The organism is Cupriavidus sp. FW216-B1 (genome assembly GCF_058789195.1).
The window spans coordinates 53,150-108,074 of the sequence record NZ_JBYTEL010000019.1; the positions used below are offsets into that span (position 1 = coordinate 53,150).

Annotated in this window: 55 protein-coding genes (1 of these 55 only partly in view); 24 read left to right on the forward strand and 31 right to left on the reverse strand. The window is 65.4% G+C overall.

Translation table 11 applies throughout. The annotated features are described in order from the left end of the window. Positions 1-159: the 3' portion of a hypothetical protein gene (locus tag AC3WXD_RS27635; RefSeq protein WP_156174050.1), read on the forward strand. Its footprint begins 63 nt before the window's first position; the window shows 159 of its 222 coding nt (coding positions 64-222); its start codon lies off the left edge, out of view; it ends in the stop codon at positions 157-159. Positions 160-187: 28 nt separating this feature from the next. Here the strand turns inward: AC3WXD_RS27635 and AC3WXD_RS27640 are convergent, their stop codons facing one another. The 6 genes from AC3WXD_RS27640 to hemA form a co-directional block, all read right to left on the reverse strand. After that, entirely contained in the window at positions 188-802 is a 615-nt protein-coding gene (locus tag AC3WXD_RS27640; protein ID WP_020202000.1) for a UbiX family flavin prenyltransferase, read from the reverse strand. A 7-nt stretch (positions 803-809) separates the two neighbouring features. After that, a complete protein-coding gene (gene grxD / locus AC3WXD_RS27645; protein WP_020423715.1) occupies positions 810-1,121 on the reverse strand; it encodes a Grx4 family monothiol glutaredoxin in 312 nt (103 codons plus the stop codon). 119 nt (positions 1,122-1,240) lie between these two features. Beyond that, entirely contained in the window at positions 1,241-2,140 is a 900-nt protein-coding gene (gene prmC / locus AC3WXD_RS27650; protein WP_059415922.1) for a peptide chain release factor N(5)-glutamine methyltransferase, read from the reverse strand. A gap of 172 nt (positions 2,141-2,312) precedes the next feature. Then, the gene (locus tag AC3WXD_RS27655) at positions 2,313-2,639 is read right to left on the reverse strand and encodes a hypothetical protein (protein WP_020201997.1); all 327 of its coding nucleotides are present in this window, start codon (positions 2,637-2,639) and stop codon (positions 2,313-2,315) included. Positions 2,640-2,872: 233 nt separating this feature from the next. After that, entirely contained in the window at positions 2,873-3,955 is a 1,083-nt protein-coding gene (gene prfA / locus AC3WXD_RS27660) for a peptide chain release factor 1 (RefSeq protein ID WP_020201996.1), read from the reverse strand. Positions 3,956-4,108: 153 nt separating this feature from the next. Next, positions 4,109-5,413: a glutamyl-tRNA reductase gene (hemA, locus tag AC3WXD_RS27665; RefSeq protein WP_020201995.1), complete on the reverse strand. Its 1,305-nt coding sequence runs from the start codon at positions 5,411-5,413 to the stop codon at positions 4,109-4,111. Between the two features lie 272 nt (positions 5,414-5,685). On the opposite strand from hemA, the gene AC3WXD_RS27670 reads away from it, so the two are divergent. Further along, positions 5,686-5,922 carry a hypothetical protein gene (locus AC3WXD_RS27670; protein WP_492325057.1) on the forward strand — a complete coding sequence of 79 codons (237 nt, stop codon included), beginning with the start codon at positions 5,686-5,688 and terminating at the stop codon, positions 5,920-5,922. A gap of 46 nt (positions 5,923-5,968) precedes the next feature. On the opposite strand, the gene AC3WXD_RS27675 is transcribed toward AC3WXD_RS27670, so the two are convergent. Further along, the gene (locus AC3WXD_RS27675) at positions 5,969-6,736 is read right to left on the reverse strand and encodes a 5'-methylthioadenosine/adenosylhomocysteine nucleosidase (protein ID WP_059415920.1); all 768 of its coding nucleotides are present in this window, start codon (positions 6,734-6,736) and stop codon (positions 5,969-5,971) included. A 154-nt stretch (positions 6,737-6,890) separates the two neighbouring features. Here AC3WXD_RS27675 and AC3WXD_RS27680 point away from each other — a divergent pair, with 154 nt between their 5' ends. The 8 genes from AC3WXD_RS27680 to AC3WXD_RS27715 all read left to right on the forward strand — a co-directional run bounded on the left by AC3WXD_RS27680 (position 6,891) and on the right by AC3WXD_RS27715 (position 13,382). Further along, on the forward strand, positions 6,891-7,922 hold the full coding sequence (locus tag AC3WXD_RS27680; RefSeq protein WP_492325058.1) for a DUF2157 domain-containing protein: 1,032 nt from the start codon (positions 6,891-6,893) through the stop codon (positions 7,920-7,922). After that, positions 7,919-9,046: a DUF4401 domain-containing protein gene (locus AC3WXD_RS27685; protein WP_492325059.1), complete on the forward strand. Its 1,128-nt coding sequence runs from the start codon at positions 7,919-7,921 to the stop codon at positions 9,044-9,046. Before AC3WXD_RS27680 ends, AC3WXD_RS27685 begins: the two co-directional genes overlap by 4 nt. Beyond that, on the forward strand, positions 9,043-9,543 hold the full coding sequence (locus tag AC3WXD_RS27690; protein ID WP_020201990.1) for a GDYXXLXY domain-containing protein: 501 nt from the start codon (positions 9,043-9,045) through the stop codon (positions 9,541-9,543). The genes AC3WXD_RS27685 and AC3WXD_RS27690 overlap by 4 nt, the downstream gene beginning before the upstream one ends. A 452-nt stretch (positions 9,544-9,995) precedes the next feature. Then, positions 9,996-10,658 (forward strand): CsgG/HfaB family protein, encoded by a 663-nt coding sequence (locus tag AC3WXD_RS27695; RefSeq protein ID WP_492325101.1) that lies wholly within the window; start codon positions 9,996-9,998, stop codon positions 10,656-10,658. Positions 10,659-10,706: 48 nt separating this feature from the next. Then, entirely contained in the window at positions 10,707-11,093 is a 387-nt protein-coding gene (locus AC3WXD_RS27700; RefSeq protein ID WP_492325060.1) for a DUF4810 domain-containing protein, read from the forward strand. After that, positions 11,090-11,746: a DUF799 domain-containing protein gene (locus AC3WXD_RS27705; RefSeq protein ID WP_020423711.1), complete on the forward strand. Its 657-nt coding sequence runs from the start codon at positions 11,090-11,092 to the stop codon at positions 11,744-11,746. The genes AC3WXD_RS27700 and AC3WXD_RS27705 overlap by 4 nt, the downstream gene beginning before the upstream one ends. An 803-nt stretch (positions 11,747-12,549) precedes the next feature. Next, positions 12,550-12,879, forward strand: coding sequence for a type II toxin-antitoxin system PrlF family antitoxin (locus AC3WXD_RS27710; RefSeq protein WP_059415990.1), 330 nt, complete (start codon positions 12,550-12,552; stop codon positions 12,877-12,879). Continuing rightward, on the forward strand, positions 12,876-13,382 hold the full coding sequence (locus tag AC3WXD_RS27715; protein WP_492325061.1) for a type II toxin-antitoxin system YhaV family toxin: 507 nt from the start codon (positions 12,876-12,878) through the stop codon (positions 13,380-13,382). The genes AC3WXD_RS27710 and AC3WXD_RS27715 overlap by 4 nt, the downstream gene beginning before the upstream one ends. A 29-nt stretch (positions 13,383-13,411) precedes the next feature. Here the strand turns inward: AC3WXD_RS27715 and AC3WXD_RS27720 are convergent, their stop codons facing one another. From AC3WXD_RS27720 to ychF, 4 genes are all read right to left on the reverse strand, one after another. Continuing rightward, positions 13,412-13,681 carry a hypothetical protein gene (locus tag AC3WXD_RS27720; protein ID WP_492325062.1) on the reverse strand — a complete coding sequence of 90 codons (270 nt, stop codon included), beginning with the start codon at positions 13,679-13,681 and terminating at the stop codon, positions 13,412-13,414. A gap of 51 nt (positions 13,682-13,732) precedes the next feature. Further along, on the reverse strand, positions 13,733-14,047 hold the full coding sequence (locus AC3WXD_RS27725) for a helix-turn-helix domain-containing protein (RefSeq protein WP_059415902.1): 315 nt from the start codon (positions 14,045-14,047) through the stop codon (positions 13,733-13,735). Between the two features lie 122 nt (positions 14,048-14,169). Further along, a complete protein-coding gene (locus AC3WXD_RS27730) occupies positions 14,170-14,382 on the reverse strand; it encodes an addiction module toxin RelE (RefSeq protein WP_231586654.1) in 213 nt (70 codons plus the stop codon). A 192-nt stretch (positions 14,383-14,574) separates the two neighbouring features. Next, positions 14,575-15,666: a redox-regulated ATPase YchF gene (gene ychF, locus AC3WXD_RS27735; RefSeq protein ID WP_020201982.1), complete on the reverse strand. Its 1,092-nt coding sequence runs from the start codon at positions 15,664-15,666 to the stop codon at positions 14,575-14,577. Between the two features lie 150 nt (positions 15,667-15,816). On the opposite strand from ychF, the gene AC3WXD_RS27740 reads away from it, so the two are divergent. The 5 genes from AC3WXD_RS27740 to AC3WXD_RS27760 all read left to right on the forward strand — a co-directional run bounded on the left by AC3WXD_RS27740 (position 15,817) and on the right by AC3WXD_RS27760 (position 23,357). Further along, entirely contained in the window at positions 15,817-17,073 is a 1,257-nt protein-coding gene (locus tag AC3WXD_RS27740) for a UbiH/UbiF family hydroxylase (protein WP_059415900.1), read from the forward strand. Between the two features lie 42 nt (positions 17,074-17,115). After that, entirely contained in the window at positions 17,116-17,874 is a 759-nt protein-coding gene (locus AC3WXD_RS27745; protein WP_020201980.1) for a DsbC family protein, read from the forward strand. 97 nt (positions 17,875-17,971) lie between these two features. After that, positions 17,972-18,961: an acrylyl-CoA reductase (NADPH) gene (gene acuI, locus AC3WXD_RS27750; protein WP_020201979.1), complete on the forward strand. Its 990-nt coding sequence runs from the start codon at positions 17,972-17,974 to the stop codon at positions 18,959-18,961. 103 nt (positions 18,962-19,064) lie between these two features. Beyond that, complete coding sequence (locus AC3WXD_RS27755) at positions 19,065-20,870, forward strand: M61 family metallopeptidase (RefSeq protein ID WP_492325063.1); 1,806 nt, start codon at positions 19,065-19,067, stop codon at positions 20,868-20,870. A 42-nt stretch (positions 20,871-20,912) separates the two neighbouring features. After that, on the forward strand, positions 20,913-23,357 hold the full coding sequence (locus AC3WXD_RS27760; protein ID WP_492325064.1) for an FUSC family protein: 2,445 nt from the start codon (positions 20,913-20,915) through the stop codon (positions 23,355-23,357). Positions 23,358-23,420: 63 nt separating this feature from the next. On the opposite strand, the gene AC3WXD_RS27765 is transcribed toward AC3WXD_RS27760, so the two are convergent. Then, positions 23,421-24,782 carry an ABC transporter ATP-binding protein gene (locus AC3WXD_RS27765; protein WP_492325065.1) on the reverse strand — a complete coding sequence of 454 codons (1,362 nt, stop codon included), beginning with the start codon at positions 24,780-24,782 and terminating at the stop codon, positions 23,421-23,423. A 45-nt stretch (positions 24,783-24,827) separates the two neighbouring features. After that, positions 24,828-26,582, reverse strand: a complete 1,755-nt coding sequence (locus AC3WXD_RS27770) for an ABC transporter permease (protein WP_492325066.1) — start codon at positions 26,580-26,582, stop codon at positions 24,828-24,830. A 248-nt stretch (positions 26,583-26,830) separates the two neighbouring features. Here AC3WXD_RS27770 and AC3WXD_RS27775 point away from each other — a divergent pair, with 248 nt between their 5' ends. Then, a complete protein-coding gene (locus AC3WXD_RS27775; protein ID WP_020423708.1) occupies positions 26,831-27,139 on the forward strand; it encodes an acylphosphatase in 309 nt (102 codons plus the stop codon). Here the strand turns inward: AC3WXD_RS27775 and AC3WXD_RS27780 are convergent. The 8 genes from AC3WXD_RS27780 to rpe all read right to left on the reverse strand — a co-directional run bounded on the left by AC3WXD_RS27780 (position 27,136) and on the right by rpe (position 34,784). Next, the gene (locus AC3WXD_RS27780) at positions 27,136-27,939 is read right to left on the reverse strand and encodes a uracil-DNA glycosylase (RefSeq protein ID WP_492325067.1); all 804 of its coding nucleotides are present in this window, start codon (positions 27,937-27,939) and stop codon (positions 27,136-27,138) included. The genes AC3WXD_RS27775 and AC3WXD_RS27780 overlap by 4 nt on opposite strands. Before the next feature lie 96 nt (positions 27,940-28,035). Then, positions 28,036-28,674 carry a CYTH domain-containing protein gene (locus AC3WXD_RS27785; protein ID WP_492325068.1) on the reverse strand — a complete coding sequence of 213 codons (639 nt, stop codon included), beginning with the start codon at positions 28,672-28,674 and terminating at the stop codon, positions 28,036-28,038. 97 nt (positions 28,675-28,771) lie between these two features. Next, the gene (gene trpC / locus AC3WXD_RS27790) at positions 28,772-29,575 is read right to left on the reverse strand and encodes an indole-3-glycerol phosphate synthase TrpC (RefSeq protein ID WP_059415879.1); all 804 of its coding nucleotides are present in this window, start codon (positions 29,573-29,575) and stop codon (positions 28,772-28,774) included. 37 nt (positions 29,576-29,612) lie between these two features. Further along, the gene (gene trpD, locus AC3WXD_RS27795; RefSeq protein WP_492325069.1) at positions 29,613-30,650 is read right to left on the reverse strand and encodes an anthranilate phosphoribosyltransferase; all 1,038 of its coding nucleotides are present in this window, start codon (positions 30,648-30,650) and stop codon (positions 29,613-29,615) included. 62 nt (positions 30,651-30,712) lie between these two features. Then, a complete protein-coding gene (locus tag AC3WXD_RS27800; RefSeq protein WP_020201969.1) occupies positions 30,713-31,282 on the reverse strand; it encodes an anthranilate synthase component II in 570 nt (189 codons plus the stop codon). Between the two features lie 23 nt (positions 31,283-31,305). Then, positions 31,306-32,823, reverse strand: coding sequence for an anthranilate synthase component I (gene trpE / locus AC3WXD_RS27805; RefSeq protein WP_059415877.1), 1,518 nt, complete (start codon positions 32,821-32,823; stop codon positions 31,306-31,308). A gap of 519 nt (positions 32,824-33,342) precedes the next feature. Continuing rightward, on the reverse strand, positions 33,343-34,074 hold the full coding sequence (gph, locus tag AC3WXD_RS27810; RefSeq protein ID WP_492325070.1) for a phosphoglycolate phosphatase: 732 nt from the start codon (positions 34,072-34,074) through the stop codon (positions 33,343-33,345). Then, positions 34,071-34,784 carry a ribulose-phosphate 3-epimerase gene (rpe, locus tag AC3WXD_RS27815; RefSeq protein WP_020201966.1) on the reverse strand — a complete coding sequence of 238 codons (714 nt, stop codon included), beginning with the start codon at positions 34,782-34,784 and terminating at the stop codon, positions 34,071-34,073. Before rpe ends, gph begins: the two co-directional genes overlap by 4 nt. Positions 34,785-34,961: 177 nt before the next feature. Between rpe and apaG the strand changes: the two genes are divergently transcribed. Then, positions 34,962-35,336, forward strand: coding sequence for a Co2+/Mg2+ efflux protein ApaG (gene apaG / locus AC3WXD_RS27820; RefSeq protein WP_020201965.1), 375 nt, complete (start codon positions 34,962-34,964; stop codon positions 35,334-35,336). A 59-nt stretch (positions 35,337-35,395) separates the two neighbouring features. Here apaG and AC3WXD_RS27825 read toward each other — a convergent pair whose 3' ends face one another. Next, a complete protein-coding gene (locus AC3WXD_RS27825) occupies positions 35,396-35,605 on the reverse strand; it encodes a hypothetical protein (protein WP_020201964.1) in 210 nt (69 codons plus the stop codon). A gap of 88 nt (positions 35,606-35,693) precedes the next feature. On the opposite strand from AC3WXD_RS27825, the gene mltA reads away from it, so the two are divergent. Then, positions 35,694-36,854: a murein transglycosylase A gene (mltA, locus tag AC3WXD_RS27830; RefSeq protein WP_020201963.1), complete on the forward strand. Its 1,161-nt coding sequence runs from the start codon at positions 35,694-35,696 to the stop codon at positions 36,852-36,854. A gap of 19 nt (positions 36,855-36,873) precedes the next feature. Here mltA and paaK read toward each other — a convergent pair whose 3' ends face one another. From paaK to paaG, 3 genes are all read right to left on the reverse strand, one after another. After that, positions 36,874-38,178: a phenylacetate--CoA ligase PaaK gene (paaK, locus tag AC3WXD_RS27835; RefSeq protein WP_492325071.1), complete on the reverse strand. Its 1,305-nt coding sequence runs from the start codon at positions 38,176-38,178 to the stop codon at positions 36,874-36,876. A gap of 67 nt (positions 38,179-38,245) precedes the next feature. Beyond that, a complete protein-coding gene (gene paaI, locus AC3WXD_RS27840) occupies positions 38,246-38,692 on the reverse strand; it encodes a hydroxyphenylacetyl-CoA thioesterase PaaI (RefSeq protein ID WP_020201961.1) in 447 nt (148 codons plus the stop codon). Between the two features lie 80 nt (positions 38,693-38,772). Further along, a complete protein-coding gene (paaG, locus tag AC3WXD_RS27845) occupies positions 38,773-39,585 on the reverse strand; it encodes a 2-(1,2-epoxy-1,2-dihydrophenyl)acetyl-CoA isomerase PaaG (protein WP_020201960.1) in 813 nt (270 codons plus the stop codon). A gap of 620 nt (positions 39,586-40,205) precedes the next feature. Between paaG and AC3WXD_RS27850 the strand changes: the two genes are divergently transcribed. Then, positions 40,206-40,421 (forward strand): type II toxin-antitoxin system Phd/YefM family antitoxin, encoded by a 216-nt coding sequence (locus tag AC3WXD_RS27850; RefSeq protein ID WP_492325072.1) that lies wholly within the window; start codon positions 40,206-40,208, stop codon positions 40,419-40,421. A gap of 53 nt (positions 40,422-40,474) precedes the next feature. Here AC3WXD_RS27850 and AC3WXD_RS27855 read toward each other — a convergent pair whose 3' ends face one another. Next, positions 40,475-41,443 (reverse strand): restriction endonuclease, encoded by a 969-nt coding sequence (locus AC3WXD_RS27855; protein ID WP_492325073.1) that lies wholly within the window; start codon positions 41,441-41,443, stop codon positions 40,475-40,477. Between the two features lie 312 nt (positions 41,444-41,755). Between AC3WXD_RS27855 and AC3WXD_RS27860 the strand changes: the two genes are divergently transcribed. Beyond that, positions 41,756-42,121, forward strand: a complete 366-nt coding sequence (locus AC3WXD_RS27860) for a YkgJ family cysteine cluster protein (RefSeq protein ID WP_492325102.1) — start codon at positions 41,756-41,758, stop codon at positions 42,119-42,121. Between the two features lie 258 nt (positions 42,122-42,379). Here AC3WXD_RS27860 and AC3WXD_RS27865 read toward each other — a convergent pair whose 3' ends face one another. The 4 genes from AC3WXD_RS27865 to AC3WXD_RS27880 form a co-directional block, all read right to left on the reverse strand. Further along, on the reverse strand, positions 42,380-42,913 hold the full coding sequence (locus AC3WXD_RS27865; protein WP_492325074.1) for a dCTP deaminase: 534 nt from the start codon (positions 42,911-42,913) through the stop codon (positions 42,380-42,382). Beyond that, a complete protein-coding gene (locus AC3WXD_RS27870) occupies positions 42,910-43,614 on the reverse strand; it encodes a dCTP deaminase domain-containing protein (RefSeq protein ID WP_492325075.1) in 705 nt (234 codons plus the stop codon). Before AC3WXD_RS27870 ends, AC3WXD_RS27865 begins: the two co-directional genes overlap by 4 nt. After that, positions 43,614-44,141, reverse strand: a complete 528-nt coding sequence (locus AC3WXD_RS27875) for a dCTP deaminase domain-containing protein (protein WP_492325076.1) — start codon at positions 44,139-44,141, stop codon at positions 43,614-43,616. Before AC3WXD_RS27875 ends, AC3WXD_RS27870 begins: the two co-directional genes overlap by 1 nt. A 435-nt stretch (positions 44,142-44,576) precedes the next feature. Further along, positions 44,577-45,989: a hypothetical protein gene (locus AC3WXD_RS27880; RefSeq protein WP_492325077.1), complete on the reverse strand. Its 1,413-nt coding sequence runs from the start codon at positions 45,987-45,989 to the stop codon at positions 44,577-44,579. Positions 45,990-46,190: 201 nt separating this feature from the next. On the opposite strand from AC3WXD_RS27880, the gene AC3WXD_RS27885 reads away from it, so the two are divergent. From AC3WXD_RS27885 to AC3WXD_RS27900, 4 genes are read left to right on the forward strand one after another with little or no spacing between them, the layout of a single operon-like run. Beyond that, positions 46,191-48,614, forward strand: coding sequence for a type I restriction-modification system subunit M (locus AC3WXD_RS27885; RefSeq protein WP_492325078.1), 2,424 nt, complete (start codon positions 46,191-46,193; stop codon positions 48,612-48,614). Further along, positions 48,605-49,855, forward strand: a complete 1,251-nt coding sequence (locus tag AC3WXD_RS27890; protein WP_492325079.1) for a restriction endonuclease subunit S — start codon at positions 48,605-48,607, stop codon at positions 49,853-49,855. The genes AC3WXD_RS27885 and AC3WXD_RS27890 overlap by 10 nt, the downstream gene beginning before the upstream one ends. Before the next feature lie 9 nt (positions 49,856-49,864). Beyond that, positions 49,865-52,951: a type I restriction endonuclease subunit R gene (locus AC3WXD_RS27895; protein ID WP_492325080.1), complete on the forward strand. Its 3,087-nt coding sequence runs from the start codon at positions 49,865-49,867 to the stop codon at positions 52,949-52,951. A gap of 35 nt (positions 52,952-52,986) precedes the next feature. Further along, positions 52,987-53,676, forward strand: coding sequence for a M48 family metallopeptidase (locus AC3WXD_RS27900; protein ID WP_492325103.1), 690 nt, complete (start codon positions 52,987-52,989; stop codon positions 53,674-53,676). A 782-nt stretch (positions 53,677-54,458) separates the two neighbouring features. Here AC3WXD_RS27900 and AC3WXD_RS27905 read toward each other — a convergent pair. Further along, positions 54,459-54,806: a hypothetical protein gene (locus AC3WXD_RS27905; RefSeq protein WP_492325081.1), complete on the reverse strand. Its 348-nt coding sequence runs from the start codon at positions 54,804-54,806 to the stop codon at positions 54,459-54,461. Positions 54,807-54,925 lie beyond the last annotated feature (119 nt).

A 54,925-nucleotide genomic window follows, 5' to 3' on the forward strand; every position in this document is an offset into this window, starting at 1 on the left:
CCGGCCTATGGCTACGGCGGCGGCGGGGAAGTGGCCGTGGCGCCGGCGCCGGTGTATGCCGCGCCCGCGGTGGTGGTGACGCCGGGGGTCTACGGCGGTTACTACGGCTATCGCGGCGGTTACTACGGCGGCGGCCGCCGCTACCGCTACTGGCATTGAGGCGGACGGGGCCGCGCCCGCCGCGGCCTCAGGCCTGGCCGTTGAGCCCGCCCCAGCTCGGCGCCAGCGTCTGCGGCACGTCGATCAGGTCGAGCACGCGGCCGACGGTGTGGTCCACCAGCTGGGCCACGCTCTGCGGCTTCTGGTAGAAGCCCGGCACGGGCGGGAAGATGATGCCGCCCATCTCGGTGACGGCGGTCATGTTGCGCAGGTGGGCCAGGTTCAGCGGCGTCTCGCGTACCATCAGCACCAGCTTGCGGCGCTCCTTGAGCGTGACGTCGGCCGCGCGCGTGATGAGGTTGTCGGACAGGCCGTGCGCCACCGCGGCCAGCGTGCGCATCGAGCACGGCGCCACCACCATCGCGTGGGACGCGAACGAGCCGCTGGCGATGGTGGCGCCGATGTCGCGCACGTTGTGCACGACGTGCGCGAACGCTTCGACCTCGGCCTTGCCCATGTCGAGCTCGTGCTGGAGGTTCATCACGCCCGCGGGCGAAATCAGCAGGTGGGTCTCGACGCCGGGCACGGCGCGCAGGATCTGCACCAAGCGCACGCCGTAGACCGCGCCGGTGGCGCCGGTGATGGCGACGATCAGGCGCCGCGGCTTGCCGGCGCCCCGGCCTGCATCACCGGCTGCGCTCATCGCGTGCTCAGGCCTTGAGCAGCGATTGCAGTTCGCCGTTCTGGTACATCTCCATCATGATGTCCGAGCCGCCGACGAATTCGCCGTTGACGTAGAGCTGGGGAATGGTCGGCCAGCTCGCGTATTCCTTGATGCCCTGGCGGATGCCTTCGTCTTCCAGCACGTTGACCGTGGTCGGCGCGTCCACGCCGCAGGCCTTCAGGATCTGGATGGCGCGGCCGGAGAAGCCGCACATCGGGAACTGGGCGGTGCCCTTCATGAACAGGACCACCGGGTTGCCCTTGACGATCTGGTCGATCTTTTGTTGCACGTCACTCATGATGTCTCTTTCGGTTGCGCGGGGCCGGTCGTGCCGGCGGCCGCAGGCGGGGGAAATCGGCAGGCGCGGGGAGTGCACGCCATGAAGGAAACGATTTTACCGGAATCGGCCGTTCCCGTTCAGGCGCCGCCGCCGGATGCCGGCGGCGCCACAAAGCGCCGCGCGCCGCTGCAGCGCTCGTGGCCGGCGAGGTCGCGCGCGGTGAAGATGTCGGCCAGGCCCGCCGCCGCCAGCAGCCCGCGCGCGGCCTCGCCCTGGTCGTAGCCGTGCTCCATCAGCAGCCAGCCGCCGGCGCGCAGGCGCGCGTCGGCGCCGGCGACGATGGCGGCGAGGTCGGACAGGCCGTCGCCGTGGTCGGTCAGCGCGTCGACCGGCTCGAAGCGCAGGTCGCCCTGCGTGAGGTGCGGGTCGCCTGCCGGGATGTACGGCGGGTTGCTGACGATCAGGTCGAAGCGCAGGCCGTCCGGCAGCGCGGCGTACCAGTCCGACGCCAGGAAGCGCACGTTGGCCGCGCCGAGCGCGCGCGCGTTGTCCTGCGCCACCCGCAATGCGCCCGCCGAGACATCGGTGGCCCAGACTTCCGCGTCCGGCCGCTCGCAGGCCAGCGTGACGGCGAGCGCGCCCGAGCCGGTGCCCATGTCGAGCAGGCGCGGCGCGGCCAGCGGCGCGATCAGCCTGAGCGCGGTCTCCACCGCGATCTCGGTGTCGGGCCGCGGAATCAGCACGTCCGGCGTGACGCGGAACGGGCGCCCGAAGAACTCGCGCTCGCCGAGCAGGTAGGCCACCGGCTCGCCGGCGAGCCGGCGCGCGAGCAGGGCGCCGAAGCGGTCGCGCTCGGTGGCGGCCAGTGTGTCGCCGTCGCGCGTGATCAGTTGCGTGCGGGTCAGCCCGGTGACGTGCGTGAGCAGCATGCGCGCCTCCAGCGCCGGCAGGCCGGCCGCCGTGGCCAGCGCCAGGGCATGGCGCACCGTGACGGTTTCAGGCAGGACGGCGGGCTGGGCGGGGGCGGGGCTGGACATGGGTGAAAGTCAGGCGGCGGACGGGTAACAAGCGAATGACGAGCGGGTGACAGGCGGGTGCCGGAAAAACGACGGGGAAGGCGCCGGGAAGGGCGCCGGAAAAAAGGAAAACCCCGCCTGGCGCGTGCCTCGGCGGGGTTCGCAGTGTAGCGCGCTTGTCCGCGCGGCGGCATTACTTGTTGACGGCGTCCTTGGCCTTGTCGGCGCCGGCGTTCACGGCATCCTTGGCGGCATCCTTGGCGCGCTGCATCGCGTTGCCGGCGTCCGTCTTGGCCTGCTCGGCGGCGGCGGAGACGTCGGCTGCGGCACCGCTGGCGGCGGCCTTGGCGGCGTCGGCGGCATTGCTGGCTGCGGCTGCGGCATCGCTGGCGGCGGCCTTGGCGGAATCGGCGGCGTTCTGCATGGCGCTGTCGGCGCTAGGCGTGGCGGGCGCTTCTTCCTTCTTGCCGCAGGCGGTCAGGGCAGCGGTGATCATCAACAGCGCGAGCAATTTCTTCATGATTTCGTCCTTTTGTCCATTAGGAGGGTCGACACGCCGCCCTCTGTGTGGCGACTCGGTCGAAATCGATTATAGACAGCGGCATATGTCACGCCAGTGCTGTTTCAAGCATTTACAACAGATACAAAGGTTTTCGTTAAGAGCCGATTTATAGGTCGCGAGATGGGTTATCGCGGCCCCGGCCGCCATAACCGGCACCCGATAATGGCGGCGCTGCGCGGCCATTCATGCGATTAATGGTCCTCGCCGAGCGCCGCGAGCTGGTCGGCCTGGTGTTCCGCCGCCAGCGCGGACAGCAGCTCGTCGAGGTCGCCGTCCATGATCGCCTCGATCTTGTACAGCGTCAGGTTGATGCGGTGGTCCGTGACCCGGCCCTGCGGGAAGTTGTACGTGCGGATGCGGTCGCTGCGGTCGCCCGAGCCGATCAGGTTGCGGCGGGTGCTGGCCTCCTTGGCCTGCGCGGCGCGCAGCTGCGCGTCCATCAGGCGCGCGGCCAGCACCTTCATGGCCTTGTCCTTGTTGCGGTGCTGGCTGCGGTCGTCCTGGCACTCCACCACGATGCCGGTGGGGATGTGGGTCAGGCGCACCGCCGAGTCGGTCTTGTTCACGTGCTGGCCGCCGGCGCCGGAGGCGCGGAAGGTGTCGACGCGCAGGTCGGCGGGATTGATCTGCACCTCGGCCACTTCGTCGGCCTCGGGCATCACCGCCACCGTGCAGGCCGAGGTGTGGATGCGGCCCTGCGCCTCGGTGGCCGGCACGCGCTGCACGCGGTGGCCGCCGGACTCGAACTTCAGGCGCGAGAATGCCGCGTCGCCGGCGATGCGGATGATGACTTCCTTGTAGCCGCCGAGGTCGGACGGCGATTCGCTCATCACCTCCACCTGCCAGCGCTGGCGCTCGGCGTAGCGCGTGTACATGCGCAGCAGGTTGGCGGCGAACAGCGCGCTTTCCTCGCCGCCGGCGCCGGCGCGGATTTCCAGCAGCAGGTTGCGGTCGTCGTTGGGGTCCTTGGGCAGCAGCAGCTTCTGCAGGCTGATCTCCAGCGCCTCCAGGCGCGCGCGCGCGGCGCCGATCTCGTCGGTGGCGAACTCCTTCATCTCGGGGTCGTCCAGCAGCGCCTGCGCGGTGGCCAGGTCTTCCTGCGCCTGGCGGTACTGCGCGTACTGCTCGGCCACCGGCGACAGTTCCGCGTGCTCGCGCGTGAGCTTACGGTAGACGTCGATCTTGGCGGTGGCGTCCTCGCGGGCGAGCAGGGCGTTGACTTCGTCGAGTCGCTCGGACAACTGGTCGAGCTTGGCTAGCATGCTGGCTTTCATGGGTATCCGGGCAGGGTCGCGCTGAAGCGGAGGTCGTACTGGGTTGGGGGCGGATGCCGGCAGGCGGCGTCGGGATTGCATGTCCGGGCAAGATGCCGCGGCAGGCAAGGGCTGGTGGCGCGCAGGACGCGCGCCGCCGGTGGCAGAGCGCTGCTAGCGCTCGGAGTGGCTGCTGTGGCGGAACAGGCCGGGCACCAGGCGCAGCAGGGTTTCGCGGTCGTCGCCCTGGGTGTGGTTGAGCGCGTGGGTGGGGCCGTGCAGGAACTTGCGGGTGAGCGCGCCGGAGAGCGCTTCGAGCACCGCTTCGGGGTCGTCGCCGCGCGCCAGCATGCGGCGCGCGCGGTCCAGCTCGGCCTGGCGCATGGCCTCGCCTTGCGCCTGCAGGTCGCGGATGACGGGCACCACGCTGCGGGTTTCCAGCCAGTGCATGAAGTTCTGCACGCGGCTTTCGATGATGGCCTCGGCCTGCGCTACGGCGGCCTGGCGCATGGCGTTGCCTTCGCGCACGATGGCGCCGAGGTCGTCCACGGTGTACAGGAACACGTCGTCCAGGCGCGCGACTTCGGGCTCCACGTCGCGCGGCACGGCCAGGTCCACCATCATGATCGGGCGGTGGCGGCGCAGCTTGACCGCGCGCTCGACCGCGCCCAGGCCGATGATGGGCAGCGAGCTGGCGGTGCAGGACACCACGATGTCGAATTCATGCAGGCGCGCGCCCAGGTCCGACAGGCGGATTGCCTCGGTGGTCAGGCCCTGCTCGGCCAGCTGCTCGGCCAGCTTCTCGCCGCGCTCCACGGTACGGTTGGCCACCACGATCTGGCGCGGCGTCTGCGCGGCGAAGTGCGTGGCGCACAGCTCGATCATCTCGCCCGCGCCGATGAACAGCACGCGCTGGGTCGAGACGCTTTCGAAGATCCGCTGCGCCAGGCGCACCGCGGCGGCGGCCATCGACACCGAATGCGCGCCGATCTCGGTCTGGCCGCGCACTTCCTTGGCCACCGCGAAGGTGCGCTGGAACAACTGGTTCAGGTAGGTGCCAAGCGCCCCAGCCTCGCCGGCGGTGCGCACCGCGTCCTTCAACTGGCCCAGGATCTGGGTTTCGCCCAGCACCATCGAGTCCAGCCCGCTGGCCACGCGGAACGCATGGCGCACGGCTTCGGACTGCGGCAGCGAATACAGGTGGGGCGCCAGTTCGCCGGCCGGCACGTTGTGGTGCTGCGCCAGCCAGCGCAGCGTGTGCTCGAAGCCGGCGTCGCCGTTGACCAGCACGTCGGTGGCGCAATAGATCTCGGTGCGGTTGCAGGTGGACAGGATGGCGGCTTCGGTGCCGTTCCTGCCCGCCAGGTGCGTGCGCAGCGCCCCCAGCGCCGGCTTGATCTGCTCAAGCGGAAACGCCACCCGTTCGCGCAGCGAGACGGGCGCCGTGGTGTGATTGATACCGATCGCAAGCAGTTGCATGGTGGGGGACACGTCTTTGGATCCGGGCCCCGCGGGGTGCCATGCTCCAGGCTGGCTGCCGCGCGGGCTTCAAAAGGCAAATCCGCAGCGCGGTTTCCACGCGGCGGATTCCGGCGCATTGCGCCGCCGAACCGGGCTACATTATAACGCCCGATGCAGAATTTGCTTCGGAAGGGCGGGGTCGGGAACGGTTTACCGTATCCTCGGAGCCACGTGGCGCCGGCGCTCGTGCCGCAAACGCCGCGTCATGGCACGGATTCTTGGGAAAAGTGATGCTTGGGACGCTGATTGTGGGCGTATTGGTCGGACTCGCCGCGCGCTCGCTCCACCCCTCGGGGCGGGTCAGCGTGCCGGCGGCCGTGGTGTTCGGCGCGCTTGGCGCGATGGCGGCCTTCTATGGCGGCCGCGCGCTGCACTGGTTCGCGGACGGGCAGATGGCGGGCTGGTTTGCCGGCGTCGCCGGCGCCGGCGTGCTGGTCGGAGTCTGGGGGCTGGCGCGGCGGCGCTGACCGGCATTCTTGTCCGGGTTATCGCGGTGGCGCGTGGCGAATCGGTTTATTTGCGGTTGCGCAAGAATCGCCCCAATACCCCTTCCGAATAATGGCTGGCCACCTCGGTCAGGAACGCGGAAAAATCCACGTGCGCGGTATCGTCGGCGCGGTCCGACAGGGTCCGCATCACCGCATGGCGCACGCCATATTCGTGGCAGACCTGCGCCACCGCGGCGCCTTCCATTTCCACCGCCAGCACGCCCGGCAGGCGCTCGCGCAATTCCGCCGCGGCCGCGGGCGAGCCGATGAACTGGTCGCCGCTGGCGATCATGCCCACGTGCAGCGCGGGCGCGCCGACGCCGAAGCGGGCCAGCACATCGGCGGGAATCGCCGTGGGCAGCTCCTCGCGCAGATAGCCGTCCACGGCCGCGCGCAATTCGGCGGTCAGCGCCGGGTCGGCGGGGAATTCGGCGCGGTCGAGCAGCGGCACCTCGTGGCGGGCGAAGAACGGGCGCGCGTCCAGGTCGTGCTGCAGCGTGCGGTCGGCCACCACCACGTCGCCCACGCGCGTGCGCGCGCCGATGCCGCCGGCCAGGCCGGTGAAGACGATCTCGTCCACGCCGAACTCGCGCACCAGCGTCACCGTGGTGGCCGCGGCCGCCACCTTGCCCATGCGCGCCAGCACCAGCACGCAAGGCTGGCCGTACAGGTGGCCGACGTGATAGTCGCGCATGCCGATGCGCCGCACGGTGGCGCGCGCGTCGTCGTGGCGCATGGCGGCCACGAGGCCGTCGACTTCATCGTGGATGGCGGCGAGGATACCGAGGGTCATGGCGGGCGCAGGTAGAGAAACGCACAGCATACCGGCCCGCCGGGCGGGCGCAAAGCGGTGGCGGCGCCGGCAAGGAAAGCTGCGCGGCCGCGCGCGCGTTTGCTACAGTGCACAGGCGTATCCATCACACGGGACACTCATGCAGCCATCCTCGATGCAAAGCATGCAAGACCGGCGCGCCATGCGCCAGGCGCTGGCGGACTGGCGCGAGCAGCGTGCCATCGCCGCCGACGGCGTGGCCGCCGCCTGGCCGCGCGCCGAGCCCGACGCCGCCGCGTGGCGCCACTGGCTGGACCGCGCGCTGCTGGCGCTCGGCGCGGCGCTGCTGTGCGCCGGCGTGATCGTCTTCTTCGCCTTCAACTGGCAGGACCTGCACAAGTTCGCCAGGTTCGGACTGCTGGCCGGCGCGTTGAGCCTGCTGGCCGCCTTCGCGTGGCTGCGCCCGGGCGGCGACATGGCTGCCCGCGCCGCGCTGTGCGGCGCGCAGGTGGTGGCCGGTGTGCTGCTGGCCGTGATCGGGCAGGTCTACCAGAGCGGCGCCGACGCCTGGCAACTGTTCGCGCTGTGGGCGCTGCTGGCGGTGCCGTGGGCGCTGGCCGCGCGCGCCGCGCCGCACTGGTGGCTGGTGCTCGTGCTGGCCAACGTGGCGCTGCTGCGCTACTGCAGCGTGCGGCTGGGCGTGGGCGGCATGTTCGACCTGCTGTTCGGCGCGGCGGGCGAGCGCGGCACCACGCTGTTCCTGCTGGCCGCCGCGCTGGCGCAGCTCGCGCTGTGGTTCGCGCTGCGCGCCGCGCTGCCCGCGCTCGGTTTTCGCGGCCTGGCCGGCGCGCGCATGCTGGCCGCGCTGGCGTGCGCGTATGCCGGCTGGCTCGGCATCGGCAGCCTGCTGGACAGCCGCTTCGACGCCGCCATGTTCGGCCTTGCGCTGCTGGCGCTGGGCGCGCTGCTGGCCTGGTTCCGGCTGCGCGCGTTCGACGTGGTGGCGCTCAGCCTCGCCAGCTTCGCCCTCATCGTGATGGTGGTGACGGCCGCCGCGCGCGTGCTGCTGGACGGCAGCCACGCGGGCTTTGGCGCGTTCCTGCTGCTGGGGCTGCTGACCATCGGCCTGTCCGCCACGGCCGCCGCGTGGCTGCTGCGCGCCCAGCGCCAGCACGACGCGGCCTTCGCGCAAGGAGAGCCGGCATGAGCAACCAGCGCGAAGTGGTGCAAGTGGTGCAGCGGCTGTGGCAAGACCTGGTCGCGCGCGGACTGGTGCACGCGCAGCCTGCGCCGGCGCAGGCGCGCGCGCCGTGGGCGGTGCGGCTGCTGATGGGCGCGGCCGGCTGGCTGGGCGCGATCTTCTTCCTAGCCTTCCTGCTCGGCTCGGTCTTCGTGGCCGCGCGCGACAGCGGCGTGGCGATGGCCCTGTGCGGCGCCGCCATGATCGCGCTGGCGGCGGTGCTGTACCGGAGCCGCACCGGCATCGCGCTCGAACAGTTCGCGCTCGCCGTGAGCCTCAGCGGGCAGAACCTGCTGGCGTTCGGCACGGGCCAGGCCTACGGCGGCACCCGCCTGCTGGAGACCGCCGCGTTCTGGATCGCGCTGGCCTTGCTCGAAGCCGTGCTCTACGCGCTGGTGCGCAACCGGCTGCATCGCTTCCTGTGCGCGCTCGGCGTGTGGAGCGGCGCGGCGGTGGCGCTGCAACTGGCGATGATGCCGGACCTGCGCCATGCCTGGGAATGGACGGCGCTGTCGCTGGTCTGGCTGGCGCCGCTCGCGCTGGCCCTGCTGGCCGGATTCACGTGGGCCGAAGGCCGGCTCTGCGCCGCGGGCCGGCACGGCTGGCTCGAGCCGGCCGCGGATGCCACGCTGCTGTTCGCGCTCGGCGCCGCGCTGGTGGTGACTGGCCTGGGCACGCCCTACACTTTCCTGTTCGATGCCGAGACCGCGCGCCGCGCCACGCCATACTGGATGGCCGGCGCGCTGTGCGGCGCGGTGCTGGCCGCCTTCGTGCTCGCCGAGAGCGGCCGCCTGCGCCTGGCCGGCCCGATACGCGCCGCGGCCGTGGCGGGCGCGGTGCTGTTCGGCGCGCTGCTGGCCGGCGCGCCCGCAGTCGTTGCCGCCGCGCTCGCGCTCGGCCTCGCGCTGCGCCGCGGCTCGCTGCCGTGGCTCGGGCTGGCCGTGGCCGCGCTGGCCGGCGGCTTCATCTGGTACTACGGCGCGCTGCACTGGACGCTGCTGATCAAGTCCGCCACGCTGGCCGGCGCCGGCCTCGCCGTCCTGGCATTGCGCGCCGGGCTGCAACGCGCCGGCGCAAGGAGCTCGTCATGAAGCGCTGGATCCTGATCGCCTGGGTGCTCACGCTCGGGCTGGCCGCCGCCGCCGTCGGCACCAAGGAGCACCTGCTCGCGCGCGGCGACACCGTCTATCTGCGGCTGGCGCCCGTCGATCCGCGCTCGCTGATGCAGGGCGACTACATGGCGCTGAACTTCGCCATTGCCGACGCCATCCGCGCGGCGCGCCAGCGGCAGGATCTACCCGCCGAGCGCGAGCAGGTCGCCGTGGTCCGCCGCGACGCGCGCGGCGAAGCCAGCCTTGTGCGCCTGCATGCCGGCGAGCCGCTCGCCGCGGGCGAGCAACTGCTGCGCTTCCAGACCGTGCCGTCGCGCTGGGGCGGCGTGCAGGTGCAGGTATCGACCGACGCCTATTTCTTCCAGGAAGGGCAGGGCGCGCGCTTCGAGAAAGCGCGCTTCGGCGAGTTCCGTGTGGGGGCTGAGGGGCAGGCACTGCTGGTAGGGCTGCGGGACGAAAACCTGCAGCCCCTCTGAAACTGACATTCACATACGATTCACGGCCACGCACCCGGCGATACCCCGTCTCGTTTTATTTCGAGATGGCTATATAAGACCGCTCTGATTGCGTGTCGCGGCATTGCCACAACGCGCAATGATTCGCGCAGGTCCTGCTTGGTATCGTCTTCAAGACATGGCGCAACGCTACGCGCGCGATGCGCAAAGCCGCGCCTCGCGCCTCGATCCCTGCGTGCCTTGACGGCACGTTCAGCCCAGGCGATCGCCGCACGGATTTCGTCATTTCCCGCAAGCCGCCGGCACCATCCATTCGCCCTGTACACCCGACGATGGAAGGGTGCGGGCATGGCGGCGTGCTGCCGTTACTCTTATCGGTTGTCCGGATTTCCGCGACCGCCCCGCGCGGCGGAGTCCGATGTTTGATGGGGCAATGAAGAGGAGAAATCTTAGTGAACAAGAAATCCAGCGCAATGCACCTGCTCGGGGCCGTGGCCCTAGCCGGGCTGCTCGGCGGCTGCGCGACGGAGACGTCGACTGCGCTGCCGGTGCAGAAAGTGGAAAGCGCGAGCCGCCCATACACCGGCGTGCGCACGCCGATCGCCGTGGGCAAGTTCGACAACCGCTCGAGCTACATGCGCGGCGTGTTCTCGGACGGCATCGACCGCCTCGGCGGCCAGGCCAAGACCGTGCTGATCACGCATCTGCAGCAGAGCAACCGCTTCAACGTGCTCGACCGCGACAACATGGCCGAGATCAAGCGCGAGGCGGAGATCAAGAGCCAGGCGCAGCGCCTGAAGGGCGCCGACTACGTGATCACCGGCGACGTGACCGAATTCGGCCGCAAGGAAGTCGGCGACCAGCAACTGTTCGGCATTCTCGGCCGCGGCAAGTCGCAGGTGGCCTACGCCAAGGTCGCGCTCAACGTGGTCAACATCGCCACCTCGGAAGTCGTGTTCTCCAGCCAGGGCGCCGGGGAATACGCGCTGTCCAGCCGCGAGGTGATCGGCTTCGGCGGCACGCAGAGCTACGACTCCACGCTCAACGGCAAGGTGCTCGACCTGGCCATGCGCGAAGCGGTCACCAACCTGATCAGCGGCATCGAAAGCGGAGCGTGGAAGCCGGGCAATCCGTAAAGCCGGTGAGACCGGCCAGGCCGGTTCGTTTGTCGAAGAGGAGAAGAAGTGAAAGAAGTCAAAAAGCATAAGCAGTACCGGCCGTGGCGCCCCGTGGCGCTGGCCTTGACGGGAAGCGTTCTGCTGGCCGGGTGCGCGGCACCCAAGACCCTGTACCAATGGGAAAGCTACCAGCCCCAGGTCTATGAATACTTCAAGGGCGAGCCCAAGCAGGCGCAGATCGAAGCGCTCGAGCGCGACATGCAGAAGATCGCGGCCGCCGGCGCCACGCCGCCGCCGGGCTACCACGCCCACTTGGGCATGCTCTACGCCGAGATCGGCAAGGACGACCAGATGGTGCAGGAATTCCAGACCGAGAAGACTCTGTTCCCCGAGTCGGCCACCTATGTCGATTTCCTGATGAAGAACGTCAAGCGGGGTGAAGACAAGAAATGAAGCCCATGTTCAAACGCCTTTTCGCCGCCGCCGCGATCACCGTGCTCGCCGCCGGCTGCGCCGCGCCGCGCAAGAACGTCGACTACACCGCGTTCAAGTCCAGCCGCCCGCGCTCCATCGTGGTCCTGCCGCCGCTCAACGAATCGCCCGAGGTGAAGGCGACCTACAGCATGCTGTCCCAGGTCACCTACCCGCTGGCGGAGTCCGGCTACTACGTGCTGCCCGTGGCGCTGGTGGACGAAACCTTCAAGCAGAACGGCCTCACCACCCCCGGCGACATCCACCAGGTCGCTCCGGCCAAGCTGCGCGAGATCTTCGGCGCCGACGCCGCGCTCTACATCACGGTATCGAAGTACGGCACCTCGTACATGGTCATCAACAGCGTCACGGCCGTGACCGCCAGCGCCAAGCTGGTCGACCTGAAGACCGGCGCCACGCTGTGGAGCGGCAGCGCCTCGGCCACCGACGACCAGGGCAACAGCGGCGGCGGGCTGATCGGCGCGCTGGTGGCCGCGGCGGTCAAGCAGGTGCTCAACAACGTCACCGAAGCCGGGCACAAGGTGGCCGGCGTGACGAGCACGCGGCTGCTGTCGGCCGGGCATCCGGGCAGCATCCTGTTCGGGCCCCGGTCGCCTCGGTATGAGACGGATTGAGGTTGGTTGTGCTTGGGTTTGAGCGGCTGGTTTGAAGGGCTGCTTGGACTTGGGAGCCCCGCGGGTTGATGGACTTGTGGGGCTTTTTGTTGGGGCGGCAGAGTCGGTATGCCGAATGCTCGGAATTGTCTTGTGAGCCGATTCTCAAATGCTGCGACAGCAGCGCTGACGCACAGAGCAAACACTATACTGGGCTAGCCGCAGCAACGAGCGCGGTCGGGATTGGCGTCTCGGGAACGTAGGAAGACCACCGTCAGGTAGTGTGTGAACCGTTCAGGAGGTAACTCTATGTCCAGACGTTCGTTCGCCCATATCGGGCGATTTCTATCCCAGCAGAAACCAGTATGTTCTCAACGTGTGTTGGTTGCACAAAGGGGGACATACGATGCATAAGCACACCCGCTTTGGTATCACCGCCGAACATACAGGCGTCGGACATTCGTGACGGCACATGCGCCAGCGGAAAGCCCGCTCAGCCTTGCGGCCGAGAAGGCGGCCCAGCTTCATGCGCTGCTTTCGATGGCGAGCGATTGCGCTGCCGCGGGTACGCTCGAAAGGCAGCCGGATGACATGCAGGGCCGGCTGCTTTCGTTGGTGGCTGAGCTGGTGAACGAGACGTTGGTGTCAGCGAACTGGCCGCGTTGCATAGCGGAGGGACGTGCGGCACGTAGCACGGCGACCGCAGCGAAACAAAAGCATCGCAGACATCATGTCTAGCGGATCTTTTCAGACGTCCCGCATTGACTTGGTAATGCGATTGCATTACCTTGTTTGTTGTTTCTTTTCTTTTGATGGGAGCGCCCATGTCCGCCACCGTCGAGGCCGAATCGACCCTGACTGATCGTTACCAGACCACCGTGCCGGAGACTGTCCGGCGGGCTCTGGGCCTGGGTAAGCGCGACAAGATCCACTACACCATTCGTCCTGGCGGCGAGGTCGTGCTGTCGCGGGTCGAGGCACAGACGGAGGACGATCCTGTACTCGCCCGGTTCCTGGACTTCCTTGCCCACGACCTCGTCACGCATCCGGAGCGGCTGCAGATAATTGATGCCAGTCTGGTGCATCGCCTCCAGTCGCTGGTCGGTGGCGTCGAAGTCGATCTTGATTCTGCGCTGTCGGCGGATGACGAATGAGGGCGCACAAGTCTGCGCCATTGCTGATCAATGGCTGGACGATCTTTGCACATCCGCTGTTTCTCGATCAGTTCGCGGCGTTGACTCGGCAGGTCGAATCGCTCAGGCAAAAAGACCCGGCCGGGTATATGAAGAAGAATGCCAGCAAGCGGCTGGCGGCCATCTCCAAGTTGGTGTTCGAGGTCATTCCGCAGGATCCCTCACGGCCGGAATATCGCCAAGGCAATGCCCTTGGCGATAGCCATAAGCACTGGTTCCGGGTGAAGTTCTTCCAGCAATACCGTTTGTTCTTTCGCTATCACGCGCCGAGCAAGATCATCGTATTCGCGTGGGTCAACGACGATGACACCCGGTGTGCTTATGAGAGCAACGACGACGCGTACCGGGTGTTTCGCAGGATGTTGGAGAGCGGGCATCCGCCTGATGACTGGGCGCAGTTGCTTGGCGAAGCATCTCAAGATGAATTGCGGCCGCACCGAGTGGGTCTTGAACGACTCGATTGAGTCCGCGAATTTCCCGAGAGCAGCGTTGCTCAGTCCGGTGTGGCCGTGGTCCTCTGGGCATCCGTCTCGTCTGAAGTCTCCAATTCGAAATCCAGATCGCTTCCGATTGAAGACGCTGGAATCCGATAACCCATCGCCTGGTAGCCGCGCCGTCGCCGATCCCACATCCGCAGCAGGGCGGGGTGGCCGGAGTCGATGAAATCGATGATACACACGCGAGTCTTGTTTGCATGTTCGCGGTGGAGGCGGCCTGCGTATTGTTGCAGCGTTCCCTTCCACGAGATCGGCATGGCGAGCACGAGGGTATCGAGCGGAGGATGGTCAAATCCCTCGCCGACCAATTAATCCCCTCACACCACCGCCAGCCGTTCCACCGTATCAGGAAACTTCTCGACCAGGCGGATCAGCAGGGCGGCCTGGGCATTTGGCTTGGCCCGGCCCTGCTCCCAATTTTCCAGCGTGCGGGGGTTGGTGCGCAGGTAGCTGGCGAACACCGGCCGCGACAGGTGCAAGCGCTCCCGCAGCGCGAGCAGTTCGCCGGCGGTGATCTCGGGCGCCGACTTCATCTCCACCTCGTGCGTGCGCAGTGTCTGCTTGCCGGTACGCGCATCGGACAGGGCATCAAAACCCTCGGCAATTTCCGCAAACAGGTTCCGTTTTTTCATCGCCTGACTTCCAGTTCTGCTTTCAACATACGCTTGAGCGCTTTCTTCTCGTCGGCGCTCAAGTCCTTCAACTCATTCTTGTCGTACAGGGTGAATAGCCAGAATTGCCGGCCACCGTCCCATCAGTAGTAGATCACCCGCAGGCCACCGCGCTTACCCTTGCCCCTGCGCGGATCACCATGCCACAGTTTGCGCAGGCCGCCGGTGCCTTCGATCACATCGCCGGCCTCCGGATTGATCATCATGGCCGATTGCAGTCCACGGAATGCATCATCATCCAGGTACGCGGTCCGGTATCGGGCGAAGGCGGGCAATTCGACGAAGACGGCTTTCATGGATGTTAATCATACGCAAATTGCGTATAGATGGAAATCCACTACGCCGAGTTGCTGGCTCTCGACTGGCATGGGCTGCAGGGTGCTCGCCAGCAACATCCCAAATGAAAAAGCCCCGCCGGCTTCATGCCTTGCGGGGCTTTTCCCTTGCGAGCCGGTCAGAGACGGCCGCTGAGTATGCTCAAACGCTGATCACACGTTAAACAAGAAATTCATCACATCCCCATCCCTGACCACATACTCCTTCCCTTCCGCCCGCATCTTCCCGGCCTCCTTCGCCCCCTGTTCGCCCTTGTAGGTAATGAAGTCCTCATAGGCGATGGTCTGCGCGCGGATGAAGCCGCGTTCGAAGTCGGTGTGGATCACGCCGGCGGCCTGCGGGGCGGTGTCGCCCACGTGGATGGTCCAGGCGCGCACTTCCTTCACGCCGGCGGTGAAGTAGGTCTGCAGGCCGAGCAGGGTGAAGCCGGCGCGGATCACGCGGTCCAGGCCCGGTTCTTCCATGCCGAGGTCGGCCAGGAATTCGGCCTTGTCGGCGTCGTCGAGGTCGGCGATCTCGGCTTCGATGGCGGCGCACACGGCGACCACCGGCGACTTGGTCTTGGCGGCGTGGGCGCGCACGGCGTCCAGGTGCGGGTTGTTCTCGAAGCCGTCTTCACGCACGTTGGCCACGTACATGGTGGGCTTGGCGGTGATCAGGCAGAGCGGCTTGATGGCGGCCCATTCTTCGTCAGACAGGTCGAGCGTGCGCACGGCCCTGGCTTCGTTGAGCACGGCCTGGGCCTTTTCCAGCACGGCGACCAGGCGCAGCGCTTCCTTGTCGCCGGCGCGCGCGGGCTTGATGTAGCGGGCGTGGGCCTTTTCGACGGTGGCGAGGTCGGCCAGCGCCAGTTCGGTATTGATCACTTCGATGTCGGACAGCGGATCGACCTTGCCGGCCACGTGGATCACGTTGTCGTCTTCGAAGCAGCGCACCACGTGGGTGATGGCGTCGGTTTCGCGGATGTTGGCGAGGAACTGGTTGCCCAGGCCTTCACCCTTGGAGGCGCCCGCCACCAGTCCGGCGATGTCGACGAACTCGACCACGGCCGGCAGCACGCGCTCGGGCTTGACGACCTCGGCGAGCTTGGCAAGCCTCGGATCCGGCACTTCCACCACGCCCACATTGGGCTCGATGGTGCAGAACGGATAGTTCTCGGCGGCGATGCCGGCCTTGGTCAGGGCATTGAACAGCGTGGACTTGCCGACGTTGGGCAGGCCGACGATGCCGCATTTGAGGCTCATGGTAGAAGGCTTGAAATAGCAAAACCCCTATTCTAGCGGATGGGCGTGTGCGCACCGTGCCCGGGGTGGCCGGCGGCGGCGGTCCGGCGCGGCGTTGGCCGGCGCACGGGACGGGCGCGGGCGAAGTGCCGGGATGGCTATAATCCAGCCATGACTCGTCCATCTCCCTCCCGTTTCCAGGTTGCCGTGGTCGGCGGCGGTATCGTCGGCAAGGCTTGCGCGTTGTTGCTGGCCCAGCAGGGCATGCAGGTGGCGCTGGTCGCGCCGCGTCCGCAGGCGAGCGCGCCGGCGGCGGACCAGTGGGACAGCCGCATCTATGCGTTCTCGGCCAGCTCGCAGGCGCTGCTGGCGCAGTTGCGCGTGTGGGAGGCGCTGGACCCGGCGCGGGTGCAGCCGGTGTGCGACATGCGGGTGTCCGGCGACGCCAGCGCGGCGCGCGAGGATGCCCCGGCCGCGGGCGACCTGCATTTCTCGGCGTATGCGGCCACGGTGCCGCAACTGGCGTGGATCATCGAGTCGGGCCAGGTGGAGCGCGTGCTGGATACGGCATTGCGGTTCCAGCACCAGGTGCACTGGTTCGACGATACCGCCGCGGCGTTCCAGCGCGACCACGACGGCGCCACGCTGACGCTGGCCGGCGGCGACAAGGTGCGCGCGGCGCTGGTGGTGGGCGCGGACGGCGCGCGCTCGTGGCTGCGCGACCAGTGTCATATCCCGGTCTCCAAGCGGCGCTACCGTCAGCTTGGCGTGGTGGCCAATTTCGAATGCGAGCAGCCGCACCAGGACACGGCCTGGCAGTGGTTCCTGGGCGCGCCGGCCAAGCTCATGGCGGACGAGGAGCCGGCCAACGGCGAGATCCTGGCGCTGCTGCCGTTGCCGGGGCGGCGCGTGTCGATGGTGTGGTCGGCCGACGAGGCGCACGCGGCGGAGCTGCTGGCCTTGTCGCCGGAGGCGCTCTCGGCCACCGTGATGCAGGCCGCCAGCGGCGCGGTGGGCCGGCAGTTCGGCGCGCTGCGCTGCGTGACGCCGGCGCAGGGTTTCCCGCTGGTGCTGCAGCGCGCGGAGCAGTTCGCGCAGCCGCACGTGGCGCTGGTGGGCGACGCGGCCCACGTGGTGCATCCGCTGGCCGGGCAGGGCATGAACCTGGGCCTGCGCGACGTGGCGGAACTTGGCCGCGTGATGGCCGCCAAAGAGTCGTTCCGCGGCGAAGGGGACCTGCGCCTGCTGCGCCGCTACGAGCGCGCGCGCGCCACGGACCTGCTGTCGCTGACGGCGGCCACCGACGGCCTGCACCGGCTGTTCTCGCTGCCGGGCGGCATGGCGCGCACGGTGCGCAATGCCGGCATGCGGGCGGTGGGCGGCCAGCCGCTGCTCAAACGTTTTCTCATCGGCCGCGCGCTGGGCTGAGGCCCGAAGCGCGCGCCGGATCACCGGATACCTGGAGTCATCATGTTGCAATTCCTGCGCCGCCGTCCCGCCCTGTCGGCGACCGTCGCCACTCTCGCCGGCGGCCTGGCGGCGGCCGGCTTCGCGCTGCACGCCGTGGCGGCGAGCGAGCCGGGCACCGACCGCATCAAGGAGTCGATCCAGAAGATGCTGGGCGGGCGCGCCGAGGTCAAGAGCGTGGGCAAGACGCCGGTGCCGGGCCTGTTCGAGGTCAATATCGGCGGGCAGGTGGTCTATACCGACGCCACCGGGCGCTACGTCATCAACGGCGAGATGGTCGACACCAAGACCGGCACCAACCTGACCGAGGAGCGCGTGGCGGACCTGAACCGCATCAAGTGGTCGGACCTGCCGCTGGCGCGCGCCATCAAGTGGACCAAGGGCGACGGCAGCCGCCAGGTGGCGGTGTTCTCGGACCCGAACTGCGGTTACTGCAAGCGCATCGAGCAGACCTTCCAGCAGATGGACAACATCACGGTCTACACCTTCCTCTACCCGGTGCTGTCGCCGGACTCGGAGGTCAAGGCCAAGCAGGTCTGGTGCGCGACCGACCGCACCAAGGCCTGGCGCGACTGGATGCTCAACCGCGTGGCGCTGACCGGCAACGGCAGCTGCAAGACGCCCGTGGACGACAACCTGACGCTGGGCCAGAGCCTCAACATCACCGGCACCCCGGCCGTGTTCTTCATGGACGGCACGCGCATCCCCGGCGCGGCCGACGCCGCCACGCTCGAGCGCAAGCTCGCCGGCCTCAAGAAGTAAGCTCTCGCGCCGGCGGCCATGCCCGGCGCGCCGCGCCGGGTCGGCCGGCGCCTCGTTCATCTGACCTTCGCTATCCGCTGACGCGGAAGGAGACATCATGACGTTCCAGGCATTGCTGCTGACCCAGGACGGCGGCGCCACCCAGGCCGCCGTCACCGCGCTCGAGGAATCCGCCCTGCCGGCGGATGGCGACGTGCTGGTCGCGGTCGACTATTCCACCATCAACTACAAGGACGGCCTGGCCATCACGGGCCGCGCGCCGGTGGTGCGCAAGTGGCCGATGGTGGCGGGCATCGACGGCGCCGGCACGGTGCTGGAATCCGCGCACCCCCGCTGGCGGGCGGGCGACCGCGTGGTGCTCAACGGCTTCGGCGTGGGCGAGACGCACTGGGGCTGCCTGGCGCAGCGCGCGCGCCTGAAGGGCGACTGGCTGGTGAAGCTGCCGGACGCCTTCACCGCGCAGCAGGCGATGGCCATCGGCACGGCCGGCTACACCGCCATGCTGTCGGTGCTGGCGCTGGAGCGCGCGGGCGTCGCGCCGGGCGATGGCGAGGTGCTGGTGACCGGCGCCTCGGGCGGCGTGGGCACGGTGGCGATCGCGCTGCTGTCGAAGCTCGGCTATCGCGTGGCGGCGTCCACCGGCAAGACCGCCGAGGCGGATTTCCTCAAGGCGCTGGGCGCGGCCGAGGTGATCGACCGCACCGAGCTGGGTAAGCCCGGCAAGCCGATGCAGAAGGAGCGCTGGGCCGCGGTGGTGGACTCGGTGGGCTCGCACACGCTGGTCAACGCCTGCGCCCAGGTGCGCTACGGCGGCGCGGTGACGTGCTGCGGGCTGGCGCAGGGGCTGGACTTCCCGGCCTCGGTGGCGCCGTTCATCCTGCGCGGCATCACGCTGTACGGCATCGACAGCGTGATGGCGCCGATGGCCAGGCGCGAGCAGGCCTGGCAGCGGCTGGCCACGGATCTGGCGCCGGACCGCCTGCGTGCCATCACCAGCGAGATCGGCTTGTCCGGCGCCATCGAGGCGGGCCGCAGGATCGTCGAGGGCGGCATGCGCGGGCGCGTGGTGGTGAACGTCAACGCCTGACGGCCCGGCTGGCCGCCAGCGCAGCGCGGCACACGGTGCGGCACGGTGCGGCACGGCGCGGCATGGCGGAAGCGCGCGCGGGCATGGCGCTACAATCACGCTCATGAAGCCGATCCACTACGCCATCGCCCCGCTTCAACCGGAAGCGCACCTGTTCGCCGTCACTGTCACGGTGGACGCCCCCGATCCCGCCGGCCAGCAGTTCTACCTGCCGGCGTGGATTCCCGGCAGCTACATGATCCGCGACTTCGCCCGCAACATCGTGCGCATCCGCGCCGACGCGGGCGGCCGGCAGGTCGCGCTGGCCAAGCGCGACAAGCAGAGCTGGCAGGCCGCGCCGGTGGACGGGCCGCTGACGCTGAGCTACGAGGTGTACGCGTGGGACCTGTCGGTGCGCGCCGCGCACCTCGATGCCACGCACGGCTTCTTCAACGGCAGTTCCGTGTTCCTGTGCGCCGAGGGGCGCGAGCACCAGCCCTGCACGGTGGACATCCTGCCGCCCGCGGGCGAGGCCTACGCCGGCTGGCGCGTCGCCACCGCCATGCGCGAGGCGCCGGGCCGCGGCGGCGCGAAGCGCTACGGCTTCGGCCGCTACCAGGTGGCCGACTACGACGAGCTGGTCGACCACCCGGTCGAGATGGGCACCTTCGCGCTGGGCAGCTTCGTCGCCTGCGGCGCCCGGCACGACGTGGTCTTCACCGGCCGCGTGCCGCAACTGGACCTCGAGCGCGTGTGCCGCGACCTCAAGCAGGTCTGCGAAGCGCAGATCCGCCTGTTCGAGCCGAAGACCGAACGCGCGCCGTTCCTCGACAGCAACCGCCGCTACGTCTTCATGACGATGGTCACCACCGACGGCTACGGCGGGCTGGAGCATCGCGCCAGCACCGCGCTGATGTGCGCGCGTGCGGACCTGCCGGCGCGCAGCAAGGCGGAGGCCACCGAGGGCTACCGCACCTTCCTCGGCCTGTGCAGCCACGAGTATTTCCACACCTGGAACGTCAAGCGCATCAAGCCCGCGGCGTTCGTGCCGTACCGGCTGCGCGAGGAAACCCACACGCCGCTGCTGTGGCTGTTCGAGGGCTTCACCAGCTATTACGACGACCTGATGCTGGTGCGCAGCGGCGCCATCACCGAGGCGCAGTACGTCGAGCTGCTGGCCAAGACCTGGAACGGCGTGCTGCGCGGCAACGGCCGCACCAAGCAAAGCGTGGCCGAAAGCTCGTTCGACGCCTGGACCAAGTATTACCGCCAGGACGAGAACGCGCCCAACGCCATCGTCAGCTACTACACCAAGGGTTCGCTGGTGGCGCTGGCGCTGGACCTCACCATCCGTGCCCGGACCCGCAACCGCCGCTCGCTCGACGACGTCATGCGCGCGCTGTGGCAGCGCTACGGCAGCGATTTCTACGCGCCGGGCGCGCAGCAGCGCGGCGTGACCGAGGCCGAGGTCCATGCCCTCATCGATGAAGTCACTGGCCTGCGCCTGGGCATGCTGCTGCGCGCGCTGACCGAAGGCACCGGCGAGCTGCCGCTGGCGGCGCTGTTCAAGCCGTTCGGCATCAAGGCGGTGCCCACGAAGCCGGAGCGCAATGCCGCGCTCGGCATCAAGACCAAGACCGAGGACGGCTGGGTGCGCGTCACCCAGGTGCTCGACGGCGGCGCCGGCCAGGCGGCCGGGCTGTCGGCGGGCGACCTGCTGGCCGCGCTGGACGGCCTGCGCGTGGCGCCCGGGCAGCTGGACAAGCTGCTGGCGCGCTACCGCGCCGGCGACCGCGCCGAGTGCCACGTGTTCCGCCGCGACGAGCTGCACGTGCTGCCGCTGACCTTCGCCCGCGAGCCGGCCGCGCGGTACACGGTGACGGCCGAGGGCGGCCGCCAGCCCATGCGGGCCCGCTGGCTGGGCCAGTAAGACCGGCCGCGCCCCGCCCCGAGGCCAGCCCCAAGCCGCCACATGGAATACGCGCACGATCCCCGCACCTTCATCTACTCGCACTACGTCTACCGGGGCCTGCGCTCGGCCACCGGGGTGATCGGCGCCACGCTGGTGGCCATGCAGTTCACCGACCTGCCCACCGCGATGGTGGTGTCGATCGGCGCGCTGTGCACCAGCCTGATGGACCTGCCCAACCCGCTGAACCACAAGTTCAACGAGATGCTGGCCAGCGTGCTGCTGTGCACGGCGGTCACGCTGGCGGTGGCGATGGCCACGCCGTTCCCGCGCGTGATGCCGCTGGTGCTGGTGCTGGTGACGTTCATGGCCGGCATGATGACGGCCTACGGCAACAAGACCTTGCCGCTGCAGTTCTCGGCCTTGTTCGTCATGACGCTGACCGTCAACGAGGATTTCGTGGTGCGGCGCGCGCTGGAGCACGCGCTGCTGTTCGGCGCGGGCGCGGTGGCCTACATGGGCTACGCGATGGCGGTGAGCTGGGCCACGCAGCGGCGCACCAAGCAGCAGGTGTTGGCCGAGGCGCTGTACGAGATGGCGGGCTACCTGGAGATCAAGGCCGGCTTCTACGATGCCGGCAACGACTACGAGGCGCAGTTCAACCAGCTCGTGCGCCAGCAGATCGTGGTGGCCGAGCGCCAGCAGGCCGCGCGCGACCTGGTGCTGCGCGGCAACCGCACCACGCATGACGGGCTGCTGGTGCAGGCGCACCTGCGCATGCTGGACCTGTACGAGTACATCCTCTCCACCAACACCGACTACCCGCTGCTGCGCCAGACCTTCGCCGGTACGCCGGTGCTGGACCACCTGCGCCGGCTGGTGCAGCTGATGTGCCAGGACGTGGAGTCGATCGCCTACGACATCACGCGCGGGCGCTACTCCTATGCCGAGGTGGACTACCGCCAGGAGCTGCGCGCGGTCGAGGCCGAGATCGCGCAGCTGCGCCATCACCACATCCCGCCCGCGGCGATGACCGCGCTGGCCGAGACGCTCGACATGATCAAGGGCGCCATCGCGCTGGTGGCGCAGCTGCACGAGGCCTCGCGCACGCCGGTGGAGCCCAGCAAGGTGCTGCCCGGCCCGGACATGACGCCGTTCCTGACGCGCCAGCGCTACGAGCTCAAGGTGCTGCGCGACAACCTGAACTGGAAGTCGCCGGCGTTCCGCTTCGCGCTGCGCATCACGCTGGCGGTGGGCGCGGGGCTGTGGATCGCCGACCACCTGCCTTACGTCTCGCACAGCTACTGGATCCTGCTGACCATCATCGTCATCCTGAAGCCCAACTTCAGCATGACCAAGCAGCGCTACAACGACCGCCTGATCGGCACGCTGATCGGCTGCGCGATCTCGGTGGCGGTGCTGCGCGTGGTGCACCAGCCGCTGGTGCTGCTCGGCGTGCTGTTCGTGGCGCTGGTGGCGGGCACGGCGTTCTCCACCATCAAGTACCGCTACACCGCGGTGGCCGCCTGCGTGCAGGTGCTCATCCAGATCAACCTGCTGCTGCCGGGCAGCACCACGGTGGCCGGCGAGCGGCTGATCGACACGGTGATCGGCGGGGTGATCGCCTCGGTGTTCAGCTTCGTGCTGCCGAGCTGGGAGTACCGCGCGCTGCCCGCACTGGTGGAGAACGTGCTGCAGGCCAACCGCCGCTACATCGCCGCCACGCGCGACCTGCTGCTGCGCGTGGCCAAGGACGACTTCGCCTACCGCGTGCAGCGCAAGCAGTTCATGGACAGCCTGTCGGCGCTGATCGGCTCGTTCCAGCGCATGCTCGACGAGCCCAAGAGCCGGCACCGCGCGGTGGACAACCTGAGCCGCTTCATCGTGCAGAACTACCTGGTGGCCGCGCACGTGGCGGCGGCGCGCATCCAGGTGCGCGAGCACTACGGCGAGCTCGACGTGCCGGCGGCCGAGGCCGCCATCCGCCAGGCCATCGACGCCGCCACGAACAGCCTCGCGCTGGCAAGCGAGCGGCTGGTGGAGGACGACCGCGCGGGCGGGCGCGGCGTGGGATTCGTGCGCCCCGGAGAGCCGGCCACCGCGGCGGCGGCCGCGGTCGGGGCCGGGCCCGCCATGCCCAGGGCCGGCGCCGAAGCGGGGCCGGGCCATGTGTCCGCGGCGGGCGCCGCGCCGCTGGCGGCGGCCGTGCTCAACGCGGCGGTGGATGCCACTTCCACCGCCGACGAGGCCAGCGCGCGCCGCGCGCGCCTGGCCGATTCTGCCGACCGCCGCCGCGCCGACGTGCTGGTGCAGGCCGCGGCCTCGGGCGAGCTGGCCAAGGCCACCGCGGCCCGGCGCGAGCCGGGCGGCGGCAGCACGGCAAGCTCCACCGGGCGCAGCGCCAACGCCATCCTCGAGCGCCGCCTGCGCGCGCTGCGCGAGGACGCCGCCAAGATCGCGCTGCGCACCGGCGCCATCGGCCGCGCCATGCGGCAGCGCCAGCGCTAGCGCTGCCGCTTCAGCGCCGCTTTATCGCCGCTTCATCGCTGCTTCGTTGCAGCTTCGCCGCCGTCAGGGCTGCGCGCCGGCGCCGGGCGCCGGCGGCGGCTCCTCGCGCGGCAGCGTCAGCATGCCGCTGTTGTAGCTGTATTCGTACACCTCGCCGTAGCGGCCCCATTCGATGCCGATGGTCAGCACGCGCTCGGCTTCTTCCGGCTTGAGGAAGTCTTCCAGTTCGCGCAGCACGTGTTCCTCGCGGATCTCGCCGTCCTCGGACTGCTGCAGCTCGCGGCGGATGTGCGCGGCCAGCGCCACGTGCAGCAGCAGCTGCTTGCCGAACAGCACCTTGCGCTCGGGCGGCTCGGTCTCGTAGTAGGCGCGGCCCAGGCCGGTGGCGGTGATGTCGCCGCGCTCGATGGTGGCCAGCTGCAGCAGGTGCAGCGCCTCGCAGGCGGGCAGCAGGTCGTCGTCGGTGAGGCCGGCTTCCTCGGCCAGGTGCGGCAGGTCGGCGCGGCCGTGGAAGGGCGCCTCGCACAGCAGGTCGAGGATGGCCTCCATCTGGCTGATGTCGGCGTCCGGCAGGCGGTAGCCGATGTTGCTGGCGGCCGCCAGCGCGGTGACGCGCGGCCCCAGCGCGGCCGGCGAGGTCATCAGCGTGTAGACCTCGTCGATCAGGCCGCGCACCTGCGCGGAGTCGCGGTTGCGCGGGCGCGGGAACGGCACCTTGACCTCGGCGCGGATGCGGCCCGGGTCGCTCGACAGGATGACGATGCGGTCGGCCATCATGACCGCCTCTTCGATATTGTGCGAGACGATCAGGATGCACTTGATGTTGGTGCGGCCGTCTTCCCACAGGTCCAGCATCTCGTCGCGCAGGGTCTCGCCGGTGAGCACGTCGAGCGCGGAGAAGGCTTCGTCCATCAGCAGCAGGTCGGGCTCGGTCACGAGCGCGCGCGCGATGCCCACGCGCTGGCGCATGCCGCCGGACAGCTCGCGCGGCAGCGCGCTGTTGAAGCCGGACAGGCCGATCATGTCGATGGCCGCCTCGGCGCGGCGCGCGCGCTCTTCCTTCTGCACGCCCTGCGCTTCCAGGCCCAGCTCCACGTTCTGCTGCACGGTCAGCCACGGGAACAGCGCGAACGACTGGAACACCATCGCGATGCCCTCGGCGGTGCCGCGCAGCGGCTGGCCGCGGAAATGCACCTCGCCGCGGTCGGCGCCCACCAGCCCGGCCATGATGCGCAGCAGGGTGGACTTGCCGGAGCCCGACTTGCCCAGCATGGCGACGATCTCGCCGCGGCGCAGCGTGAGGTCCACGCCTTCGAGCACGGCGCGGTCGGTGTGGTCGGCGGTGCGGAACATCTTGGAGACGCCGCGTAGTTCGACCACGGGTTCGGCTACGGTTGCGGCGGTGGTGGCGGGGGAGCTTGCCATGATGGAATTCCGGTGCGGGTGCTGAAAGATCGGGTCAAAGCGCAATCAAAGACGGGTGCGTTCCTGCGCCAGCAGGTAGAGGCGGTTCCACAGCAGGCGGTTGAAGCCCACCACGAACACCGCCATCACGCCGATGCCCAGCGCGATGCGGGGAAAGTCGCCCTTGGCGGTCATCTCCGCGATGTAGCTGCCCAGGCCCGTGGCCACCAGCGTGCGGTCGCCCCAGGTCACGTATTCGGACACGATGCTGGCGTTCCACGAGCCGCCGGCCGCCGTCACCAGCCCGGTCAGCAGGCTGGGAAACACCGCCGGCACCAGGAAGCGCTTCCACATCAGCCAGCCGCGCAGGCCGAAGTTGCGCGCGGCCAGCTTGAGCTCGGTGGGAATGCCCGAGGCGCCGGCGATCACATTGAACAGGATGTACCACTGCGTGCCGAAAATCATCAGCGGGCTGAGCCAGATCTCCGGGTTCAGGCCGAAGCGCACGATCAGCATGACCACCAGCGGGAACATCAGGTTGGCCGGGAAGGCCGCCAGAAACTGCGCCACCGGCTGGGCGATGCGCGCCGCCGCCGGGTTGAGCCCGATGCGGATGCCGATCGGCACCCAGATCAGCGCGGCCAGGAAGATTAGCACCACCACGCGCACCATCGTCAGCAGGCCGAGCCACAGCACGTGGCCCACTTCGGCCCAGCCCACCTCGGTGCGCACGAAGTGCATCACGCGGTACAGCGCCGCCACCGCGACGAGCGTGATCATGATGGTGCCGGCGCGCTCGATCCACAGCGCGCGCCGGGCGTCGCCGCTGCGCGACGCGGTGGCCTTGCGCCCCGAGCCCCAGGCCAGCGTGCGCTCGGCCAGCGCGGCGGTGCGCGCCAGCAGCAGGCTGACCCACTCCGAGCGGCGCAGCAGGTTGAGCAGCCACGATTGCGGCTCGTTCTCCTGCGCCAGGGTCTCGAAGCGGAAGCGGTCGGCCCAGGCGATCAGCGGGCGGAACAGCAGCTGGTCATAGAGCACGATGCCGACCAGCATGGCCAGGATGGCCCAGCCGATCGCGGCGAGGTTCTGCTGCTGGATGGCCAGCGAGATGTAGGAGCCGATGCCGGGCAGCTTGATGTCGTTGCCGGACACCGAGATCGCCTCGGACGCCACCACGAAGAACCAGCCGCCGGACATCGACATCATCATGTTCCACAGCAGCCCCGGCATGGCGAACGGCACTTCGAGGCGCCAGAACTTCTGCCACGCGGACAGCCGGAACATGGCCGCGGCCTCCACCAGGTCGCTGGGGATGGTGCGGATCGACTGGTACAGGCTGAACGCCATGTTCCACGCCTGCGAGGTGAAGATGGCGAAGATGGCCGCGCATTCCACCCCGACCAGGCTGCCCGGGAACAGCGCGATGAAGCCGGTCACGGTGATCGACAGGAAACCCAGCACGGGGATCGACTGCAGGATGTCCAGCGCCGGTACCATGACCTTCTCGGCCGTGCGGTTCTTCGAGGCCAGCGCGGCGAAGGCGAACGAGAACAGCAGCGACGCCGCCAGCGCCAGCAGCATGCGGATGCTGGTGCGCAGCAGGTAGTACGGCAGGTAGGCGATGTCCAGATGCACGTCCAGCGGCTCGCCGGGCCGGTAGGGCACGTCCATCTGCCGCGCGGCGAAGGCCACCAGCACGATCGCCGCCAGGATGATCGGCAGCAACGCCAGGTCGAAGCGGTTCGGCGGCGCGGTCAGCAACTGGCTGACGTAGCCAGGGGAGGTGCGCGCGCTGGCCTTGTCGTGTTCGGCTTGCTGCATTGTCTTGGCTGAAGTTCGGTGGCTGCGGTTGCCCGGCGGGACCGGGTGGCCCGGGACCTGGATGGATCGGCGTGCGGGGCGGGGGCCGTGCGTGGATTCCGGAGGGGCGCCGGCCGGGTGCCGGCGCGTCGCAGTGCTGTCGGCGTTACCTCAAGCGGCCTGCCCATACTGGTAACGCTTAGGGTAGCCACCTAGTTTACTTATATCGCATGGCAAAGCCGTTTCATGCGGCGGCGTGGAGAAAGCAGATGGAACAGCAGACGGGACCCCAGTGGGCGCATCGGCCGACAACGTGGCACCTCGTGGTCACGGGGCGCGTGCAGGGCGTGGGCTACCGCGCCGCGTGCGAGGACCGGGCGCGCGCGCTGGGGCTGGGCGGCTGGGTGCGCAACCGGCGCGACGGCTCGGTGGAGGTGATGGCCTACGGCCCGCCCGAGCGGCTCGCGGCGCTGCGCGAGTGGATGCGCGGCGGGCCGCCGGCCGCGCAGGTCGATGGCCTGCGGGTGGAAGCCGGCGCGGGCGTGTTCGACAGCTTCGACTGCCTGCCGACGGTCTAGCGCGCGGGGGCCTGACGAGCGTGGCTCGCGCGCCAGTCGACCGGCGCCATGCCGTGCCGCGCCAGCCACGCGTTGGCCAGCTTGAAGTGGCCGCAGCCGAGAAAACCGCGATGCGCCGACAGCGGCGACGGATGCGGCGCTTCGAGCACGTAGTGCGTGCCCGCCAGCAGCGGCTTCTTGGCCTGCGCGTGGCTGCCCCACAGCAGGAAGACCAGGTTGGGGCGGGCCGCGGACAGGGCCCGGATCAGGCAGTCCGTCACCGCTTCCCAGCCGCGCCGGGCGTGGCTGGCGGCCTGGCCTTGCTCCACCGTCAGCACGGTGTTGAGCAGCAGCACGCCCTGGCGCGCCCAGCCTTCCAGGTTGCCGGAGGCGGGCGGCGCCGCGTTGTCGCCGTACTCGGCGGCGATTTCCTTGAAGATGTTGCGCAGGCTCGGCGGCACGCGCACGCCGTCCGGCACCGAGAAGGCCAGGCCGTGCGCCTGCGGGATCTCGTGGCCGCCGACCGTGCCGGTGCCGTGGTACGGGTCCTGGCCGAGGATCACCACCTTGACCGTTTCGGGCGGGGTGAGGTGCAGCGCGTGGAAGACGTCGCGCGGGAACACCGGCTTGCCGGCGGCGCGCTCGCCGTCAACGAAGGCGGCGAGTTCCCGCCAGCCTTCGCCGTGCATGCAGGGCGCGAGCAGCTCGCGCCAGGCGGCGGGCAGCGCGGCGGCCTGGGCGTCCAGGCCGTCGGCGGGCGGGGGCGCCTTGGCGGCGGCCGGGGCGAACAGGTCGGCCTGCGCGCTCGTGGGTTTGCTCATGCGGATGCCTGCGGGAAAGGGATCAGGAATGGGATCGGGAAAGGGATCGAGAAAGGGATCGAGAAAGGGATCAGGGAAAGGTTCGGCGAGGGCGCGTCAGGCGTCGGCCGTGCCCGCGAGCCGGTAGCCGCGCGCGGCCTTGCTCTGGTCGGAAGGCTTGAGCGGCGCCACGTGCTGCAGGCGCCGCGCCAGCGCGCGCAACGCGGCTTCGGCGGCGGCCTGCGCCGGGCCCTGGCCGTCCTTGCCGGGCAGCCATTCCAGCTCGAGTTCGTGGATGGCGTCGCGCGTGCCGGCGCCGGGCACGGTGATCTCGCCCACGTCGAGCGCGGCCTCGATGCGCGCGCCGTCCTGCTCGATCAGCCAGGTGCGGCGCGTGAAGTCGGTGCGGAACACCGGCGCCAGCGCGGCGGCCAGCGGCGCGAGCAGCTCGCGCGCCTCGGGCGGGAAGGCGCCGAGCTCGATGGCCTCGGCGGCAGTCGCGGTTTCCCACTCGTTGCGGGCGGCCAGCCCCGCCTCGCTCCTGCCGGCGGTCTTGAGCGTCTGCAGCCACTGCGCGCCGCGGCGGCGCAGCCGCAGCGCGGCGCGCGCGCGGGCCAGGTCGCGCGCGGGGGTGTCGAGGTAGACGTTGAGCAGCGTGTGCTCGCCGCGCGCCTCGCCGTGCGCGTCCAGCCATGCCGCCAGCGCGGGCATGGCGCCGTCGGGCACCGCCAGCTTGAGTTCGATTTCCTGGGCCATGTCGGTGTGCGGTTCCGGTGGGTGTGCGGGTGTGTGTGCGATCGGGCGTGCGGTTGGGCGTGCGGTCGGGCGACGCGGCCGGACGATGCCGGCCGGGTCAGGCGAACAGGCGCGCCAGTTCCACGCCCGGCTCGGGCGCGCGCATGAATGCCTCGCCGACCAGGAACGCGTGCACGTCGGCATCGCGCATGCGCTGCACGTCGGCCGGGCCGAGGATGCCGGACTCGGTCACCACCAGCCGTTCGGCCGGAATGCGCGGCAGCAGGTCCAGCGTGTTGTCGAGCGAGACCTCGAAGGTGCGCAGGTTGCGGTTGTTCACGCCGAGCAGCGGCGTCTTCAGGCGCAGCGCGGCGTCGAGCTCCTCGCCGCCGTGCACTTCCACCAGCACGTCCATGCCGAGCTCGTGGGCGCAGGCTTCGAGCTCGGCCATCAGGCCGGGGTCGAGCGCGGAGACGATCAGCAGGATGGCGTCGGCGCCCCAGGTGCGCGCTTCATAGACCTGGTACAGGTCGATCATGAAGTCCTTGCGCAGCGCGGGCAGCGGGCAGGCGCCGCGCGCGCGCCTGAGGAAGTCGGGATGGCCCTGGAAGAAATTCACGTCGGTCAGCACCGACAGGCAGGCCGCGCCGTGGCTGGCGTAGCTCTCGGCGATCGCCTCGGGCACGAAGTGCTCGCGCAGCACGCCCTTGGACGGCGAGGCCTTCTTCACCTCGGCGATCACGCCGGCGTGGCCGGCGGCGATCTTCTCGCGTAGCGCGCGCTCGAAGCCGCGCGGCGCCAGGCCGGGCTCGGCGCGCAGGCTCTCGGCCTCGGCGCGCAGGCTGGGCAGGTCGCGCTTCTTGCGCGCGGCGCTGACCTCGTCGGCCTTGACGGCCAGGATCTTGTTCAGGATGTCGGACATGCGGGTTTCTCTTGCGGTGCGCGGCGCGCGGTGCGGATTACTTGAACTGCTGCGTGGCGCGCACGAACTGGTCGAGCTTCCCGCGCGCGGCGCCGCTGGCGATGGCATCGCGCGCGCGGCGGATGCCGTCCTCGATCGAGCCGGCCACGTTGGCGGCGTACAGCGCGGTGCCGGCATTGAGCGCGACGATCTCGCGCGGCGTGCCGGGCACGTCGGTCAGCGCTTCGAGCAGCATTGCCTTCGATTCGATGGCGTCGGCCACCTTGAGGCCGCGGTTGGAGATCATCGACAGGCCGAAGTCCTCGGGGTGGATCTCGTACTCGCGCACCTCGCCGTCCTTGAGCTCGCCGACCAGCGTGGCGGCGCCGAGCGAGACCTCGTCCATGCCGTCCTTGCCGTACACCACCAGCGCGTGCTTGGCGCCCAGGCGCTGCATCACGCGCACCTGGATGCCGACCAGGTCGGGGTGGAACACGCCCATCAGGATGTTGGGCGCGTCGGCCGGGTTGGTGAGCGGGCCGAGGATGTTGAAAATGGTGCGCACGCCCATTTCCTTGCGGATCGGCGCCACGTTCTTCATGGCCGGGTGGTGGGTGGGCGCGAACATGAAGCCGATGCCGGTCTGCTCGATGCACTGGCCGACCTGCTCGGGCGTGAGCATGATGTTGACGCCGAGCGCCTCCAGCACGTCGGCGCTGCCCGACTTGGAGCTCACGCCGCGGTTGCCGTGCTTGGCGATGCGCGCGCCGGCCGCGGCCGCGACGAACATCGAGGCGGTGCTGATGTTGAAGGTGTGCGAGCCGTCGCCGCCGGTGCCGACGATGTCGACGAAGTTCTCGCGGTCCTTGATTGAACCCAGCGGCACCTTGTTGGCGAACTCGCGCATCACCTGCGCCGCGGCCGAGATCTCGCCGATGGTTTCCTTCTTCACGCGCAGCCCGGTCAGGATGGCCGCGGCCATCACCGGGGAGATCTGCGCCTGCATGATCTGCCGCATCAGGTGCAGCATTTCGTCATGGAAGATCTCGCGGTGTTCGATGCAGCGGGTGAGGGCTTCCTGTGGCGTGATGGACATGGCGGTCTCGTTCGTGTCGTGGGCAGGCGCGGGCGCGGTGGCGATGGGGGTGTCGAGCCGCCTCATCGGCGCGCCTTGAGGAAGTTGGCCAGCAGCGCGTGGCCGTGCTCGGACAGGATCGACTCGGGGTGGAACTGCACGCCCTCGATGTCGAACTCCTTGTGGCGCACGCCCATGATCTCGCCGTCCGGCGTCCACGCCGTCACTTCCAGGCAGGCCGGCAGCGTCTCGCGCTCGATCGCCAGCGAATGATAGCGCGTCACGTCGAAGTGCCGGGGCAGGCCGGCGAACACGCCTTCCTGCGTGGTCTCGATGCGGCTGACCTTGCCGTGCATGACCTGCTTGGCGCGGATCACCTCGCCGCCGAAGGCCTCGCCGATGGCCTGGTGGCCCAGGCACACGCCCAGCAGCGGCACCTTGCCGGCGAAGTGCTGCAGCACCGCCACCGAGATGCCGGCTTCCTTGGGGCTGCACGGCCCGGGCGAGACGCAGATGTGGTCGGGCTTGAGGGCCTCGATCTCCTCGATGGTGATCTCGTCGTTGCGGTAGGTGCGCACGTCGGCGCCGAGTTCGCCGAAGTATTGGACGAGGTTGTAGGTAAACGAATCGTAGTTGTCGATCATCAGCAGCATGGCGGTTCCCTGTTCCCTGGCGTTCAGATGTCCGAGTCCAGGCCGTCCTGGACCTGCTCGGCGGCGCGGATCACGGCGCGCGCCTTGGCTTCGGTTTCCCTCCATTCGGCTTCGGGGTCGGAGTCGGCGACGATGCCGGCGGCGGCCTGCACGTACAGATTGCCGTCCTTGACGATGCCGGTGCGGATGGCGATGGCCAGGTCCATCTCGCCGCCGAACGACAGGTAGCCCACCGCGCCGCCGTAGATGCCGCGCTTGCGCGGCTCGAGCTCGTCGATGATCTCCATCGCGTGCACCTTGGGCGCGCCCGACAGCGTGCCGGCCGGGAAGGTGGCGCGCAGCACGTCGAGGTTGCTCATGCCGGGCTTGAGCGTGCCTTCGACCGAGCTGACGATGTGCTGCACGTGCGAGTATTTCTCGATCACCATCTGGTCCGTGACCTTGACCGAGCCGATCTCGGCGATGCGGCCGATGTCGTTGCGCGCGAGGTCGATCAGCATCACGTGCTCGGCGATCTCCTTCGGGTCGCCGAGCAGCTCGGTGGCGAGCTGCGCGTCCTTCTCCGGCGTGTTGCCGCGCGGGCGCGTGCCGGCCAGCGGGCGGATGGTGACGATGTGGTCTTCGCGCTGGTCGCCGTTGCTGCCGCTGCGGCGGGTTTCCTGGCGCACCAGGATCTCGGGCGAGGCGCCCACGATCTGGAAGTCGCCGAAGTTGTAGAAGTACATGTACGGCGACGGATTGAGCGAGCGCAGCGCGCGGTACAGCGACAGCGGCGCGTCGCGGTACGGCTTGACCAGGCGCTGGCCGATCTGCACCTGCATCATGTCGCCGGCCATGATGTATTCCTTGGCCTTGTGCACGGCGGCGAGGTAGTCGGCCTTGTCGAACTCGCGGAACACCTCGGTCTGCACCGACGGGCTCGTGACCGGCACGTCCACCGGCTGGCGCAGCTTCATGCGCAGCTCGCGCAGGCGCTGGCGCGCGCGGGCGTAGGCCTCGGGCGTGGTCGGGTCGGCGTAGACGATCAGGTAGAGCTTGCCGGACAGGTTGTCGATCACGGCCAGCTCCTCGCACAGCAGCAACTGGATGTCGGGCAGGTTGAGGTCGTCCGGCTTCTGCGTGGCGGCCAGCTTTTTCTCGATGTAGCGCACCGCGTCGTAGCCGAAGTAGCCGGCCAGGCCGCCGCAGAAGCGCGGCAGGCCGGGGCGCAGCGCCACCTTGAAGCGCTGCTCGAAGGCGGCGATGAAGTCGAGCGGGTTGCCTTCGTGGGTTTCCACCACGTGGCCGTCGGTCACGACTTCGGTGCGCATGCCGTGCGCGCGCAGCAGCGTGCGCGCGTGCAGGCCGATGAAGGAGTAGCGGCCGAAGCGCTCGCCGCCCACCACCGATTCGAGCAGGAAGGTGTTGACCCCGCGCGTCTGCGACTGCGCCAGCTTGAGGTAGAGCGAGAGCGGCGTTTCCAGGTCGGCGAACGCCTCCGCGATCAGCGGGATGCGGTTGTAGCCCTGCTCGGCCAGCGATTTGAATTCCAGTTCGGTCATGTCGATCCTCTTGTGCGGCGGCGCGGTGCCCTGGGCTGTGCGCTCGCCGCGATGTCGGCAACTTGGGGCTGGAAGGTCGTCAGACCCGCCCCGGGGAAGGACCTGGCGCGGAACAAGCGTCCGCGCACGGCCGGGGTGGGCGTGCAGCGCGTTCGGGGGACAGCAGGCGCGGGGCCTGGGATGTCGGGCGGCTGGGAATACTGTGAAGGTCCGGCAACCTGCCGGTCTGGCCGGCCCCGTTCCATGTTAGTGCATCGACGATGCAGCAGATCCGGGAAGACGGGGGCGGTCAGGAGACTCGCGAACGCACTTTACGCCTGTTGGAAGGCACGCCAGCGACGCCAGGGCCAGGCCTGCCGATCACTGCCAGAAGAGATGCGCTTGCGGTTCAGAAACATGAAATCGTGTTCAGCGATTTACGGTTTGGATGCGGCGGTCCGGAGAAAACCGTTGGGTCGTGTCCGGCGCCGCTGGAGGCTTGCCTGGCTCTTGCCGCCGGTGCCCGATCCGCCAATCGCTTTATCTGCAATGTGACGCAAGCACCTCAGCCGCCTGGGCAATGGAATCGACTATACCATCGGCGTCGACGCCTTGTACAGGGTTGCCGTGGTTGTAGCCGTAAGGCACCAGCAGCACGCCCATGCCGGCCGCGCGCGCGGCGCGGGCGTCGTTTTCCGAGTCGCCGATGGCGGTCATCTCGGCCGCTTCGAGCCGGAACGCCTCGGCCACCTTGAGCAGCGGCAGCGGATCGGGCTTGCGCAGGGCGAAGGCGTCGCCGCCGTAGACCAGCTCGAAGAAGCGCGCCAGGCCGGTCCTGGCGAGCAGCGGCTCGGTGAAGTTGTGCGGCTTGTTGGTGACGCAGGCCAGGCGCAGGCCGGCGCCCTTGAGCGCGGCCAGCCCTTCGGCCACGCCGGGGTAGACGTGCGAGAACTGGCCGTTGATGTGGATGTATTCGCGGTCGTACAGCGCCAGCGCGTCGGCGAACATGCCGTTGGCGTGGGCCGGCGAGAGGCGCGCGTCGAGCACGCGCCGGATCAGGTTTTCCGAGCCCTTGCCGACGAAGCTGACGATCTGCTCGCGCGCCAGCGGCGCCAGCGGCCCGAGATGCGGGTGCAGATGCGCCAGCGCGGCCAGCATGGCGTTGACCGCGGCGTGGAAGTCGCCGGCGGTGTCGACCATCGTGCCGTCCAGGTCGACGATGACGCCGCGGATGCCGCGCCAGTCGGTGCGCTTGAGCCGGGCCGTGCTCATTGCCGGCCCGCCTTGGCTGCCTTGGCCAGTTCGGCGCGCAGCGCCGCCAGCACGCCCTTGTAGCCGCCGTCGGCATCCGGCTTGCCGAACACGGCCGAGCCGGCCACGAAGGTGTCGGCGCCGGCCGCGGCGATCTCGGCGATGTTGTCCACCTTCACGCCGCCGTCCACCTCCAGCAGGATGCGCCGGCCGGTGCGCTCGGCGTAGGCGTCGATGCGCTGGCGCGCGGCGCGCAGCTTGTTGAGCGTCTCGGGGATGAAGGACTGGCCGCCGAAGCCCGGGTTGACCGACATCAGCAGGATCACGTCGAGGCGGTCCATGACGTGGTCGAGGTGGTTCAGCGGCGTGGCCGGGTTGAACACCAGCCCGGCCTGGCAGCCGTGGTCGCGGATCAGCGCGAGCGTGCGGTCGACGTGCTCGCTGGCTTCCGGGTGGAAGGTGATGATGTTGGCGCCGGCCTTGGCGAAGTCCGGCACGATGCGGTCCACCGGGCGCACCATCAGGTGCACGTCGATCGGCGCCGTCACGTGCGGGCGGATCGCCTCGCACACCAGCGGGCCCACGGTCAGGTTCGGCACGTAATGGTTGTCCATCACGTCGAAGTGGATCCAGTCGGCGCCGTCCGCGGTCACGCGCTTGACTTCTTCGCCCAGGCGGGCGAAGTCGGCGGACAGGATGGAGGGGGCGATGCGGTAGTCGGCGGTGCTCATGGCGGCGGGCTCGTGGGGGTGCGTTCAGCGCAAATCTAGCGCGAAGTCCGGTATTTTACCCTTCCCGGGCGGGGCAAGGCCGCCATGCCGGACGCGCCAGGCCCGGGCGCGCGGCTTGCCGCACCCCCGGCGTTGCCGCACAATGCGGCTACCCTATCCTGCCGCGATGTGCCGACAATGAGCGAATACGCGTTTTCCGTGGCCGTGCGTACCCAGTACCTGGCCGACCAGTCCGACCCCGAGCGCGGGCGCCATGCCTTCGCCTACACCATCACCATCCACAATACCGGCGAGGTGGCCGCGCAGCTCATCTCGCGCCACTGGGTCATCACCGACAGCGACAACGGCACGCAGGAGGTGGCCGGCCTCGGCGTGGTGGGCCATCAGCCGCTGCTCAAGCCGGGCGAGCACTTCGAGTACACCAGTTGGGCCACCATCTCGACGCCGATCGGCTCGATGAAGGGCGAATATTTCTGCGTGGCCGAGGACGGCCACCGCTTCGAGGTGCCGATTCCGGAGTTCGCGCTGGTGCTGCCGCGCATGCTCCACTGATGGCCGGTGCCGGCGCGGTGCCGATGTGATGCCGATGTGATGCCGATGTGGCGAGGAACCTAGTGCCCCGGCGCGCTGTCCTGATCCTGGCGGGCGGCGCTGCCGTCCTGGCCCGCGCGCGAGGGATGATCGTCGGGCGCGCGGGTGGGGCGCGGGTTCTTTTTCGCCGTGCCCATCGTCCAGACCACGATGAAGATCAGCAGGAAGAGCGCCACGCCGGCCTCGAGGGCGAACAGCAGCATGGGATGGGCTTCGAAGAACTGGCTCATGGCAGGATCACTTGGAGGCGACGCTGGGCATTGTAGGGCATCGGCAGATGCGGCCGTCCTCGCGGTTCCGAGTTCTTACCCAATCAAGATGGCTTATCCGGATTCCTTTCCCCGTTTCTCCTTTTTCCTGCCGGCGCCCGTGTCCGGCGCCGCGCGCGCGCGGCGCGCCGGCTGGCTCGCGCTGGCCGCGGCGGCGACGCTGCTGGCCGGCTGCATGAGCGGCCCGCCGCCGCGCGTCGAGGGGCCTGGCGGCGCGCGCCCCGGGGTGCCGCCGGCCGCCTCCGGCCAGAAGGGCCAGTTGCAGGCCGCCAGTTGGGCCGAGATCGGCGGCTGGAGCCAGGACGACGTGCGCGCCGCGTGGCCGGCGCTGCAGGCCAGCTGCCAGGCGCTCAAGAAGCGCGCCGAATGGAACCGCGTCTGCGCGATCGGCCTGATGGTCGACGCCGGCGACCTGGGCGCCATGCGCGCCTACTTCGAATCCAACTTCCAGCCGTACCGCGTGGTCAACGGCGACGGCACCGACAGCGGCCTGATCACCGGCTATTACGAGCCGATCCTGCACGGCTCGCGCACGCGCCAGGGCCAGTACCAGATTCCGCTCTACCGCAAGCCGGCCCAGTGGGGCAGCCGGCCGCTGCCGGCGCGCGGCGAGCTGCTGCAGAACCCGGCGCTGCGCGGCCACGAGCTGGTGTGGGTGGACGACGCCGTGGAAGCCGCGTTCCTGCAGATCCAGGGCTCGGGCCGCATCCGCCTGCAGGACGGCACCACGATGCGGGTGGGCTTCGGCGGCACCAACGACCAGCCGTTCCGCTCGTTCGGCAAGTGGCTGCTGGACCGCGGCGAGATCACGCCGGCGCAGGCCACCATGCAGGGCATCAAGGGCTGGGCGCGCTCCAATCCGGGCCGCGTGGACGAGATGCTCAACGTCAATCCGCGCTTCGTGTTCTTCCGCGAGCTGCCGCCGACCAACGAAGGCCCGGTCGGCGCGCTCGGCGTGCCGCTGACCGCGGAGCGCTCGATCGCGGTCGATCCGGCCACCATTCCGCTCGGCGTGCCGGTGTTCCTGTCCACCACGCGGCCGCTGTCGGCCGAGCCGATCCAGCGCCTGATGTTCGCGCAGGACACCGGCTCGGCCATCAAGGGCGGGGTGCGCGCCGACTTCTTCTGGGGCGCCGGCGACGCGGCCGGCGAGGCCGCCGGCCGCATGAAGCAAGGCGGCCGCATGTGGGTGCTGATGCCGCGCAGCTAGGCTAGGGCGGTGCGTCCGCTCAGCGCGGGCGCTGGTCGACGATGCGGCGCGCCTTGCCGACCGAGCGCTCGACGCCGCCGGCGGGCAGGATCTCGATGCCGACGGTCACGCCGATGTAGGCCTTGATGTCGTAGGTCAGCTGCGCGCTGGCCTGCCGCGTGCCGGCCGGGTCCACGCCGTGCGCGCACTCCACGCGCACGGTCAGCACGTCGAGATGGCCATCCTTGGTCAGCACGCACTGGTAGTGCGGCGCCAGCTCGGCGTGCTTGAGGATCAGCTCCTCGATCTGCGAGGGGAACACGTTGACGCCGCGGATGATCATCATGTCGTCCGAGCGGCCCGTGACCTTCTCCATGCGGCGGAACGCGGCGCGCGCGTTGCCGGGCAGCAGGCGGGTCAGGTCGCGCGTGCGGTAGCGCACGATGGGCAGCGCTTCCTTGCTCAGCGTGGTGAAGACCAGCTCGCCGAATTCGCCGTCGGGCAGCACCTCGCCGGTGTCCGGGTCGATCACCTCCGGGTAGAAATGGTCTTCCCAGATGGTCGGGCCGTCCTTGGTCTCGGCGCATTCGCTGGCCACGCCCGGCCCCATCACTTCCGACAGCCCGTAGATGTCCACCGCCGAGATGCCCAGGCGCTTCTCGATGGCCACGCGCATCTCGGGCGTCCACGGCTCGGCGCCGAAGATGCCTACGCGCAGCGAGGTGGAGGCCGGGTCGATGCCCTGGCGCTCGAACTCGTCGGCGATCGCCAGCATGTAGCTCGGCGTGACCATGATGACCTCGGGTTTGAAGTCCTGGATCAGCTGCACCTGGCGCTCGGTCTGGCCGCCGCCGAACGGGATCGCGGTGAGGCCGGCCTTCTCCACGCCGTAGTGCGCGCCGAGGCCGCCGGTAAACAGGCCGTAGCCGTAGCTGATGTGCACCTTGTCGCCGCGCCGCGCGCCGGCCGCGCGTACCGAGCGCGCCACCACTGTGGCCCAGTTGTCGATGTCGTTGAGGGTGTAGCCCACCACCGTGGGCTTGCCGGTGGTGCCCGACGAGGCGTGGATGCGCGCGATGCGGTCCTGCGGCACGGCGAACATGCCGAACGGGTAGTTGTCGCGCAGGTCCTGCTTGGCCGTGAACGGAAAGCGGGCGAGGTCGGCCAGCGAGCGCAGCTGGTCCGGGTGCACGCCGGCGGCGTCGAACTTGCGGCGGTAGACCGGCGAGTTCCGGTAGGCGTGGTCGAGCGACCATTTCAGGCGTTCGAGCTGCAAGGCCTGCAATGCGTCGCGGCTGGCGGTCTCGATCGGCTCTAGCGGCAGATCTGTGAGGCGCGTGCTCATGGTGTCTCCTGCGCGTGGGGGCTTGTGTTTCCGGCTGGCGTTTTGCGGGGGTGTATGGCGGCGAAGCCTACCGCGCCGGCTCGGTCGGGGCGACCACGTGGCCCTTGATCTGCGCGGACTTGCCGCGGAACATCGCCACGGTCTCGCCGGCGCGGTTGGTGACGCGGATGTCGTAGATGCCGTGCCGCCCGGACAGGACCTGCTCGGTGGCCTCGGCCGTGAGCAGGTCGCCGCCATGCACGGGCTTGAGGAACTCGATGCTGCAGCCGGCCGCCACCGTGTTGATGTTGTGGCTGTTGCAGGCGAAGGCGAAGGTGGAATCGGCCAGCGTGAACATCAGCCCGCCGTGGCAGATGCCGTGGCCGTTGAGGAATTCGGGCCGCACCGGCATCGACAGGCGCGCGTAGCCGGGGCGCACGGCCTCGAGGGTGATGCCGAGCCAGCGGCTGCAGGCATCGGCTTCGTACATGCTGGCGGCGGCCGCTTCGGCGAGGGCCTGTGGAGTCTGGGTCAAGCTGGTCTCCTGGTGGGGCGGGGAGGCGTGGGGAAGGCGTGCAATCGCCGGGCGTTGAAGCGGGCGTTGAGGCGGGCGGCCTAGCGCCCGGTAAACCGGGGCGCGCGCTTTTCCAGGAAGGCGTTCACGCCCTCCGCGTAGTCATGCGAGGCGCCGAGCTCGCGCTGCAGGTCGCGCTCGAGGTCGAGCTGGGCGTCGAGCCCCTGGCTCGCGCCGGCATGCATGGCGTGCTTGATGGCCGCCAGCGCGCGCGTGGGCTGCGCCGCCAGGTGCGTGGCCAGCGCCAGCGCCTGCTCGGGCAGCAGCGGATCGTCCATGACTTCCCAGATCAGGCCCCATTTCTCGGCCTCGTCGGCGCCGAGCTTGTCGCCGGTCATCGCCAGCCCGAGCGCGCGCGCCATGCCGACGCGTCTGGGCAGCAGCCAGGTGCCGCCCGAATCCGGGACCAGGCCGATCTTGACGAAGGCCTGGATGAAGCTGGCCGAGCGCGCCGCCAGCACCATGTCGCAGGCCAGCGCCAGGTTGGCGCCGGCGCCCGCGGCGGTGCCGTTGACGGCGGCCACCACCGGCAGGGGCAGCTTCTGCAGGCGGCGGACCAGCCGGTTGAACCAGACGTCGATCAGTTCGCCCAGATCGGTCATGGCGCCCGGCGTGAAGTCCAGGTCGGCCAGGTCCTGCCCGGCGCAGAAGCCGCGGCCCGCGCCGGTCAGCAGCAGCGCGCGGGCGCCGCCGGCCTCGACGTGGTCGAGCGCCTGCTGGAGCACGGCGTGCATCTCGCGCGTGAAGGCATTGAGCTTGTCGGGGCGGTTGAGCGTGATGACCGCGACCTGGCCGTGCCAGGCGAGCAGTACCGGGCCGGAAGTCAGGCTGGCCTGAGGGGGCGTGTCTGGCATCGTTGTCTCCTGCCTTGGGTGGTGGCTGGTGGTCCTGGCCGGCGCGCGGCCTCTCTTCTATATGGGAGGCGTTGTGGCCCGACAAAAAGGCCCAACAAAAAGGCCCGATAAAATTAACCGACCAGTCGGTCGGCAAATGATAGCAACTTATCCGGCGGTGCGGAAGCTGTCGCGCGCCATTTCGCGCAAGAGGATCGTCACAGTTTTCAGAGTCTTGTGTAGCTCAAGGCCCAAGTCGGTGGCGTTTACCCCAGCGGAGCAGAGAGGCTTGATGTTGATTAACTAAGATCGACTAGACGCGCACTGGCTTGAGAGCCCTGGAGGGGTAACATGAAGAGATTGCGGATTCACCTGCCGGACGAACTCTACGCAGTGGTCGCGGCTCTAGCTAAAGCAGAGCGGGGGCCGCGCAGAAAAGTGATCCTCGATGCGATTAAAGCCTATGTTGCCCATCGTCATGTGAAGACACGGACGGCCGATGCCTTTGGGCTGTGGAGCGGACAGGCGTCAGCCACGCGCTCATATGCAGAATCAATCCGAGCAGAGTGGGGAGATTAGCCGCTTTAAGTTCATCGTGAGGTGAGTTTCGGTCTATCTGTTGCTCCTTCGGAGAACACATTATGCGAGCGGTAGACGTAGTCGACGCCGGCCCCCAGCTTCCGGAATTGATAGAGGCCGCGATAGCTGGTGAGGAAGTTGTGATCACCCGTCGGGGGGAGCCGATCGCACGGCTGCTACCGTTTGCGCAGAAAGCTTCTACGCGCCGCCTTGGCACGCTAGCAGGTAAGATCCGCATTGCAGACGACTTCGACCTTCCTCTGCATGGCTTCTACTGACCGTAGTGCGGGCTTCGCGTCTCTTGTGCCGGCTCACAAACTGAGATAAGGCATCATTTCGACCCGGCATTCCTTCGCGGGCGCTTTTTTGTTTCCTTAGGCGTTTCGACTACGCGCAGAACTACGTTTGTAAACCCCGTTTCTGGGATACGGTGTAGTTCAAGAGAAAATTTCGTCCCATTCATGTCAAACGGCTCAAAATGGGCCGATTGTGAGATCTCATCCTCCGAAAACAGCTGGGCGTACCGCGAGACTTTATGCAGCGGTAGTAGTGTCTCTTTTATGGCGATTGTGCCTTCAAACAAGATCTCCGGAACGGGTATATCGCCAAGCTCGGTACGAATACTCAAGCACGCTGCATCCTGATACTGGACTCTTAAACGGACTGGCACTGGGGGATGATTGGCGACTATCCCATCGAAGAGATTGGGACCAAGGTCGCAAGCAGCCGCAAATGCAGTCACGAGCGAAAGTTGTTGGCCATGGAGATTGGTCAGTACTGGCTCATGGCCGGTTAGCGGAATGAGGGTGGCCAACACCGTTCTCGCTTGTTTTTCCGTAGCACTCGGAGGAAGCCCGAGTTTCGCTGAGGTGAGCTGGCACAACCGCTGTTGTTGTCGAATGCCTTCCGTGGGCAACCAGGTTGAGAACTCCTCTGGCGTTAGCTGTGTGACTGTGCGTAGTTCAATTCCTTGTCTCTTGGCGTAGCTTTGTGCTGCCGGTGAGTACCCCGTTGTTGCTACCGCAGTAACTTTGTTGAAACCATATTCTTCGCGACGGCTGTTGAGTTGCTCAATCCAGTTGCGACCGATCTTCTGTTGACTTGGCCTGTCGCGGCACTCGATTAGCCATCGGATTTCTGTCGAACCAAACCTGCCTGCGAGCGTGACATCGAACTCGGCCACCTGTTCACCGTCTTCGTAGACGCGCGTATTAGTTTCGACCACACACCCCGCAGGCTTCAACTGTCCTTCCACAAAAGCGACAAGGTTCTCAAGTTGCTTTCCATCTCGCTTCTCCATAGTTGCTCCGTGGAAGCTCACTGTTGACCTTCATACTCGGCAAAGCGTTTTGCCGGACGAGTCCAAAGCGTCGGCTAGACTGTCCCGATCGTAGTTAAAATACACTAACTAAGCTCTATTATGGCCCTCCCTGAAGCCGAACTAGTACGCCGCAGGACGGTAATGATGTGCAACGCAGAAACATTTTCCCGGCGCATTCCGATAGATCTGCAAAAGGAGCAGCGCACGTTGGGACGGGAAGTTCAACGAAGACAATATGCCGACAACGACGTAAAAGCCCTCGGACTCTTGTATGGCTATGTGGACCGGGTCATGGCGCTTGCTAAGGGGTCCATAGCTTGTAAGCAAGGATGCGCGACATGTTGTCACGCAGAGGTCGCGCTGTGGCAGCCAGAAGCCGACTTAATTGCTGCGAAAACCGGGAGGCCTGCGCGTCGCCTGACGAGCGCCTCGCGTTATGGAGCCCCGTACACAACAACGAAGACGCCTTGTCCCTTTCTCTTGGCTGGCTCGTGTTCTATCTATGCGCATCGGCCGCTGCTATGTCGCACGATGGTCAACTTTGACATCGACAACACCGTCTGCCAGTTCCAACATCGTGACAGCACGCCGGTTCCTATGATCGACCGTAGTTCGACATTTGCTGGCGTATACGAGGCGTTTAACGTCATCATCTAGCGAAATGGCGGCGGCGCTGGAGACATCCGAGAGTTCTTCGGGGAGTCTTGACGTCTCATTCGCTGCGTCGCAAGGGGCAGCAGGCGCGAGGATGGCGAGCTCTCGCAATCGCCCCTTTGCGGACGCTCGACTTCTTTAGGTGGAGGTCCCAAGAAGCCGACACTTAGTGTTGTGCTTCCTCGGGTCACAAAATGTCTCGCCTCGCTTGACTGTAGCGAGCTTGGGAAATCGCAGTGGGTGGTTTGACTACTGTTGGCTTCAATCGAAGATTGGAAGCGTTGGACCTGTAGCGCCTTGATAGCGCCCGCTGTACGGCTTTGAAACCTCGCTACTGCATCTCAGAATGAAAAGTTGTGCGACCACGGCGCTCGGCCGAAGCTCAATTGAGAATGGCGAGTGGTTTATAAGTTCAAGCGTAAGCTTGCCGGAGTAGCCTGGCTCGACCTGACCGTCGTTTGCAGTGGCCGAAACAAACATCCTAGCTAGGCTGCCCTTCGTTTGTATCATTCCAAAGTAGCCGCGCGGCATGTTATAAACATCTTGCGAGCAGGCGAGAACGCATTCCCGCGGACCAAGAATTAGACTTTCTGCAATTCTTTCTGAATCGCAAAAATATAATGCGTGATTGATCTGGGATTCATACTTGATGGGCGGTAGGCCTTCCGCTGGTTCCCGAAGTCGGCGAATCTCTCGGTCTAGCCTGATTTTTATCGAAAATTCTTCGACAAGAGATGGATCACAAACTTCAAGCGATCGAGCGATGCCACTCAAATTTGAAGAGACGATAATCATGGTTTATTTTTCTTAAGCGGCGCCGACGTGGTCGACGTGGCCGATGTGCTCGGAGCAGCGGGAGCAGCCTTAGTTGGGAAGTACGGCTGTAGGACAAAGTGAACAAGTAGAGCAGCCGCCACCGACCCGCCCGCCCAGTTGAATAGCTTACTGCCGTGCGTCCTACCCCAGCGAATTGCACGGCTGCTCAAAGGAGCTGGCTTAGACACCAAAACGCTCTTCTTCGTTATTGGCTTCTGAAATTCTGTTGTTTCCGTCGAGAAAAAAATAACAGACCCGAGCTTGTCTCCCATTTGCAGGGTGTGCTTAATTCCGGTGGTATTGAAAAGCCGAAGCTTCAGGTTCCCATTGAAGGCAGGCTCCACCTTCGCGGGAGCAATAAGGACCCCTTTGTCGAGAAAAAGACTTCCAGTCGGCACAAGCACGCCATACATGTTGTGTGGAACCCGAATTTCTTCTGCTGAAGTAACGACAACTGAGCCATGTCTGAGAATTTGCATTCCCGTATCGGATATTCTGTGCATTTCGTTCGACGTGGGACCATATTTTTCGCTCCATTGTTCACCCACGGTAAGATCGATCGAGAATGCCTCTACATTTGCTTTCTCGGATAGCCAAAGAAAGCTCCTATCTGACGAAGAGTTCTCTTCAAAAGATTTTTCATCTCTTGTGGACCTCTTTTGAACGTGAATGACACTCACTACACTTGCCTCTCTTCGTTAGGGGAGTCGACACGACCTTGATTCCATTGACCGCGATACTTCGTTGCGCCTTTTCGGACCTGCATTAGTACCATATGGCAGAATCGTGCCCCCTGTGCAATCCGAAAACCCTCCTCATGGCTGACCGATAGCCCGAAAGTCAGTGGTCCCTCATACCCTGGTGGGGTTATGCTTGTATGCAACTCCACTCCACTACGGAAGAGGGTACTTCGGGGAAATATCATAGCTGCCATGTTCGCAGGCAGGTTCATGGTTTCCATCGTTGTGGCCAAGTACCAGCGTTTTGGCTCCAATATGAAGACGCCGTCCGAATCTGGATCCAACGGAGTGGCTTTCGGTGTTTGCCGAGTTTCGACTAACAACGACCCTTTGCCTTTTAGGGTGTGGATGCCGGAAAGCCGCAGGTCAAAGCCAACGCCTTCTGGATCCAGAAGTTCTCTGTCAGAGAGATTTAGGATTGGCAGTTGGTCTCCCTTCACACTGATAGCTCTGGGCGGAATGATCATGTTCTTACTCAGTTATCTTGAAATGGACGCACCTTGGTAGGCCCGCCTCAATTTATCATGGATATGTGGACACGATTCTAGCCAGGCTGCCTGTTAGAAAGGGGATCTTTACAGCGTAAAATTGGCGCACAGGAGGTTCAGAAATTGTTCCAGCTTTGGCTGCGCGGGATTGCGTGGCATCGCCAGGAGGCAGTTTCGAACAGCACCTTTCAGAATCGTGACTGATCTTAGTGACCTAAAAATTCGTAAGACGTCATGGCGGTCATCGACATAGGCCTGTTGCCAAGCATTGTCCGGGATGAAATGGCATGGTAAGCGAGCGTTTGTTTGGAAGCCCCAGCAATGAGACTGACTCGGTATCGGCCGGTACGATTCAATTCGCCTGTCAACAACGCTGGACAGCAAGTGAACGCTTGAAACCTCACCAGTGTCTGCTCAAGTTCCGCCTTCGCGGCTTTGACCTTCGGACGACCCCGGCAGATCGCCATCTTTCGGCCACCACTCGGGTGGCCAAGGCCTCCAGGAGGGTCCGTCCACACTTGCCTGCAATTGAGCGTGCACGGGATCTGTACGCTCAAGCTCTTCCCGCACGACGCGAATCCATACGGCAACGCGTTCGTTATATGGCTCAACAAACTCTGCGCAACGCACGGACAGACCGTTAAGAAACTCTCGCAGCCGAGCAATCTTTTCGTGCGTCTCCACAATGCTTAGCGCCTGCTTGAATACCTCCTCGCGTGCTAGAAGCCGTCTGCGCACCCGTGCTTCCTCTTCGGCTCGCTTACGGCTCTCTTCCTCACGCGCTTCTCGCTCCCTTCTTGATATGCGCTGCAACGGCACTAATGCCAGTATCTCGTGAGTAATCTCACGCAGTCGCTCTTGCAACTTCTGCTCCGTGGCCTCCCAAATCTTGCGGGCGCTATATTCTGTGCCCTTGATCCTCAGAGAAAAGCGATCTGCTGGCTCGTATACGTATTCGCTGGCCCACGACTTTTCCTTTCGGAGTTTTGCATATTCTGACGCTGAAAGCTTCTTTCGGTGATAGCCCTGGGCAAACTCCAAGGCAAAGCGCTCGCCGCCCATGACGAGTTGTACGCGATTGCCACTTCCCGCTCTGCGGCCAGACTCCCCTTTTACCCACTCAGTCTTCATGCCAGCCTCACTCAGCGCTTTCAGCAGACCGTCATGGAATCGCAGGATCCACTCCATGCTATCGAGGGAAGCCGTAATATTCAGGACACCCTCTCTGAACAACATGTAGCGGCCGTGTTCGCCGTGCGGCGGATTCTCATCTTCCGAAAGCTTCGACCATTCGCCCAGTCTCCGTCGAGCTTGTGCTGCTATCAGCTTCGGCGTCCTATCCACCAAACGCTTGGTTGCCACGACCAAGGGGTGCGGTCGCTCGAGCACGGCCGGCATGACAACGTCGACCTCGCGAACAGCAATCTCAATTTCTGTGCTGATCGCGCTCTTGAGCTGGTCTCGCAGCGACTTCTGTCTCGCACGCTCCTCGAGATCATTAGTCGCGAAATCCACAATCGTGTCCAACTCAGGAGCCGGCAGGGCGATCTTTGGCGGGCGCTTTCCTGCCTGGAGCTTCGCCCAATATCCGCGCGGCGGCACTGGTATTGCATGCCGTCGGCAAGCCTTTGCCAATCCCACATCGGAGATGCCTAATTCGGCCGACAGCTTGGAGACCGGCTTCTCCCAAACCATTTTGTATAGTTCACTGCGGTTCAATGCCATTCTCCGTATGAAAATGATCTGCTCCATGGTCTGTGCGACATCATCAAAGATTCGCCCTCCCTTGCCTCCGCTACGCCGAAAGTAACCGATCAGCAATGCCAAGCACGATGCCGCGAGTATTCGATGACCGGACTACTGAGCCTGAAGCCTGCCTGATTTTTCAGCCCTCCAACCGAGGACGTTAGCCGCTCTATCGGTAGAATCTAGGGACTTCGTCAGCGGCCAGCACGTGGATCTGTAAAATTCGCAGATTGACCTTGGGGGCATCCCCGGCCGAGACCAACGCACGTCCCACCCACACCGATGGCAATCAAGAAATCTGAGCTTTACTCTTCTCTTTGGGAATCCTGCGACCTGCTGCGCGGCGGCATGGATGCCAGCCAGTACAAGGATTATGTGCTGGTCCTGCTGTTCATCAAATACGTCAGTGACAAATACGCCGGGCAGCGCTACGCGCCGATCACTATTCCCGACGGCGCCAGCTTCGCGGACATGGCTGCCCTGAAAGGCAAGCCGGACATTGGCGACCAGATCAACAAGAAGATCATCGGGCCGTTGGCCGCAGCCAACAAACTGGCGGACATGCCGGACTTCAACGATACCGGCAAGCTCGGCACGGGCGCGGAGATGGTGACGCGTCTGTCCGACTTGATCGCAGTGTTCGAGAACCCCGATCTGGATTTCTCGAAGAATCGTGCCGAGGGCGACGACATTCTCGGCGACGCCTATGAATATCTGATGCGACACTTCGCTACCGAAAGTGGCAAGAGCAAAGGGCAATTCTATACGCCAGCCGAAGTCAGTCGCATTCTGGCTGCCGTCATCGGTATCGGCAGTACCAAGACCAGCACCGACACCACCGTGTACGACCCGACTTGCGGCTCCGGCTCGCTGCTGCTGAAAGTGGGTGACGCGGCGCGAACAGATGTCACCCTGTACGGCCAGGAGAAGGATTCGGCGACCAGCGGTCTTGCGCGCATGAATATGATTCTGCACGACAATCCCACAGCGTTGATTGCGCAGGGCAACACGCTGACCGACCCGAAATTTCGAGACGGTGCAATCCTGAAAACCTTCGACTTTGTGGTTGCCAATCCGCCGTTCTCCGACAAACGCTGGAGCACGGGTCTCGATCCGCTCAAAGATCCGTATGAACGCTTCGATACGTTTGGTGTGCCACCGGCCAAGCAGGGCGACTATGCCTATCTGCTGCATATCGTACGCAGCCTGAAGTCAACCGGCAAGGGCGCCTGCATCCTGCCGCATGGCGTGCTGTTCCGGGGTAATGCAGAAGCTGAAATCCGACGGAGTCTGGTTCGCCACGGCTATATCAAGGGCATCATCGGCCTGCCTGCCAACTTGTTTTACGGTACTGGCATTCCCGCATGCATCATCGTCCTCGATAAGGAAAATGCTCAGGCGCGCAAGGGCATCTTCATGATCGATGCTAGCGGCGGCTTTATCAAGGATGGTCCGAAGAACCGGCTGCGCGAACAAGATATCCACCGCATCGTAGATGTGTTCACGCGCATGGACGAAAGCGAACCGCGCTATGCGCGGCTGGTCGGCATCGACGAAATCAAGAAGAACGACTTCAACCTCAACCTGCCGCGCTACATCGACAGCAGCGTGACGGAAGTCATTCAGGACCTTCAAGGTCATCTGCAAGGCGGCATTCCTGCCGCGGATGTCGACGACCTGAACGACTACTGGGCCGTGTGCCCGCAGCTAAAAGACGCGTTGTTTGAGCCGCTGCGCGAAGGCTATGTAACGCTGGCCGTAGACAAAACAGCAATTAAGTCGACGATCTTCCAGCACTCACAGTTCGCTGCGTACCTCAGCGACATGGGTTGGCACTTCGATGCCTGGCGAGCAGCAACTGTTCCCGTACTCAAGGCGCTGGCCCCAGGTTTCCATCCGAAGCAGTTCATTGTGGAACTGGCCGATGGCCTGCTGCACCACTACGAAGGAAAGCCCCTGGTGGATGCTTACGACGTGTACCAGCACCTGATGGATTACTGGGCGGAAACGATGCAGGACGATGCCTACCTGCTGGCGGCCGAAGGCTGGGTAGCGCAGCCCTATCGGGTGATCGAAAAGACGAAGAAAGGCAAAGGCGAAAACGCCAAGATCGTGGAGAAGGACAAAGGTTGGGCGTGCGATCTAGTGCCGAAGCAATACATTGTGGCGCGCTACTTTGCGGCCGAGCAGGTTGCCATCGATGAAACCAGCGCCGCGCTGGAAGCAGCCAACAGCGCAATTGCCGAGTTGGAAGAAGAGCACAGCGGTGAAGATGGCGTGTTCGGAGGCTTTGACAAGATCAATGCAGCGGCGGTGAAGGAGCGCGTCAAGGAGATCGGCAAGGATGCTGATGCGGCGGATGAACTGGTCGTATTAATGCAATGGCAGTCGCTTTCCGATAAAGAAGCCGTGCTGAAGAAGAAGCTCAAGGCGCTGGAGACCGAGCTGGATGCCAAGGCGTATGCGCAGTACCCCAAGCTCACCATGAACGAGATCAAGACACTGGTTGTGGAAGACAAGTGGCTTGCGGCCCTTTTCGCCACTGTATCCGGCGAACTAGAGCGCGTATCACAAACGCTCACCAGCCGCGTGCGGGATATGGCTCTGCGCTATGAATCGCCATTGCAGTTGTTGGTGGACGACGTTGCCACGCTGTCTGGTCGAGTTGACGCGCATCTGCGCAAGATGGGGGCGCTGTGGAACTGAGACGGGGGTACAAGCAGACCGATGCGGGCGTTATCCCGGAAGAGTGGGATGTCCAGGAGTTGGGCGAACTGTCATCTGTGTCCGCAGGCGGAACGCCCAGCCGGTCCAATGCAGCGTATTGGGATGGCGATATTCCGTGGATCACCACAACGGAAATTGATTTTCTTGAAATCAAGGAAGCCGAGCAATTCATTACTCCGCTAGGATTGCAAAATTCTGCAGCGAAATTGGTGCCTGCCGGTGCGCTATTGATGGCGCTCTATGGACAAGGCAAGACACGCGGAAAGGTCGGCGTTCTGGGGATTGATGCTGCAACGAATCAAGCATGTGCTGCAATCGTTCTCAAGAAGAATCATTCGCAAGAATATTTCTTTCATTTTCTTGCGAGTCGGTATGACGCAATACGTAGGCTCAGCAACACTGGGAATCAGGAAAATCTTAACGGTGCATTGGTCCGTTCCATTCCTGTACTACTACCCCCGTTCGCAGAGCAAACTGCCATCGCCACGGCTCTGAGCGACGTGGACGCCCTGCTGTCTGGCCTCGACAACCTCATCACCAAGAAGCGAGACCTCAAACAGGCTGCCATGCAGCAACTACTCACCGGCAAGACACGGTTGCCGGGGTTTGGTGGAGAGTGGGTTACGCAAAAACTGGGGGATGTAGCAACATTGAAGGCAAGAATCGGTTGGCAGGGTTTGACGACGGCCGAATACTTGGATTCTGGTGATTATTATCTCGTGACCGGCACCGACTTCGCGAGTGGAAGGATTGATTGGGAGCATTGCCACTATGTGACGCAATCTAGATACAATCAGGATCCGTACATACAGGTGCGCCCACGCGATGTTCTAGTCACGAAAGATGGGACCATTGGCAAAGTCGCACTCGTTGATAGGCTAGACAGGCCTGCCACCTTGAACAGCGGGGTGTTTGTCGTTCGACCAAAAAATGATAGCTTTGAGCCGGAGTTTTTCTATTTCCTACTTATGTCGAAGGTATTTGATGAGTTTCTATCCCAGCTTAGTGCTGGCTCGACCATCAATCACCTTTATCAGAAGGACTTTGTCGGATTCACATACCAACTTCCATCGACAAAAGGTGAACAAGCGGCCATTGCGGAGGTATTGAGCGAAATGGACATCGAACTGGCCGCACTTGAAGTACGACGAGAAAAAACCAAACTGCTCAAACAAGGCATGATGCAAGAACTACTAACCGGTAAGACGCGACTGATCTAAAGTGCCCTCATGACTGACGAAATCGGTAAATCAGAAAAAGCTACTCAGAACCGCGTCATCAAGCTTTTCACCGAACAGCTAGGCTATGCCTATCTCGATGATTGGACCGATCGCACCGGCAACAGCAACATCGAAGAAGGCCTGCTTACGGCCTATCTGACGGAGGCCGGATATCGTCCCGCGCAAATCAACCAAGCCATCTACCGCCTGAAGACCGAGGCCAACCATCCGCAGCGCAAGCTGAACGCGAATAACGAGGCTGTCTATCAGCTTCTTCGCTACGGCATCCAGGTAAAGGTCGAGGGCGACAAAGTCACTGATACGGTCTGGCTCATCAATTGGGAAAGCCCGTCCAAAAACCACTTCGCGATTGCCGAGGAAGTCACTCTAAAAGGCGGATACGAACGCCGCCCGGACATCGTGCTCTACGTCAACGGCATCGCTATCGGCGTGCTGGAATTGAAGAACAGCCGCGTGAGCATCGGCCATGGAATCCGACAGAACCTGTCCAACCAGTTGCCTGAATTCAACGAGTGGTTCTTCAGTACGGTGCAATTCGTTTTCACCGGTAACGACTCGGAGGGCCTGCAGTACGGCACGACTGCCACGCAGGAGAAGTTCTTTCTCCAGTGGAAAGAGGACGAAGCTGACAACAGTGGCTACAAGCTGGACAAGTACCTGATGAAGATGTGCGAGAAGACTCGGCTTATCGAGTTGATGCACGACTTCATCCTGTTCGACGGCGGAGTCAAGAAGTTACCGCGCGTACACCAGTATTTCGGCATCAAGTCCGCGCAGGAACACGTGCGCAAGCGGCAGGGCGGCATCATCTGGCACACCCAGGGCGCAGGCAAGAGCATCCTGATGGTGCTGCTGGCCCGGTGGATTCTCGAAAACAATCCCCATGCCCGCGTGGTCGTCATTACTGACCGCGACGAGTTGGACAAGCAGATCAAGCGTGTCTTCGAGAGCAGTGGTGAAAAAATCCATCGCACCAGCAGCGGGCGCGACTTGATGAGCCAGTTGAGCCAGCCGGCTCCGCGCCTGCTCTGTTCACTCGTGCACAAGTTCGGTGCTGGCAAGGGCTTGGGCGATGGCGACTTCAATGCCTTTATCAAGGAACTGGAGTCCCAGCCGAGCGTGGCAGTTGGTGATCTCTTTGTGTTCGTCGATGAGTGCCACCGTACGCAGGGCGGGCGTCTGAATCGCGTGATGAAGGCGATGATGCCGTCAGCCGTGTTCATCGGCTTTACCGGCACTCCGTTGCTGAAGAGCGATGCGGCGACAAGCCTGGAAGTGTTCGGCGGCTACATCCACACCTACAAGTTCAGCGAGGCGGTAGAGGACCGTGTGGTGCTCGATCTGGTCTATGAGGCTCGGGATATCGACCAGAACCTCGGCTCCCAGGAAAAGATCGACACGTGGTTCGAGGCCAAGACGAAAGGGCTGAACAACTGGCGGAAGAACGAACTGAAGAAGCAGTGGGGCACGATGCAACACGTACTCAGTTCGCGCTCGCGCATGGATCGCGTGGTCGAGGACATCATCTACGACTTCAGCACGAAGTCGCGATTATCCACCGAGCGCGGCAATGCGATGCTCGTGGCGTCCAGCATCTACGAGGCGTGCAAGTATTACACGCTGTTCCAGAAGACTCCCTTCAAGGGAAAATGTGCAGTCGTCACGTCCTATAACCCGCTGGCAAAAGACGTGACGCTGGAAGAAACCGGTGCAAATACCGAGACCGACAAGCAGTTCATCTTCAACACTTACACCGACCTGCTGGCCGACGTGCAGCCGAAGGCCGGTATGTCGAAGACCGAAACCTACGAGGATCAATCCAAAGCCCGCTTCATCAAGGAGCCGGCGAGCATGAAGCTGCTGATCGTGGTGGACAAGCTGCTGACAGGCTTCGACGCGCCACCTTGCAGCTACTTGTATATCGACAAGTCCATGCAGGACCATGGCCTGTTCCAGGCCATCTGCCGCACCAACCGTCTGGATTCCGACGACAAAGAATTTGGCTACATCGTCGACTACAAGGATTTGTTCAAGAAGGTCGAAAACGCCATCGCCGTGTATTCGTCCGAGCTGGACCATAGCGCGGGCGGTGTCGAGCCGGAAATCCTGCTTCAAAGCCGTGTACAGAAAGGGCGTGAGCGTCTGGATGCGGCGCTTGAAGCATTGGCGCTGCTGGTCGAAAAAGTGGAGCCCCCCAAGGGCGAGCTGGAGTACATCCACTATTTCTGCGGCAACACGGAGATTGCCGATGACTTGCGGGCACGGGAGCCGCAGCGCGTCGCCTTCTACACCGGTGTGGTCGGCCTGCTGCGTGCCTATGCCAGTATTGCCGATGAACTGGATGAGGCCGGCTACGATGCGGCGCAGCAGGCATCGATCCGGCAGCAGCTTGATTGGTACGTGAAGCTTCGCGAAACGATTCGCCTCGCGAGCGGCGAGACGCTTGATCTCAAGCCGTACGAGGCCGACATGCGTCACCTGATCGACACCTATATCGCAGCCAGCGAACCACGTAAGATTTCCGAGTTCGAGAACATCGGTCTGCTCGATCTGATCGTGAAGACCGGCATTGCCGATGCCATCGCCAAGAAGCTTCACGCGATGAAGGACCGCCAGTCGGTGGCGGAGACTATCGAGAACAACGTTCGCAGCAAGATCGTCAAGGATCATCTGACCGATCCGGCCTACTTTGCCAAGATGTCCGCACTGCTCGACGAGATCATCAAGAAGCGCAAGGAAAAGGCCATCGACTACGAAGAATACCTGAAGCAGATGGCGGCTCTTGCGACAAAAGTGCAGGGCGGTAAGGCTGACGATACACCGGCAGCACTGGATACCCGCGGTAAGCGAGCACTGTTCAACAATCTGAAAATCGCCGATGCTCATACAACGGAGCAGGCGCTGGCACTCTCACTTGAAGTGGATGCCGCCGTCAGGCGTGTTCGTCACGACGGCTGGCGTGGTGTGTTGCCGCGCGAGAACGTCATCAAGCAGGCGCTGTGGGATATCCTGAAGGACGATGCGGAAGTGGAGCGCATCTTCCTGATCATCGAGGCGCAGCGGCAGGAGTATTGAACTTGGAGCCAGCCAGCAGTTTCGACCTCGGCGAGATGAGCGTCGATGTGGTGAGGAAAGATATCAAGCATGTCCATCTCAGCGTCTATCCGCCGGATGGGCGTGTGCGAATTTCAGCGCCCCGGCATATGTCATTTGACCTCATCCGGGTGTACGCCATTACCCGGCTGGACTGGATCAGGCGGCAACAGCGCAAGCTGCTAGCACAGGAACGTGAAACGCCGCGCGAATATCTGGACCGAGAGAGTCACTACGTTTGGGGCAAGCGCTATCTGCTGCGAATTGTGGAAGCCGACGCCGCGCCGACCGTGAAGCTGAAGCACTCCACGCTCGAACTTGTAGTGCGCCCCGGTAGTGATGCAGGCCGGCGCCGTGAACTGCTTGATGCGTGGTATCGAGAGCAGTTACGGGCTGCCGTGCCGCCATTGCTGGAAAAATGGCAGCAGTTGCTGGGCGTCAGAGCACAGCGTATTCTCGTTCAGCACATGAAGACGAAGTGGGGAAGCTGCAATCCGATGTCCGGCAATATTCGTCTGAATACGGACTTGGCGCGCAAGCCACCAGACTGCCTGGAATACATCCTCGTGCATGAGCTGGTGCATCTGATCGAGCCGACCCATAACGCGCGGTTTCAGTCGCTAATGGACAGGTTCATGCCTCAGTGGCGGCAGATCCGGGATGTGGTGAATCGACTCCCAGTGCGGCATGAGGATTGGGAGTATTAGCGCCGCCAACAAGACTCCTGAACGATCCGGGAGCAGATAACGGCGCGGCCGAGCGTAAACTGAGCGGCAGCCGTCGAAAATTGAACGCTCTCGAATAGCTGTCCGCCCAGTCCGGCGATAGGACGCATCTGGATGCCGCCTATGACCTAGGGGATGGCTGCCTCCTGCTCGCAATCTAGTCGCCTGTCCGCTTTGTGCCTTAGTGCGGTCGTACAACGGCCCGTAGGTCAGCGGCGGAAAACGGCCGTGAAGCGACCGCCGGCTGGTCACTAGCGTTTTGGACACTAGTCCCACTCCGCCTCAGAAACTAGCTCTGCTGACACGACTCCTTCCACGCTCATCTGGTAGAGCTTCCGATAGCACAGCGGACATGGTGCCCAGTCCAAGGCTTGATTACCTCCGATTTCGAAGTGCAGTTCGCGAATCCGGACGGGGACGCCGCATTTGCAGACGAGAATCTGGGCATGGTCATCCATCGCGTATCTCCTTGGCAGACGGGATTGCAACGTGTGACAGTCGGAGACTTCCATGGATCAGTGCATTGCTGTCATCGTGATTGGCCGCAGATCTCCGGAGCGGGCCGAAGAGAGCAAGCGTACTTCCGCGATTTTCGTGTGGGGGCAGATTTAGACTGCGCAATGACCGGCCCACCCATCGCCGTTTGTACCTCATCCAGGTACCGCCTGCATATTGCCCAAACCTTCTTTCGCTCTCGCATCGCGTGCTAAGGGTGTTGGATAGAGGCCAATTTTCCCATAGCGGGAAAACTCTTAGTCAGGGAACTATGCGCCTAAAGGTGCGGACTCTCCGTTCGGCCCGAAGTCTCGGTCGGGATCGCTACGAAGGTCGAGCCTCAGATTCATTCCCTTCGTACAATTTATCCAGCCGCATCTAGGACATCCGTTGATTAGTGAGATGTCGGCGGGCAGTAGTTCAAGTATGAACCGTCGGGCCATTTCCGGCATCTCACGGTTCTCTGCAGACTCAATTGGTACGAGCCAGTTATCAAGGGCACGTCGTGTTGTACCGATTCGTTCGGCGAACTGTTGTCGCGTAAAACCGAGCACGTTCATCGCGTAGCGCAGAAGATCCTGTTGCGACAACTTCGAAAGTTCTTCGATGCTCTTCATCGCCTCTCCCATGGAGTCTCCAAGACTCTATGGTAGCGCTAACTGTGGAGCGTGCGAAGTTGGAATGAGTCGGGTCGTTGTTAGGAAATAAAACATTAATTTTCTTCTCTCTGGCGAGA

Coding starts and splice junctions, on each gene's coding strand:
- AC3WXD_RS27640 (WP_020202000.1), bottom strand. CDS start 802: ATGAGCGCAGCCGGTGATGCAGGCCGGGGCGCCGGCAAGCCGCGGCGC.
- grxD (WP_020423715.1), bottom strand. CDS start 1,121: ATGAGTGACGTGCAACAAAAGATCGACCAGATCGTCAAGGGCAACCCG.
- prmC (WP_059415922.1), bottom strand. CDS start 2,140: ATGTCCAGCCCCGCCCCCGCCCAGCCCGCCGTCCTGCCTGAAACCGTC.
- AC3WXD_RS27655 (WP_020201997.1), bottom strand. CDS start 2,639: ATGAAGAAATTGCTCGCGCTGTTGATGATCACCGCTGCCCTGACCGCC.
- prfA (WP_020201996.1), bottom strand. CDS start 3,955: ATGAAAGCCAGCATGCTAGCCAAGCTCGACCAGTTGTCCGAGCGACTC.
- hemA (WP_020201995.1), bottom strand. CDS start 5,413: ATGCAACTGCTTGCGATCGGTATCAATCACACCACGGCGCCCGTCTCG.
- AC3WXD_RS27670 (WP_492325057.1), top strand. CDS start 5,686: ATGCTTGGGACGCTGATTGTGGGCGTATTGGTCGGACTCGCCGCGCGC.
- AC3WXD_RS27675 (WP_059415920.1), bottom strand. CDS start 6,736: ATGACCCTCGGTATCCTCGCCGCCATCCACGATGAAGTCGACGGCCTC.
- AC3WXD_RS27680 (WP_492325058.1), top strand. CDS start 6,891: ATGCAAAGCATGCAAGACCGGCGCGCCATGCGCCAGGCGCTGGCGGAC.
- AC3WXD_RS27685 (WP_492325059.1), top strand. CDS start 7,919: ATGAGCAACCAGCGCGAAGTGGTGCAAGTGGTGCAGCGGCTGTGGCAA.
- AC3WXD_RS27690 (WP_020201990.1), top strand. CDS start 9,043: ATGAAGCGCTGGATCCTGATCGCCTGGGTGCTCACGCTCGGGCTGGCC.
- AC3WXD_RS27695 (WP_492325101.1), top strand. CDS start 9,996: ATGCACCTGCTCGGGGCCGTGGCCCTAGCCGGGCTGCTCGGCGGCTGC.
- AC3WXD_RS27705 (WP_020423711.1), top strand. CDS start 11,090: ATGAAGCCCATGTTCAAACGCCTTTTCGCCGCCGCCGCGATCACCGTG.
- AC3WXD_RS27710 (WP_059415990.1), top strand. CDS start 12,550: ATGTCCGCCACCGTCGAGGCCGAATCGACCCTGACTGATCGTTACCAG.
- AC3WXD_RS27715 (WP_492325061.1), top strand. CDS start 12,876: ATGAGGGCGCACAAGTCTGCGCCATTGCTGATCAATGGCTGGACGATC.
- AC3WXD_RS27725 (WP_059415902.1), bottom strand. CDS start 14,047: ATGAAAAAACGGAACCTGTTTGCGGAAATTGCCGAGGGTTTTGATGCC.
- AC3WXD_RS27730 (WP_231586654.1), bottom strand. CDS start 14,382: ATGAAAGCCGTCTTCGTCGAATTGCCCGCCTTCGCCCGATACCGGACC.
- ychF (WP_020201982.1), bottom strand. CDS start 15,666: ATGAGCCTCAAATGCGGCATCGTCGGCCTGCCCAACGTCGGCAAGTCC.
- AC3WXD_RS27740 (WP_059415900.1), top strand. CDS start 15,817: ATGACTCGTCCATCTCCCTCCCGTTTCCAGGTTGCCGTGGTCGGCGGC.
- AC3WXD_RS27745 (WP_020201980.1), top strand. CDS start 17,116: ATGTTGCAATTCCTGCGCCGCCGTCCCGCCCTGTCGGCGACCGTCGCC.
- acuI (WP_020201979.1), top strand. CDS start 17,972: ATGACGTTCCAGGCATTGCTGCTGACCCAGGACGGCGGCGCCACCCAG.
- AC3WXD_RS27755 (WP_492325063.1), top strand. CDS start 19,065: ATGAAGCCGATCCACTACGCCATCGCCCCGCTTCAACCGGAAGCGCAC.
- AC3WXD_RS27760 (WP_492325064.1), top strand. CDS start 20,913: ATGGAATACGCGCACGATCCCCGCACCTTCATCTACTCGCACTACGTC.
- AC3WXD_RS27765 (WP_492325065.1), bottom strand. CDS start 24,782: ATGGCAAGCTCCCCCGCCACCACCGCCGCAACCGTAGCCGAACCCGTG.
- AC3WXD_RS27770 (WP_492325066.1), bottom strand. CDS start 26,582: ATGCAGCAAGCCGAACACGACAAGGCCAGCGCGCGCACCTCCCCTGGC.
- AC3WXD_RS27775 (WP_020423708.1), top strand. CDS start 26,831: ATGGAACAGCAGACGGGACCCCAGTGGGCGCATCGGCCGACAACGTGG.
- AC3WXD_RS27780 (WP_492325067.1), bottom strand. CDS start 27,939: ATGAGCAAACCCACGAGCGCGCAGGCCGACCTGTTCGCCCCGGCCGCC.
- AC3WXD_RS27785 (WP_492325068.1), bottom strand. CDS start 28,674: ATGGCCCAGGAAATCGAACTCAAGCTGGCGGTGCCCGACGGCGCCATG.
- trpC (WP_059415879.1), bottom strand. CDS start 29,575: ATGTCCGACATCCTGAACAAGATCCTGGCCGTCAAGGCCGACGAGGTC.
- trpD (WP_492325069.1), bottom strand. CDS start 30,650: ATGTCCATCACGCCACAGGAAGCCCTCACCCGCTGCATCGAACACCGC.
- AC3WXD_RS27800 (WP_020201969.1), bottom strand. CDS start 31,282: ATGCTGCTGATGATCGACAACTACGATTCGTTTACCTACAACCTCGTC.
- trpE (WP_059415877.1), bottom strand. CDS start 32,823: ATGACCGAACTGGAATTCAAATCGCTGGCCGAGCAGGGCTACAACCGC.
- gph (WP_492325070.1), bottom strand. CDS start 34,074: ATGAGCACGGCCCGGCTCAAGCGCACCGACTGGCGCGGCATCCGCGGC.
- rpe (WP_020201966.1), bottom strand. CDS start 34,784: ATGAGCACCGCCGACTACCGCATCGCCCCCTCCATCCTGTCCGCCGAC.
- apaG (WP_020201965.1), top strand. CDS start 34,962: ATGAGCGAATACGCGTTTTCCGTGGCCGTGCGTACCCAGTACCTGGCC.
- AC3WXD_RS27825 (WP_020201964.1), bottom strand. CDS start 35,605: ATGAGCCAGTTCTTCGAAGCCCATCCCATGCTGCTGTTCGCCCTCGAG.
- mltA (WP_020201963.1), top strand. CDS start 35,694: ATGGCTTATCCGGATTCCTTTCCCCGTTTCTCCTTTTTCCTGCCGGCG.
- paaK (WP_492325071.1), bottom strand. CDS start 38,178: ATGAGCACGCGCCTCACAGATCTGCCGCTAGAGCCGATCGAGACCGCC.
- paaG (WP_020201960.1), bottom strand. CDS start 39,585: ATGCCAGACACGCCCCCTCAGGCCAGCCTGACTTCCGGCCCGGTACTG.
- AC3WXD_RS27850 (WP_492325072.1), top strand. CDS start 40,206: ATGCGAGCGGTAGACGTAGTCGACGCCGGCCCCCAGCTTCCGGAATTG.
- AC3WXD_RS27855 (WP_492325073.1), bottom strand. CDS start 41,443: ATGGAGAAGCGAGATGGAAAGCAACTTGAGAACCTTGTCGCTTTTGTG.
- AC3WXD_RS27860 (WP_492325102.1), top strand. CDS start 41,756: ATGGCGCTTGCTAAGGGGTCCATAGCTTGTAAGCAAGGATGCGCGACA.
- AC3WXD_RS27865 (WP_492325074.1), bottom strand. CDS start 42,913: ATGATTATCGTCTCTTCAAATTTGAGTGGCATCGCTCGATCGCTTGAA.
- AC3WXD_RS27875 (WP_492325076.1), bottom strand. CDS start 44,141: ATGATCATTCCGCCCAGAGCTATCAGTGTGAAGGGAGACCAACTGCCA.
- AC3WXD_RS27885 (WP_492325078.1), top strand. CDS start 46,191: ATGGCAATCAAGAAATCTGAGCTTTACTCTTCTCTTTGGGAATCCTGC.
- AC3WXD_RS27895 (WP_492325080.1), top strand. CDS start 49,865: ATGACTGACGAAATCGGTAAATCAGAAAAAGCTACTCAGAACCGCGTC.
- AC3WXD_RS27900 (WP_492325103.1), top strand. CDS start 52,987: ATGAGCGTCGATGTGGTGAGGAAAGATATCAAGCATGTCCATCTCAGC.
- AC3WXD_RS27905 (WP_492325081.1), bottom strand. CDS start 54,806: ATGAAGAGCATCGAAGAACTTTCGAAGTTGTCGCAACAGGATCTTCTG.